This is a genomic window from Exiguobacterium sp. S22-S28 (assembly GCF_043359615.1).
GTDB lineage: Bacteria > Bacillota > Bacilli > Exiguobacteriales > Exiguobacteriaceae > Exiguobacterium_A.
The window spans coordinates 115,344-173,014 of sequence record NZ_JBHFFC010000005.1 but is presented as its reverse complement, the minus strand read 5'-3'; the positions used below and the strand labels follow the sequence as shown (position 1 = coordinate 173,014).

Below are 57,671 nucleotides of genomic sequence, written 5' to 3'. Positions count from 1 at the left end.
CGGATACCGGAATGAATTCTTATCTGCAACACGTGGATACGGAATCATGAACCACACATTCGAAGAATACCGTCCGTTCATCAATGCAGACATCGGTGGACGTCGCAGTGGTGTTATGGTTTCAATCGAAGCTGGTAAAGCAACTGCTTACGCTATCTCTGCACTCGAAGACCGTGGAACGATCTTCATCGAGCCAGGCCTTGAAGTCTACGAAGGAATGATCATCGGTGAATGTAACCGTGACGTCGATCTCGCTGTTAACGTCGTTAAAGCGAAACAATTGACGAACATGCGTGCATCTGCGAAAGATACGACAAACGTTCTTAAACGTCCACGTGTCTTCTCACTTGAAGAATCGTTGACATTCTTGAATGAAGATGAGTACTGTGAAATCACACCAGAATCAGTTCGTCTTCGTAAACAAGTATTGAACAAAAACGAACGTGAAAAACAAGACAAGCGTCGTCGTCTTGGTAAAGACTGAGCTCTTAACACGTAAGGGGGACTGGCAATGACTGCACAACCTGCCGTTGCTTCTGATTTCTCGAAATATGATATTCCTGCCGTCGCGAAGTTAGTCGGCGTAGGAAGTGATCCAAATAATCTAAGCGCTGGTTTTAACGCGCTGATGATTACCGTCGTCATCTTGACGTTGATCGTGTTTAAATTAGGTTTTGCAAAAGAGTTGGCCTGGTGGAAATCACTGATTGTCTATCTGATGTTGGCTGTATTCTCAGCTGCGTTAACACTCGTCTTCTGGACGTGGCCGATTCCTGAAGTCTTGCTTGCGATGGTCGTCATTCTCGGAATCTACCGGTTCCGGATGTGGATGGTCAAACGTGAGCGGGAACGGACTGCTACGTAAGTTGATATACGCTTGGACCCGTCTTCTAATTAGAAGACGGGTTTTTTTGTGTAAAACGATGGGAAAATGGCAGTATATTCGAATTGAGGAGTAATCAGGACGGTTTTGGGAAAAAAACACGGTAAGGGGTGATAAAGCATGTGGAAACATACATGGAGTATTCCAGTCAGCCTTGCAATTGTTTTAGCAGGCTGTTCACAATCTGAAGAACGTGATTCATCAACAGACAAATCGAATTCTGTACCGAAAACATCGAAAACCGCTGAAAGTAATGTTGTACTAAAGGAACTACGGACACCGTGGAACATTGAAAAAAATCAAGAAACGTTTTATATCACGGAGCGGGAAGGGACGATTTTGAAAGGATCGAGCAAGGAACAGGTCCGGATGGAGCTTGATTTGTCGGAGAACGTCGTGGCTGAAGGGGAGGGTGGTCTGCTAGGGATGGCACTTGATCCCGACTTCTCAGATAATCAGACGGCTTACGTCTATCACACGTACGAAAAAAATGGAACGTTATACAACCGTGTCGTTGCCATCGTCGAACAAGACGATACGTGGAAAGAAACACGTGTTTTGCTCGACGAGATTCCGGGTGCGTCCATTCATAACGGCGGACGCATCGAAATCGGACCGGACGATTTTCTATATGTGACAGCAGGTGATGCAGCGGTACCGGAAAATGCTCAAAAGTTGTCTTCCTTATCCGGCAAGATTTTGCGGATGAAATTAGACGGGAGTCCGGCTGACGGGAACTTAAGAGAATACGTCTACAGTTATGGTCACCGAAATCCACAAGGATTGGTGTTTGTCGATCAAACGCTTTATGCAACGGAGCATGGGCAGAGTGGTCATGATGAAATCAATCGAATCGAATCGAAGAATTACGGGTGGCCGTTGATCGAAGGTACGGAAAAACAGCAAGGACTGGTGACACCTTGGTATGAAGTCGGGGAGCAATCCGTCGCGCCGAGCGGTGTCGCAGCACTCGACGGGAAACTGTATTTTGGAACACTTGTCGGTCAAAGCTTACGATCCATCGAATCCTCAACATCGAAAGTGGAACAGGTCGTATCGGATCGAGGCCGGATTCGTGACGTGATGGTCGACGGAAAGGATCTTTATTATATTACAAACAATACAGACGGTAGAGGGAATCCCGGTGACGAGGATGATGTCCTTGTCCGTTTGACACCATAAAAAAACTACTTTGAAAAAACAAAGTAGTTTACCATCTTTTTTTAGTAGTTGCCCAAGTCGGATAAAGACTGAATCGTCCTGTTTCTTGGCGGGCGACAGTCCGCTCGGTGACTCGTTCATGACATTCGTCGCATATGTAGACGCGAACAGGTTTGTTACGCAGCCGCTTTGCTGTGAAGGACCAATCATCGATGGTTTCTCTTTTATCACAAATGGTGCATTTTACACGCATGGGAGGTCCTCCTCTTTTTTTCTTAGTATATCATATTTAAGAATTGTTCAAATCGAAAAAGGAATGCGCAGATCCAATATCGAATGTATCCAATAAGCAGAAGAGGGGGTGGTACCATGGCAAATAAAGTGGAACATCGTCTGAGTGACAAGCAGATGGAAGCATTAACGGATTTACCACTTGTTTTTTTAATCACGCATGATCAATCAACCAGTTGGCCGATCACCCATGCAGTCAGTTGGGTGCATGCGAAAGATGAGACGACGATTCGCTTTGCGATTGAAGCCGACTCGCTGATTGTCAAAACGTTAACCGATCATCCAATCTTCACACTGATTTTCTTCGCGGATCAGTCGACGTACAGTTTGACTTGTACGGATGTAAAGCCGTTTGAAACAAGCGAATCCTTACCTTTAAAAGTAGCATTGTATGAAGGAGAACTAAAAGAAGTGCGCGATATTTTGTTTTATGGAGCTGCCGTATCCGAACGACCACGTGTGCATAAAACATATGATGAGGCGGCGGCGGTGCGGTTAGATCATCAAATTCATACCATTTTAAAATCTTAACATTCATCAAAACTCGACTCTAAAGGGGCGAACGATGGAATGAAAAAAATATATGTGCTCGATACCAATGTCATGCTGCATGATCCACTGTCTTTATTTCAATTTCAAGAACACGATGTCGTGATTCCGGCAATCGTATTAGAAGAATTAGACGGAAAAAAAAGAAATATGGATGAAATCGGGCGAAATGCGCGGGAAACAGCACGCATTCTTGACCAATTACGCGAAACAGGTCAGTTACATGCGGGGGTTCCGCTTGGAAACGGTGGGATTCTCCGTGTCGACATCGGGGATTCCATTAGTGAGGTGTCACCGTTTACCCATGAATCCAATGACAATAAGATTTTGGAACTCGCTTGGTCGATTCATCGGGAACAGAAGGAACAGCAAACCGGACGGGACGTCATCTTGGTTTCAAAAGATATTCTGGTTCGGGTCAAAGCGGATGCTTACGGTTTAGTCGCTGAGGATTATTTGACTGACCACATTGCAGACTTGACCGGACTGTATACAGGATTTGTAGAATTGACGGTGGATCAAGAGTACATCGACGCTTTTTACCAAGATAAACGATTATCAGTGGATGTCCTGCCCGAGAAAGTTCATCCGAATCAATTCGTTATTTTAAAAAGTAATATGTCAAAAGCATCTGCGATTGCCGTTGTCGATCAAGAGATGCCCATCATTCGGGCGTTGTCACTCGATGTCGATCAAGTCTGGGGGGTCATCCCTCGAAACGTTCAACAACGAATGGCGTTCGAATTATTGCTTCGTGATGATGTGCCGCTCGTGACTCTCGTCGGGAAGGCGGGGACAGGGAAAACGTTGCTGGCACTCGCAGCAGGTTTATTGCAAGTGGAAGATGAGCATCGTTACAAAAAACTGGTCGTGGCCCGACCGGTCGTTCCGATGGGCAATGATATTGGGTACCTGCCGGGCGAGATGGAAGAAAAACTGCGTCCGTGGATGCAACCGATTTATGACAACTTGGAACATTTGTTTAATACAGGTTCCGGTGACGAGTTAGGGAACATTCTGGCCGGTATGAAGTCGATCCAACTGGAAGCGTTGACGTATATCCGGGGGCGGAGCATGCCGGGGCAGTTCATCATCATTGATGAAGCGCAGAATTTAACGAAACATGAAGTCAAGACCATCTTGACGCGTGTCGGTGAGAACTCTAAAATTGTTTTGGTTGGTGATCCGCAACAAATTGATCATCCGTATCTCGATGAATATTCAAACGGGTTATCGTACGCGGTCGAACGATTAAAGGATGAAAAAATGACCGGTCATGTTAAATTGGTTAAAGGAGAACGTTCGAGCCTCGCACGACTTGCTGCCGACTTACTCTGAATATAATATAAAAAAACCGCTTGGTTATTGTCCGGTTTCGGACGAACCAAGCGGTTTTTTGAATTGATTACAAGACAGTAATCCGTTCGACGGAACGCACGATTTGATCCCGATAAAGTAAATGGACGGGACCGTCCGTTAATACTTTTCCATCTTTCGAAAACTGTAAGTACATATCCGGTAGGGCACTTAAATCCAATTCGACCGTTTCTACTCCTTCAAAGCGTAATGTCGTTGCCCCTTCCAACACTTCGGCGTTACGAATGAATGGGGCAAGCGGCATGGCAAAGGTTCCCCGCAAGGCGGCGTCTTTTTCTTCGCGCGTCATCGGCTTATTGTGATCGGTCCGGCTGCCTTCTGTGATGCCTTTATCCCAAGCCGCTCCCATTTTGGCATAATACGCTTCTTGTGCATTGTCGGCGATCTGTTTCCCGATTTGATCGACTTCAATTTTCCGTTCATCAAAGATCCAGACGGTCGGATCAATCGTAAGTGGATAGCGTACGTTCCCTGTAATCGGAAAAATCATCATTATTCCCCCTAAATGTATGAGTCGTGCAAATCCATTATACCGAAACGTTGAATTGTTGGCGAAAGTAAGGTAAAGTTTATCTATAACAGGAACGCGTCATTTGATGAGGAGGGATTGGATTGTCAACTGAAATCGGGACAGTTCATCGCCAGCGCGCTCTTGAGCTACTAGAAGCGGATGCCCATAAAATCCGCCGGTTGATCGAGGTCCAGCTTGCGAATTTAACGATGCCACAATGTCCTCTCTATGAGGAAGTATTGGATACACAAATGTTCGGATTGTCGCGCCAAATTGATTTTGCCGTTCGTCTCGAACTGATTGATGCGAGTGAAGGGAAACGATTACTTGACTCACTAGAACAGCAATTATCTGACTTACATGATGCGGAGACGTGCTGATTTTCTACTCAAACGTGAAATGCGGCGTTTGGGTATTTTTTTTTAGAACTAGAAAAAGGACGTGTACATAATGCAATCGAAGTTTAAAGAAAGACGTGCGTTTTTTGATTACCGCCTATTTTTTACGATGCTGATTTTAATGGCAATCAGTACGGTAATGGTCTACAGTGCCAGTGTCTGGAATGGTGGAGACTATGCAAATACCTCGTTTTTTGAAAAACAATTGATGTTTGACGTGATGGCTATTGCGTTATTCTTGTTTGTGGCCCATCTGAACCATGAAATTTTTCGTGGACCCATTTTTCGATTGGTTTTATATACCATCACTTTCGGTATGTTAACAGCGACTCTTTTCGCTGCGCCGTTAAACGGGGCACGGGCTTGGCTGAACTTTGGTATTTTTTTGATTCAGCCGATTGAACTGTGCAAATTTGTTCTGGTCATTGGTCTTGCCAATTACTTTGATCAAAAACATAAGGGGCAAATGAACGGAGTGATTGGAATCGTCCATCACTTTATCCATCGTCAAGTGTCACCAACATCATCAGGGAAACGGATTCTGCTCAGCTTCACGGACTGGATTCTAATACCGATGCTCGTCCTGTTGGCACCTTATGCCATTATCATCCGGATGCAGCCGGATGACGGAGGTTTGTTTATCCTCCTCCTGATCACAGCACTGATTTTGTTTGCGGTCGGCTTGCCGCGTGGTTATATTGCTGTTGCAATTGTATTCGGAGCAGGAGTCGGTCTGTATGCTTGGAACAATTTTTCGGTCAACCAAATGGAACGCATTCAGGCAATCTTCAACCCATTTTTGGACGCGGAGGGTAAAGGGTATCAATTGATAAATTCGGTCATCTCGATTGCCCACGGAGGATTCTTTGGAGTCGGTTTAGGGAATAGCTTTCAAAAGTACGGTTATCTGCCGGAGCCGGAGACCGATTACATCATGTCAATCATCTCAGAAGAACTCGGCTTCGTCGGAGTCCTTATCGTACTGGGATTGCTGTTCTTTTTAATGTGGCAAGGTGCGGTAATTGCGCGACAAGCGGCTTCGAGTTACTCGAGCATGGTGGCATTCGGTATTTCGTCCATCATCTTTATCCAGACCTGTATTAATATCGGAGCGATGTCAGGATTGTTTCCGGGGACCGGCGTGACATTACCGTTTATCAGTTACGGTGGGTCTTCGCTTCTCGTCATGAGTACGATGCTTGGCGTTGTAGCAAATATTTCGATGCAAAACAAGCATCGGATAGCGTATCATAAAGAAGTACAGGAAGCACGAAAGATGAGTGCTACGAGTTCATTACCTAAAGGGGGAGCATCAGTTGACTAAAATCAAAAAGATACTTGTCGCAAACCGCGGAGAAATCGCGATTCGCGTATTCCGTGCGGCAACCGAACTCGGGATTCGGACAGTTGCTATTTATTCAAGAGAAGATATGGGATCGCTTCACCGGTACAAGGCCGACGAAGCGTACCGGATCGGTGAAGGAAAAAAACCGATCGAAGCGTACCTCGATATCGAAGGAATTATCGCGACTGCCAAGACGGCACAATGTGATGCTATCCATCCAGGCTATGGATTTTTGTCAGAAAATATTGAACTCGCCAAAAGATGCCGGGAAGAGGGGATTATTTTTATCGGTCCTCGTGAAGAACATTTATACAGTTTCGGTGACAAAGTTCGGGCGCGGACGACGGCCATCGAAGCAGGACTACCTGTTATCCCTGGTACAGATGGTCCAATCACATCGATTGATGAAGCTTATGCCTTCGCTGAAAAAGCCGGTTATCCGTTAATGGTCAAAGCTTCGCTTGGAGGCGGCGGACGCGGTATGCGTGTTGTCCGGACAGAAGAAGAACTGCCGGAAATGATCGAACGCGCAAAATCTGAAGCTTTGAAAGCCTTTGGCTCGGATGAAATTTATGTTGAAAAACTAATCGAACGTCCAAAACACATTGAAGTCCAAATTATTGGAGATGCTCATGGGAATATCGTTCATTTATTTGAGCGTGATTGTTCGGTCCAACGTCGTCATCAAAAGGTTGTTGAGGTGGCACCGTGTGTGACGCTGTCTGACGAGGGACGGAAAAAGATTTGTGAAGCAGCTGTCACATTGATGAACCATGTCGGCTACGAAAATGCCGGAACGGTTGAGTTTTTGGTGACACAAGATGAATCATTCTATTTCATCGAAGTCAATCCACGTGTTCAAGTAGAACATACGATTACCGAAATGATTACCGGGATCGATATCGTTCAGACACAAATTCGAGTCGCAGAAGGAGAATCGCTACATAGTGAACTGGTAGGCATTCCTGCGCAAGAAAACATTCAAATGTTAGGTTTCGCCATTCAAAGCCGGATTACATCAGAAGATCCGGAAAACGGCTTCTTACCGGATACAGGCAAAATTAAAGCATATCGCTCACCAGGTGGTTTTGGTGTTCGTCTCGACGGTGGAAATGCGTATGTAGGTGCTGAGATTTCGCCTTATTACGATTCCTTACTTGTTAAGATTTCCACGCATGGCTTAACATACGATCAAGCCGTCGCTAAAATGAGCCGGAATTTAAGCGAGTTCCGAATCCGGGGTATTAAAACCAATATTCCATTTTTAAGTAACGTTCTTAAACACCATGCTTTTATCAGTGGAGATTACAATACGTCATTTATCGATGATACAAAAGAATTATTTATTTTCCCGAAACGACAAGACCGTGGAACGAAGTTGTTAACGTATATTGGAGAAGTATCCGTCAACGGCTTCCCGGGAATCGGAAAGATTGAAAAACCATTGGCGCGAGACGTTCGGATTCCAAAAGACTTGCCTGCTGACTATCAAGCAGGAGCAAAAGCGATTCTTGACGCGGAAGGACCGCTTGGTGTTATTAACTGGCTCAAAGCACAAGAACGCGTCCAACTGACGGACACAACATTCCGGGATGCGCACCAGTCCTTGCTTGCGACACGGATGCGGACAAAAGACTTAGTCGCGATCGCGGAAGCAGAAGCCAAACTGTTACCGGAACTCTTTTCAGTGGAAGCTTGGGGCGGTGCAACGTTTGATGTAGCGTACCGTTTCCTATCAGAGGATCCATGGGTTCGGTTGATGCAGTTACGTGAAAAGATGCCGAATGTTTTGATTCAGATGTTGTTACGCGGGGCAAATGCGGTCGGCTATAAAAATTATCCGGACAATGTCATTCATGCCTTCGTCAAAGAAGCAGCGCAAGCAGGTGTCGATGTGTTCCGTATCTTCGACAGCTTGAACAATCCGGAATCGATTCAGTTGGCGATCGATGCCGTCTTGCCGACAGGAAAAATCGCGGAAGCAGCGGTTTGTTATACAGGAGACTTGTTTGATGCGAACCGTCCGAAATATCATCTTCCGTATTACGTTAAACTGGCGAAGCAACTCGAAGCCAGCGGGGCCCATATCATTGCCATCAAAGATATGGCAGGGTTACTGAAACCGGAAGCTGCTTACGCATTGATCTCGGCACTGAAAGATGCCGTCGATTTGCCGATTCATCTGCATACGCATGATGCAAGCGGGAACGGGATTTACACATATGCCCGTGCTGTCGATGCCGGTGTCGATATCGTGGATGTCGCCGCTTCAAGCATGGCGGGACTGACAAGTCAGCCTGCCGGAGGAAGTTTGATTCATGCACTGAGTGGACACACACGTCAGCCACTTGTATCTGCACAAAAATTCGAACAAGTTTCTGACTATTGGCAGGATGTGCGACATCTCTATCAAGCGTTTGAACTCGATATGTTAGCACCGAATCCGACGGTCTATGATCATGAAATGCCGGGTGGACAATACTCAAACTTGCAACAACAAGCGAAAGCCGTCGGACTCGCGGATCGTTGGTCTGAAGTCAAAACGATGTATGCCCGCGTCAACATGTTGTTCGGCGACATCGTTAAAGTCACACCATCTTCAAAAGTCGTCGGTGACATGGCATTGTTTATGGTTCAGCATCATCTGACAGAAGCAGATGTCATGGAACGTGCCAGCAATCTCGACTTCCCGGATTCTGTCGTCGAATTGATGAAAGGGGAGCTTGGTACACCTCCGGACGGTTTCCCGAAACAAGTCCAAGCGGCAATCCTCAAAGGTGTCGAGCCATTGACGGAGCGCCCTGGAAAAATGATGGAGCCGCTCAATTTTGATGCCATCAAGCATGAATTATTCGAGAAACTGGAACGTCCGGTGACGGAGTTTGATGCACTGGCATATGCCTTGTATCCGAAAGTGTTCCTTGACTACAGTTCGTATGTCGAACGATATGGTGACATCTCAGTACTCGATACGAGTACGTTCTTCCACGGCATGCGTCTCGGGGAAACGATCGAAGTCGAAATCGAGCGCGGAAAAACATTGTACTTGAAGTTAATCCAAATCGGTCAACCGGACGATCACGGTGTCCGTGTCATCTACTACGAGATGAACGGTGTGCCGCGTGAAGTCGAAGTAAAAGACATCAGCATCAAAGAAAGTTCATCCAGCCGACCGAAAGCCGATCGATCGAATCCGAAACAGATTGGTGCGTCAATGCCGGGTAGTGTCTTGAAAGTTTTGGTTGAGCCTGGAACTCGGGTTCGTAAGGGCGAGCAACTGCTTGTAACAGAGGCGATGAAAATGGAGACGACGATTCAAGCACCTGAAGACGGTGAGATCAAGTCAGTCCACGTCAAAGAAGGCGAAGCTATCGCAAGTCAAGATTTATTGATTGAATTCATTTAAAAGACAAGCGTAAATGACAATAGACACAGTATGACGAAGACAGGCAAAACGCATGGCGGATTGCCTGTTTTTCGTTCATCGTCATTTTGGGGAGGAACAACTATGAACATCATCTGCTGGATTCGAAGTGATTTTCGAATGGAGGACAATCACATGTTGGCACAGGCAGTCGACTACCTTGAAAATAACGAACAAGCAAACGTCGAGTTCGTTTTCTGGGTGAACCCGGACTATATTGGAGAGTATGACGCCAGACAACAATATTTCTTTCAGGCACTTGAACACTTCGCAAAAAACTGTAAAACGCACGGGATGCCGATTCGTTTCATCGAAGGAAACGAAAAAGATTTCCTAGAGGCGACGGATATGGCGGATGTTCTGTTATTCAACGCTGAGTATGTAGAACCGTTTAAAAGTCGTGACGACGGCATCATGAAAAAGCGGGGCGACAAAAAAACGGAGCGTCTTCTTGACCGTCATTTGCTTCACCCACATACGGTCAAAAAAAATGACGGTTCTTATTATAAAGTGTTTACACCGTATAAAAATGCTTTTTTGAAGAAAGATGTAGCGGGACCGTATCCGGTTAATCTGGACCTGCTGAAAAAGCGTTATCAAAAACGGCGTCAAAACAATGCATTCATGTTGGATTATTTTAAACAGGCGGCATCGGATGCTGATTTTGGTGTAGGAGAAGAGCAAGCCGCTAAACGATTGCAGGTATTCATCAAAAATAACCTGGCTTCTTACGACGAACAACGGGATTTGCCGGCTGTCGACGGGACGAGTCTGATGTCACGCTATCTGCGGACCGGTGAAATTGGGATTCGGACAATCTTTGAAGCTGTCCAGCAAGAGGAGGATTCGAAAGGTAAGCAGACGTACCTGACAGAATTAATTTGGCGGGAATTTTATTACACCATTTTGATGCACTATCCGGAATCAAAACGATTACCGGTCAATGAACAGTATACAAAAATCGAATGGGAAAAAGATGAGGCGGGATTCAAAGCTTGGACAGAAGGGAAAACCGGCTATCCGATTGTCGATGCAGCCATGCGGCAACTCAACACGACAGGATGGATGCATAACCGTTTACGGATGATTGTCGCCTCGTTCTTAACAAAAGATTTGCTGATCGATTGGCAAGAAGGTGAACGTTACTTCCAACAGAAATTGGTCGATTATGAAGCGGCGTCGAATATTGGAGGGTGGCAGTGGGCAGCGTCCGTCGGGACGGATGCTGTACCGTACTTCCGAGTTTTCAATCCAACGACCCAGTCAAAGAAATTTGATAAGGATGGAACGTTCATCCGCAAATATGTGACGGAAATCAAGGATTTACCTAAAACGGCCATTCATGAACCGACGGAACAACAACGAAAAGATTATAATTATCCGATGCCGATTGTCGAGCACGATATGGCCCGGAAACGAGCAATTGCCCGTTTTAAATAAAATGGTGTAAAAAAACAGATCGTGGATGTTTGAAGTCCGCGATCTGTTTTTTAGTTGAAGAGCTGATCAGCGCAGCCGGGAGTTATCTTTTCGTGTCCGGAAAGCATGATAAGCGAGGTAAGAGATGACTCCGAAATAGCAAGTGATTAAGAATGCGTGTAATAAAGGAACATACGTGGCATGTCCACCGAGAACGATCCAGGCACCGGTTGCGACCTGACAAGAGATGAAAAAGGTTGCGAATAACATCCCGGTCCGTGCTGTCCGGTGTTTCAAACGAATCGCCGTATAGTGAACGAACAACGTATAGAAGAACAGGAGTCCTGCCAAAATCCGGTGAATCATCTGAACCCACGCTTCGAAGGTCATCGACGGCTGCGAACAGACCGGCCAGCCTACACAGGCATAAGTGGCGCCCACGTGGCGGACGAACGCACCGGTATACACGACGATGAGTGTATAAACCAATAAGCCATACAGAAGCTTACGCAAGAACGCTGGGACCGATTCCCTGAACTCTTGACCGGGGCGCTCCATAATCAAGATCGTCAAAATAAGTAAGGAAGCAAAAGAAATCAATGAGATTCCGAAATGTAATGCCATGACGAGATCTGACTGTTGCCAGACGACGGCACCAGCACCGACAATCGATTGAATCAACATAAAGATGAAAGCCAGAAAAGCAAAAATCTTTATATCCAGACGATCTTTGAATGCGACAAGGGTCCAAAGACATAAGGCGATGATCAATAAACCGACGACTCCTGTTACAGCGCGGTGACTATACTCAATCATCGTTTCGACACTTGGATTAGTTGGAATCAACTCGCCATGACAGAGCGGCCAATCGGTCCCGCATCCGTTTCCGGAGTCTGTTTTCGTGACAGTTCCCCCCATGAGAAGAACAATCATCATTGTGAATGTGACAAATGCTGAAAAAATCGAAAGTTTTCGATTCAAAACGCAGCCACCACCTTTCTAGGAAAAATACATGATACTTGAAATACCTAGCAATAGTATCGCATAAAAAATATCGAAACGCTTGCAATCTTTTAGAAGAACGCTATTCTAATATTAGGTAAATATGGTGAACTGTGAGGTAAATCACATAGATTTCACATTTTGTTCATTATGTCGAAAGTATTTTCATACGTCATGACCTTGAATATGTGGTATCTTTTATAGAGAAAAGGGCGTTTCGTGGCGTGTCTGTGTTATTTCTGTGAAGAAAATACGTGAATCCTACGTACAGAAAGAATACAGGCGGTTAGAAGGAGGAAACAACATGGCGAAAGTAAACGGGGAGACCCTGGACATCATGATCGAGCAATCAGATCAGCCGACGTTCAAGGACTATGTCACCCTAGCAAAGATGGGAATCGTTCGTGCGAATCTCATCACCGTCTTCGCGGGTTATGTCGTAGCGGCATCGTACTTAACGGATGATGTTCTACTCTATTTGTGGCAGACGAAGTTGACGTTATTGTGGACACTTCTCGGAAGTGGACTGGTCATTGCCGGTAGTTGTTACCTCAATAACTACATCGACCGTGACATTGATTATAAGATGGAACGGACGATGGGAAGACCGAGTGTAACCGGTAAGATGGACGGGCAACGGATATTGGCATTAGGACTTGGGATACTGGCTGCCGGTACTGTTCTCTTGCTGATTGTTAACCATGTCGCGGCAGTTTTCGGATTGATCGGTTCGTTTGTCTACGTCGTTATTTATACGATGTGGTTGAAGCGGACGCATACGATCAATACGGTCGTAGGTGGTATTTCAGGAGCAGTGCCACCGATCATTGGATTTGCGGCAGTTACTCCGACACTTCATATCGATGCATGGATTTTATTTCTCATCATGTTCGTATGGCAACCGCCTCACTTCCTTGCGCTCGCCATGAGACGGACGGAAGAGTACCGGGCTGCCGGTATTCCAATGTTGCCTGTCGTCAATGGCTTTGCGATCACGAAACGACAAATTGTATGGTGGATCGCAGTATTGCTACCATCATCACTCCTCCTTGCGCATTACGGCATCATTTACATGCTTGTCATGGCTGTGCTTGGCGGATACTGGCTCTACATGGGACTGAAAGGTCTCAAAATCAAGGAAGAACAAGCTGAGATTAAGTGGGCTTCGAAGATGTTTTTCTTCTCGCTCTTTTACTTCACGGCTTGGATCGTGACGGTCGTACTCGTTTCTCTCTAAAACGATTTGACATATTCACGGACACCATTTAAGAAAGAAAAAAATTGGGGAAAAGAAAGTGGGGATGGTTGTGAAAAAATCAGGAAAAATGCTCTTCCGGCTTCTTCCGATCGGTTTGATGGCATTATTGTTATCAGGTTGTGGAATCCCGGAATTGTCCGCACTACAGCCTCGCGGGGAAGGCGCACAAATGCAACTTGAAATCATTAAGCTCAGCTTATGGGTCATGTTGTTTGTCCTTGCGATTGTAGCAGTCATCTATATTTACGTACTTATGAAATTCCGTCGTAAAGCTGGAGACAACACTGTTCCGAAACAAGTGGAAGGAAATCACACACTTGAAATCATCTGGACAGTCATTCCGATTCTCTTGTTAGTCGTTCTTGCCGTACCAACCATCAAAACGACGGTTGAATTAGCAGATGCGAAAGAAGCGAAGAAAAACGAAGTCATCAACGTTACAGCAAACCTGTACTGGTGGGAGTTCGAATATCCGGACAAAGGTGTTTCAACAGGACAAGAACTTGTTATTCCAGTCGGAAAACGAGTTGCTGTCAACTTAACTTCAAAAGATGTCATTCACTCATTCTGGGTACCGGCTCTTTCAGGTAAAACAGATACAAACCCAGGTCTTGAGAATGAAATGTGGTTACAAGCACAAGAAGCCGGTACATACTACGGTAAATGTGCGGAGTTATGTGGACCATCACACGCATTGATGGACTTTAAAGTCATCGCACTTGAGCAAGATGATTACGATGCATGGCTTAAAGACATGAAGTCAGCTAAAGAAGCAGAAACAAAACAGTTGGATGCAAAAAACGAAAAGAACTGGACGACAGGCGAGCAAGTCTACGCACAAAACTGTCTCAGCTGTCACGGTGGCGGGAAAGTCGCGCCAAGCTTAACGAACTTTGGTGATCGTCAACGTATCGCTGGATACCTTGATCATGACAAAGAAAATCTCGAAAAATGGATTCGCGATCCGCAAAAAGAAAAACAAGGAACAAAAATGCCTGGTTTCTCTGAAGATAAGATCAGCGATGAAGAGTTAAGCGAACTTGCAGACTACCTATTGGACAAGAAGCTCCAATAATATTTAAGGGGGAATCATAGTGGGGACACATACTATGGGTATGCCGAAGAAAAAAAGCGGCATCATGGACTGGCTAACGACAGTCGACCATAAAAAAATTGGTATTCTCTACATCATGTCCGGATTGTTTTTCCTTCTGGTCGGTGGCGTAGAAGCCTTAATGATTCGTTTTCAATTGATTAAACCGATGAACGATTTCGTCAGCGGTGAATTATTTAACCAGTTGATCACGATGCACGGTACGACGATGATCTTCCTGGCGGCGATGCCGATGTTGATCGGGTATATGAACGCTGCTGTTCCGCTTCAAATCGGAGCACGTGACGTTGCATTTCCATTTTTAAACGCACTTGGTTTTTGGTTGTTCTTCTTCGGGGGAGTGCTCTTGAACCTATCATGGTTCTTCGGCGCAGCACCAAACGCAGGATGGACTGCGTATGCACCACTTTCAACAGTTCCAGAATCACTTGGTGTTGATTTCTATGCACTTGGATTACAGATTTCTGGTTTCGGTACACTTATGGGGGGAATTAACTTCCTCGTTACAATTTTGAACATGCGTGCACCAGGTATGAAACTGATGCGTATGCCGTTGTTCACATGGACAGCATTCGTAGCTTCTGCCTTGATCGTTTTCGCATTCCCGCCACTTACGGTCGGATTATTCCTCTTGACGTTTGAACGATTGTTCGGAGCTCATTTCTTTGATCCGGCAGCGGGTGGTAACATCGTCATCTGGGAACACCTTTTCTGGATTTTCGGTCACCCGGAAGTGTATATCTTGATTTTACCGGCCTTCGGTATCTTCTCAGAAATCATTCCTACTTTTGCCCGTAAACGTCTCTTCGGTTATACGACGATGGTCTTTGCGACAATGTTGATCGGTTTCTTAGGATTCATGGTTTGGGTTCACCACATGTTCACAGTAGGTCTCGGTCCTGTTGCGAACGCGATCTTCGCGGTTGCGACAATGGCGATTGCCGTTCCGACCGGGGTTAAGATATTCAACTGGCTCTTTACGCTGTGGGGCGGTAAACTGACGTTCCCTGTCGCGATGTTGTATTCGGTTGCCTTCATTCCATCGTTCCTCGTTGGTGGTATGACGGGTGTCATGCTTTCTGTTGCACCAGCCGATTATCAGTACCATGACAGTTATTTCGTAGTTGCCCACTTCCACTACGTTATCGTCGGTGGGGTTGTCTTTGGTCTCTTCGCCGGTCTTTACTACTGGTTCCCGCTCATGTTCGGGAAACAGCTCAACGAATTCTGGGGTAAAATTCAATTCTGGTTGTTCTTCATCGGCTTCCACTTGACGTTCTTCCCGCAACACATTCTCGGTCTGACAGGAATGCCACGTCGTGTCTTCACGTACTTGCCAAACCAAGGCTGGGAAACAATGAACTTGCTGTCGTCAATCGGGGCAGGCTTCATGGGTGTCTCGACAATCGTATTGGTTGTTTCGATTGCAGCGGCATTGATGTCAAAAGAATACGTCAAACGTGATGTTTGGGGAGATGGACGGACACTCGAGTGGACGCTTCCTGTCCCAACACCAGAATATAACTTTGCACAAACACCACTTGTCAAAGGACTTGACACATACTGGCTCGAAAAAATGGCAGGAAACAAAACCGTTTCCGTTTCGGAAGAAGTTGGCGATATCCACATGCCGAATAACACGATTCTGCCGTTCGTCATGTCAGTCGGTCTATTCCTCGCAGGTCTCGGATTTATTCTTCGCCTGGACTACGGAACAGTCGGTCTCGTCGTTGCGTTGATCGGTCTCGCTACGACACTCGTTGCGATGTTCCTCCGTTCATGGATTGACGATGAAGGATACTACATTCCAAAATCCGTCATCGAAGAAGATCTACGCCTTGAAGCTGAAAAGGAGGCGAAGTAAGATGGGACATCATTCAGTTCCAAATAACCCGATCACGGGTATTCCGGATCATGTTGAAAAAGCAACACTTGAGGGTAAGAATAAATATGTAGCCTTCTGGTTCTTCCTTGGTGGAGAGACAACATTGTTTGCCTCTCTATTCGGGACGTACATCGGGTTGCATAACTCGGGTGCGAAAGAAGGATTACGCAGTTACGATATTTTTGAAATGGGTCTTGTCTTCATCATGACAATGCTCCTTCTCACAAGTTCACTGACAAGTGTCCTTGCGATGATGGCGATGAAACGTAATGATGTGAAGAAGATGAAAATGTGGTTGATCATCACACTTGTTCTTGGACTAGCGTTCTTAGCGGGTGAGATTTATGAGTTTAATCATTACTACCACATCGGGCACACGTTTACTTCAAGTGCTTTTGGATCAGCGTTCTACACATTGGTTGGTTTCCACGGAGCACACGTCTTGTTTGGTCTTCTCTGGATCTCTACATTGTTGATCCGGAACTGGAACCGCGGTATTACCGTCGTCAACGCACCGAAGTATTATGTTTCAAGTCTTTACTGGCACTTCATTGACGTCGTCTGGGTCTTTATCTTCTCAGTCGTCTACCTCATGGGGATGGTGAAATAAGATGGAAAAACACGAACCGCAACTGACACGTAATCAAATTGAGCTCGAGATGAAAGCAGATCGCAGCCGCGAGATGCAACTTCAACTCACAAGTTTTGCTTTGATGATCTTCCTGACGTTGATCGCCTTTGGTGCGGTCATGGCAGAACTCATGCCTCACTGGGCAGCCGGTGGATTCTTGATCATCATGGCGATCGTGCAAGTGTATCTCCAACTTTACATGTTCATGCACATGAACAATAAAGGGAACACATGGATTAAAGTCATGATGGCACTTGGGATCTTCGTCGCCTTGACGATTGTCGCGACACTCCGTCTTTTAATCTGGTAATAAATTGTGACCATTCTGCTAACGTTTAGCAGGATGGTCTTTTATTTTAGAATCGTTTTATGAGAAACCTTTACAATGAAATAGGGGAACGGTAATCTTAATCTGTAGGAAAAAGGAACGGGGTGAGAAATGTGTTAGGCAACTTAAGGGGATCTTTATCACAATTTGACTGGACGGTTTTATGGAGTCCATATTATGCTTTACTGTTGATTGGAATCTATATTTTTTATGCAGTCGTGACGGAAAAAATTCGTCGGCCGGATGAGGCGGAAACAACGCTTGGTCAGAAATTTTCCATGTTGGCTGCTTTGGTAGTATATTACATTGGTTTTGGTAGTCCGCTCGATGTAATGGCGCATATTACGTTCTCAGCGCATATGTTGCAGATGGTATTCGTCTATATGGTGGCACCGCCGCTGTTGATGCTAGCGATTCCTGGATGGGTATTCAAACGTTTGTTTGAAGTCCCTTATCTTGGACGAGTATTACGCTTCTTTATCTTGCCATTGATTGCATTGGTCGTGTTTAATTCACTGTTTACGTTTTACCATATGCCGTTCATTTTTGATTATGTCCTGACGAATTACACGGTGCACCGGATTTTCCACGGGGCATTGATTTTCCTCAGTATGACGATGTGGTATCCGATTATTGCACCAGTCAACGAAGAAGACAGCTTGTCGGATTTGAAGAAAATGGTGTATATCGTCGCAAATGGCGTCTTGTTGACACCAGCCTGTGCCTTCATGATCTTTAGTCAAAGTTTTCAATATGAAGCTTATCAAGATCCGGCGACGTTCGCAAAAGTTCTTGCGTATTGTATGCCAAACAATGATGTAAGTGGACTTGATATGGAGCGTTTGTTCGGAACAACAAAAGATCTGCTGGAAGACCAACGTTTTGGTGGCGTATTGATGAAGCTTGGTCAAGAGTTGGTATACGGATTGTTCTTCGGACTTACATTCTTTACGTGGGTGAGACGTTCTAAAAGTACTGCTGTCGATGAAGGTATGTCCTTCTCGCCAAAAGCGGATTAAATTGGGGGAAGTTGGAACATGAGTTATTTGCCGTTGATTTGTGTCTCGTTGATCGTCATCAGTGCGATTTTTGTTGCGATCGGTTGGTTTTTGATTGCGCAGACGCGCCGGAACATGAAAGCACATCAATTCGTCATGACGATTGCTGCTGCTTTAGCACTGTTATTTTTCATCATGTATGCGTTACGGACAATCTTGTTAGGTAACACAGCCTTTGGCGGACCAGACACGATTAAACCGTATTACACAGGATTTTTAATCTTCCACATCATTTTAGCAACATCGGGTGGAGTACTCGGATTGATGGCACTTTTCTTTGCGTATAAGAAAAACTTTACGAAACACCGTAAAATCGGTCCTAAAGCTTCTGTCATCTGGTTCTTAACCGCGATTACAGGAGTCATCGTCTACTGCCTTCTCTATGTGGTGTATGAACCGGGAGAGACGACAAACGTGTTTCGGGCAATCTGGAACCACTAAGGAGGTCATGACTTGAAGAAAAACAGTTATTTGACGGTTGCAGCAGCTGTATTGATTCTCATTGCGGCAGCCGGTGGCTACTATTACTTTTTCATGAAAGAAAAATTACCCGTCATCGCAGAACCGACTCCATTTGAATTGACGAATGCAGTGGATGGGAAAGCGTTTAATTCCGAAGACGGAAAAGTAAAGATCTTGACCTTCTTCTATTCCAACTGTCCGGACATCTGTCCCTTGACACTTAATGACTACCGGAAGTTAGAGAAACAGTTACGGGCGGAAGAGTTGTACGGCTCGGATGTTGAACTTGTCGCCGTGACCGTTGACCCGAAAGTCGACACACCAAAAGTTTTGAAAAAATATGCGTCCAACTTTGAAGCCAATGCGGAAGGGTGGAAGGTGTTGACAGGAGATGGAGTTGTTATTGACCGTCTGACCCGTCAGTTGAATTTTTATTATTCTAAAGCGGAAAGCGGCTTAGTGACGCACGGAACACAAATGTTCATTCTTGATCGAGACAACAAAGTCCGGGCGATTTCATCGATGGCGAAGACACCGGACGAACCGGTCGACTTAGAGGAAGTTATGACATCGGTCAAACAACTTGCGAAGGAGTGAATTTCGTGATGGAACAATACAAGGTACAAGGCGAAGTGACAGTTTCTGTTCAGGCGATTGAAGAATTGTTGCTTTGCACAGTTGTGGATTTCGGAGCGACAGTCGTTCGAATCAAACGTGTATCAGACGATTCTATTTCTTTCAGTCTGAAAGTCCATGTTGATCCAAGCCGACTTGCTGCACTATATCATTATTTGCGTGAGCAGATGAATATTCAGTTAGGCGAAGATGTACTGGATTATTTACAGTTGATCGCCAAATAAAAAGTAGTTCTTCTCCTGAGTGAGAAGAACCATTCAGACTGAAGACAAAGTAGTGGTTTTTCTCTTGATCGAGAAGAGCCGCTTTTTTCTTTCACAGTGCACATTGAATTACCTCGATCTATGCTTCATCATGCATTTCATCTCCCACCTCCACTTGGGCTTTGCTCTTAAGGTTTAGAAGTGAGAGGATTGTCGCCTAATTGCGATAAAAAAAATCAAAATCCATATGAGATGGATTTTGATTTGGAAGCACCTTATTTTTCGAGTGTTTCGAGTAAGGCTGTCAGACGACGTTCGCAGTCTTTGACGATTTCAGGAGGAAATTCCTCATCGTATTCAACACCGTGCGGATAATAGTGTTTTCCGAGTAATGGTGTCAACATCCGAACGACTGCTTGACGGTCTTCGATTTCACCTTGAATCGCGTAAACTGGAACTCGGAGATAAAATACCTCTCCCGTCGATTGTTTTTCGTACTTCATGTCATACATGGCACGCTCATAATCCCACTGTCCTTCGCGTACAAAACGATGATGATCCATAATCGTTTCAAGTAACCCGAACTTAATTTCCTTGCCTTCGATTCCGAACTGTTCAAACTTCATCTGTAAATCCCCCTATACCCCAGTTTGCTAGTGTACACTAGTCTTTCCAAGCTATCATACCATAATGAAACAACCGATAAAGAAAAAGTTGTGAAGTCAATTTGAAGAATTCATGAACTTCCATATTTCCGTTCCACGTACTCCAGAATAGTATCCGGTGCATGGATGCCGAGATGGTTTAATCCTTCTCCACCAAAGAAAACATTGAACTCAAGAACATAGATATGCCCATCCCGGAAAATGAGATCAAATCCGGCATGATCGATGTCGAGTCGCTTCGCAAGATCAAGGACGAACGCAACGGCATCTTGCGGGATGTTTTCGAAGTCCAGTACACCGCCTTGAGCGACGTTGTTCAAGAACTGGGCTCCTCCGACGCGCCAGTAAGCAGCCAAGACTTGATCACCGACGACGACGACACGTAAATCCTTTTCATTTGGAATGTATTCCTGTACATAAAAAGTATCATGTGCAGCAGTATATGTGTCCCAGTCTGCTTGATTTTTGATCAGATGGACGCCTTGTCCCATCGAACTCCGGACAGTCTTCGCGACGAATGGAAACGAGAATTCATTCAGCACCCGTGTGACAGTGAATTCATTTTTTCCGTAGATGCCGGTTCGTGGGATATTGTCCGGAATGACGGTTTGAAAGATCCGTGTCATTTCGATTTTATCGTGTCCAAGATGGAATGTGGCGGCTGAAGGAAAAATTGGTTTGTTCATTCCGTAAATGATGGAATGAATCTGCCAATATTCCGGGAATAAAATCACGTCTGCCTGTGCGATTTTATTTAATGACTCAAAATGATAATCAGATTTTGCATGTTCGGTTCTGATTCCGATCGTGCGGAACATATTAAACGATAAAAGTTGCATACAACTCAGTCCTTCCTTCTGAACAAATTATACACAATTCAGCGTGCTAGGAGCGAGATAAATGTTATGATATGATGGTTAAGTTAAGGAGGAGATTCGTTGTGATTTATTCAGATAAAACAATCGACCTCATCAACGCAGCGGAAGACCTTGCATACTCTCTCTCGCAAAGCGAAACAGGTCAAGCATATAGATTAGCAAAACAGCGACGGGCGGATTCAAGACAAGCCCAGGACGTCATTCGTGACTTTAATCGGATCAAGGAAGAATATGAATTGGTACAACGGTTTGGCCGATACCATCCCGATTATCAAACGATTACGAAAAAAGTCCATGAAGTGAAACGGGCGCTTGATCTTCAAGAAGAAGTCGCACAGTTTAAAAAAGCCGAAAAACAACTGGAAACACTACTTGGACAGGTCAGTCTAGTGCTCGCAGGACAAGTGTCACCCCAAATCAAAGTGCCGACCGGTAATCCGTTTTTCGATCAAGGATGCGCAGGTGGTTGTTCGACGGGTGGAAGTTGCAGCTGCAGCGGCTAAACATTGTGTAAGGGAGGAACGGGGTTGTGATTAAGGAACGAATCGGACTCATCGTCTATGTCAAAGCGTTAAAGGCATCCCGTCAATTACGCCGATATGGAAACGTCTATTTCACATCAAAACGGGAGCGGTACGTTTTTTTATATGTCGATCTCGAGCGATATGAACAAGTCGTTGAACGAATTGCGGAATTGCCGTTTGTCGAACGTGTCGTTCGTTCAGAACGACCGTTTATCGTTGAAACCTATGCCAACAAAAAAGGTAAAATGCAAGAAGAAGTCTAACGGATAGAGCGATGAGGACATCCTCGTCGCTCTTTTTTGAAAGGATGAGAATGAATGCGCGTAATATCCGGAAACCGAAAAGGAATGCGAATCAAGGCTGTACCGGGAGATCAAACCCGCCCAACGACCGATAAGGTCAAAGAATCTTTATTTAATGTCATCGGACCGTATTTTGACGGGGGAAAGGCACTTGATCTGTTCGCGGGAAGCGGCGGACTTGGGATTGAGGCGTTGTCGCGCGGATGTGACGAAGCTGTTTTTGTAGATCAACAATACAAGGCGGTTCAAACGATTAAGGAAAACCTTGAAACAACCCGCTTCATCAAAGAAAGTCGTGTTTTAAAGAAAGACGTGACGGTTGCGCTTGCAGAATTGGCATCGGAAGAACCATTTAAATTAATTTTTCTTGATCCTCCGTACGCCAAAGAACAATTGGCTGAACACGTCGCTTACATAGAACAACATGATATGTTGACGAGTAACGGTGTCATCGTATGTGAACACGGATCGGAGACGGAATTACCGGATCAAATCGGTCGTCTGGGTGTCATCAAACGACTCCGCTATTCGACGGTCATCTCGATGACATTATATGAATTTACAGAACTGGAGGAACATGTATGAAACGGATCGCCGTCTGTCCCGGGAGTTTTGATCCCATCACGAATGGACATCTTGATATCATTGAGCGGGCAGCTCCCATTTTCGACGAAATCATCGTCGCTGTCCTGAACAATTCTTCAAAACAACCTCTTTTTTCAGTACGCGAACGAATGGAACTGATCTCTGAAGTGACAGAACACCTGCCGCACATTAAAGTAGATTCTTTTGACGGACTGCTCGTCGATTATGCATCCGAAGTCGGAGCGACGGCCATTGTAAGAGGACTACGGGCTGTATCGGATTTTGAATATGAGATGCAGGTCGCATCAATCAATAAAAAAATGAATGATCAAATTGAAACGTTGTTCATGATGACAAATAATCAGTATTCTTTTTTGAGTTCGTCTATCGTAAAGGAAGCGTCGAAATACGGTGCTTCGGTCGCGGGGCTCGTTCCTCCGATCGTTGAAGAGGCGCTACGTCATAAGTACAGCAAAGGAGAACTGAAATGAAAGCATGGAAACCGGCACTGGCAGCAATCATTGCTGCGATGATCGCTTTTTTTGCTCCGCTTCCGTACTTCATTTCCTATCCGGGAGATGCGACATCGACGGAACGATTGATCGATGTCAAAGGAGCGACCAAGGAACCGGGTGATTTAATGATGCTGACAATCGCACAACGACGGGCGACTCCCTACTTCCTTGTAGAAAGCCTGTTCTTGCCGTTTGCAGACCGTTCAAGCGTCAGTGATTATTTGTATGACGGAGAATCGGATGCGCAGTATGAGGACCGCCAGAAGCTTTATATGGAAGAGGCGCAACATAATGCGATGATTGAAGGGTACGAGCTCGCTGGAAAACAGGTTTCTGTTGATTTTAAAGGCATATACGTTTCCGGTGTCATTCCGGGTGGACCGGCTGCCGGAAAGCTGCAGGCTGGGGATCAGATTGTCTCGTTGGATGGGAACTCCATCGAATCGTTACGTGACTTCATGAAGACGATTAATGCCAAGAAGGCAGGAACAAAAGTCGATTTGACTTTCCTGAGAAATAAAAAAGAGCAAAAGGCGGCGATTACGGTCAACCGTCTGACAAAAGAATCCGAGCAGGTTGGACTGGGGATCTATGAACCGCTCCCGATGTCGTCCGTTTCAACAAAACCGGAAGTTGACTTTAACGTCGAAGATGTCGGTGGTCCGTCAGCCGGCATGATGTTTACACTGGAAATTTACGATCAGTTAACGGAAGGGGATTTGGCGAAAGGCTATAAAATTGCCGGCACAGGTACAATCGAAGAAGGCGGCAAAGTTGGTCCAATTGGCGGAGCATGGCAAAAAGTCGTGGCGGCGGATGAAGCCGATGCAGAAATCATGTTTGTTCCTGCCGGTGAAAATTACAAAGAAGCTAAACCATCCATCAAAAAAATCGAGACGAAGATGAAACTCGTCCCGATTAAAACGGTGGAAGATGCCCTCGATTATTTAGAGGATTTACCTGAAAAATAAGCAAACCGGCGATGTTCTTCAAGCACGTCGTAACGAGCCAAGGGCACTGCGTAAGCAGCTGTAACTTGGCTTTCTTTAATGAGCCACGGATGTTTTTCGAAGGTCGAAATAACCGGAATCCGTTGTTTGATTTCACGTAAAGCTTGCCGTCCTTTGTCGTTAAATGCGAGCGGGCGAACGAAGTCGATCTGATCGAACGACAGACCGTACATCTCCTGCTTTGTCGTGGACGTCAAGAGATAAATGAGCGTGCGTTGGATACTGGTCCGTGTATAGCGCCGTGTTTTGACTGCAGATAAAAAGGACTCAAAAGAGTCATTTTTACGGGCACCTTCCACTAAACGTGGAACGAGGGACGCGTCCATGCCGTTAAATTGCGTTAAATCATCGAGAGGTGTCGTCAGAAGACGATGACGGATAAAAGGATAGTAGACATCAAATGACGTGAAGACGCTGTTCTGCAATGCCTCAGCAGTCTGCTTCGGTAAACCGGTCAAGGAACGATGATGGGCGTAATGGGCACGCACAGCCGTTGCACTCATGATGTCGCCGACAGACAGGTCGTGATAGCCGCTTCCGATTCGTTTTGTTGTATGCAGAGAAATCGTTGAGGCGGCACGTGCATAATAATATCCAAGTGTATTGTTTGGTGTCGTCAAATCGAGTGTCGTCGTCATTGCTTTAAATGCTTGACTGGCAGCAGCGGCGGAAGATAAACCACGTGCCAGCCCCAGTTGAAGTAATTCCTGATAGCGGGGGTGCGCTTCCTGATTTTCGGCAGCTGCCGCGATAAAAGGTTCGATCTCCCCGCATTCACTTCCAAAAGACAAGGTACTTGCGCCGATCACCTCGGCGATCGTGACACCACCGAGTGAAAAGCGATCAGCCCGCTGTACGGCAAAATAAAAAGGAAGCTCGAGGACCAGATCGATTTCACCGCTTGCGACAGCTGCTCTAGCACGGGTCCATTTATCCGTAAAAGCAGGTTCTCCGCGTTGAGTGAAGGTCCCGCTCATGACGGCGACGATTAAATCAGCATCAGTTTCTTGGCGTGCGATTTTCGCTTGATACAGGTGTCCATTGTGAAACGGATTGTACTCAGAAATAATTGCGGTCATTCTCATGAAACTTTCTCCTTTGCAAACCGAATTAAGTGCGGTAATATGGATGAAGACGTCCAAAAGTGTTCGTTCTCTAGCGATTTCAGTGTAAAGAAAAAACATTGACAAAACAAGATGTCCTCTCTATAATTCATATTGTTGCAATTGAGGTGATTCGGATGAAATGGTCCCTGATGCAATTGAATAAATTGCGCAATCTGGGTCAACTTCAGGTTAACGAGACGATTGAGCTTCCTGAGCTTATCGCCCTCCATCCGGATATCCGGGCGGTGCAACCTGTGCACGTTCGTGCAAATGCATCGTTTACATCGAATCAATTAATATTCAATCTCCGGATTACAGGTGAAATGACGCTTCCGGATGCCCGGACGCTGAGTGACGTCGCGTACCCGTTCGAGATTGAATCGATCGAGTCGTTTCTGCTTGAAGTTGATGCTGTTCCGAGTGACTCGGATGACATCAATTTACCAAACGGGAACACGGTTGATCTTCAACCACTCGTGCAAGAATTGATTTTACTTCATGTGCCAGTGCAAGTGCATGGGGATGATGAAGAAAATCAGTTGGTTCAAGGGGAAGGCTGGACGATTCTCTCTGAAGAAGCGCCAGAAGAAGCTGAACCAAAAATTGATCCGCGACTTGCGGGTCTCGCTCAGTTCTTTAAAAAGGATCAGGATTCCTAATCTTTTCATAAAGACGAGTGTATTTTTTCAAGGAGGTGGACAACGATGGCAGTACCATTCCGCAGAACGTCGAAAACACGCAAACGTCTTCGCCGTACTCATTTCAAACTCCGTGTACCAGGTATGGTCGAGTGCCCAAACTGTGGTGAAATGAAACTTTCACACCGCGTTTGTAAAGCATGTGGCTCGTACAAAGGTAAAGAAATCGTCAGCAAGTAAGCTGAATGATCGGTATAAAAGCGACCCTAGAATCGAGCAATCGGTTTGACAGGTCGCTTTTTTTGATGAGCAAAGGAGAGTGAACGAATGAGTAAAGTGGGAATCATCGGTGCCGGATCGATTGGATTATTGATCGCATCCTACCTTGCAGAGCAGCATGATGTGACACTCTATACGAGACAGACGACAGCGCACAACATCACGATTCTCCGCGATGATCAAGTCAGTTCACCTGTAGAGGTGCGACCGCTTGATCAATTCGAGTCACAAGACTTGGTATTCGTGACGACAAAGTCGTATGATATAAAAAGTGTGATGCCGTATCTGACGACCGGAAAGATGCCAGTCATGTTCCTGCAGAACGGAATGGGACATGTGAAAGAGGCGGAGCGGGTACAACATGCTCTGTTTGGGATCGTTGAACATGGTGCCATGAAAACGGGACAGTATGCGGTGCAGCATACCGGAATGGGACGTATCCGCTACGGGCAGTCCTTTGTTCCGATGCTCGAAGCGACATCTTTACAGTTTGAGCATGTCCTGAATATTGAACAGGTCATGTTAACGAAATTATTCATGAACGCGGTTATCAACCCATTGACTGCCTACTACCGGATACCGAATGGTCAATTATTGGAAACACCATATGTTGCAAAAGCATACGGTATTTTTGAAGAGGTGCGGAACGTTTTTCCAAAGCATCCTATCACATATGAAGAAATCGAACAGGTCATCAGACGAACTGCGCTAAATCGTTCGTCGATGCTTCAAGATCTAGAGCATGGAAGACAAACAGAAATTGAACCGATTGTCGGTTATATTCTCGAACAAGCAAGTGAACCGACACCCTTACTGACGTTTTATTATCACCAGATTAAATCTCAGGAAAAAAGAGGGGATTCGATGTGACGTGGTTTATTATTTTTCCGATTTTCAGCTTGATCAGCTTATACATTATTTTTTTGGTTGTCTTTCGCCAACATGGAAAAGCCGTTCGTTTTGCACTTGATTTAGGTACATTCATCGTATTGTATGGGATTCACGTCGCCTTGATTGCATTAACGGGTCAAAATTATTTAGGGTGGCTCTTAATTGCCGTACTCTTGATTTTTGCAGTCAATGCCTTGTGGCAACGAATCAAAAAAGTGGATGTAGATTATAGACAGATGATTCGACATAGCTGGCGGATTACCATCTTGATTGCCTTGCCGCTTCAATTGTTGTTGCTTGGAATCGGGATTCGTCAGTTTTTCATTCATTGATATCGTTAGAAAGAAGGGATTTTGTTTGAAGGTACAGCCATTTCACGCCTTGTATGATGAAAAATCGCTGATGCATCAAGCGGTACAACAAGATTTTTCAAAATATGTGGATCACATTGGATCAGAAGGAATGCAGACGAGAAGCCGACTCTTGGAAGAACGGCAATACACGCATCTCAGTCCTCTTGTCGACGAATTGATACAGCAAAATCCACGCTTGGATAGTTCTTTAAAGAAACGCCTTGAGCTGTTACGCACGGGAGAAGCCCAAGTTGTGATTACCGGTCAACAGACAGGGATTTTCGGGGGGCCTCTTTATGCCGTCTATAAATTATTGACTTGTCTGAAGGTCGCGCGCCAGACAGAACAATTGCTCGGACGACCGGTCCTTCCGATTTTTTGGCTTGCGACCGAAGATCATGACTTTGACGAAATCAATCATCTGATTGTTCCGACACACGATTTCAAGACGCGGAAGCTGTCGGTCACGCCGCCAGATTCGATTACACGGTCCATCAGCCGTTTATCGTTTGACAAGGCGGCAGTGAAGGACATCGTTCGCCAAGCATTGTGTACGGAACAGGAGACGCGCTATACAAAAGAATTGCTCGCATTATCCGACCGGTTGATTGAAACGAGTACAACTTACGGTGGTTTCTTTTCAGCGTTTTTAGGCGAGCTTGTCGATCATGATATTATCTTTTTTGATGCCGATACGGAAGCTGTCCGTCGACTCGAAATCCCGTTTTTCGAACGGTTGATTCAAGATAATGACGAGATTCGACATGCACTATCGGAAGGTATTCGTCAGACGAAGGATTTACCGGATACATTTTTAAACGAAGACGCAGCGCATCTGTTTGTCGAAGATATTGGACGGGAATTGTTGTATCCTGACGCAGACTTTACGACAAAGCAAGGTAAGACGTACACAGAACTTGAACTATTGGCGTTGTTATACACGAGTCCGGAGCGATTCTCAAACAGCGTCGTTACACGTCCGTTGATGCAGGACTACTTATTCCCGACGCTTGCGTATATCGGTGGACCGGGAGAACTTGCGTACTGGACAAGACTGCGTCCGTTGTTCCATCACTTTGATTGGACGATGCCGTTGTTGATTCCGCGTATGGGTGCAGTGCTGTTGCAAGCACGGGATGACAAGCGGTTGAATCAACACGGTTTACGAGTAGAGGAAGCCTTGCAAAACGGTATTCCGCTGACAGCGTTTGACGAGACGGGGATAAAACGGGAGTTGCATACGTCGTCATTGCTGAGTGACGTTTTACTCGAAGAAATTCAACGTATTGAAAAACAGGCTTTGAATACGACAGGAATTGCTACGAAACTCAATAAACAGCTTCAACTGACCTTTGAAATGATCATCGATCAGAAACGACGTCTTCATGAACAAACCAATCGTTCCGATCGCGCACTCCAGTATCAATTGGCACCAGATAATATACCGCAGGAGAGAATGCATTCGTTGTTGCCGTGGCTGAATCGGTATGGCTTGGATTTACTCCGGGTCCTTCGTGTCGAATACGAGCAACTTGAAGCGGAACAATTGAAAATTATGATTTAAACCTGCTGATAATGCAGGTTTTTTTGATTTTTTAACGAAAGATACACAAAAGTTCAAAAAATCAAGGAAACTGTCTCATTTTCGTAACGTTTTTAAGAAAGAATATGATACATTGAAAAAGAGTAACGTCCAGTTTGGACAGTGAAAGGTGAGGCAGCACATGTTTGAGCATGAAACAGTATTAAAATGGGAGTCCATCAAAGGACTAAATATCAAACCTGACGGGATTTATGTCGATTGTACGTTAGGTGGAGCAGGGCACAGTGAAGAAATCGTCAAACAACTGACGACAGGACATCTGTATGCATTTGATCAAGATGATGTCGCACTGGCACATGCAGCAGAACGTCTCGCGGCGTATGAAGGTCGCTTTACATTAATAAAAAGTAATTTCGTACATTTAAAAGAAGAATTAGAGGCGCGATCCGTTACAAAGGTAGACGGGATTTTGTTTGATCTTGGTGTATCTTCTCCCCAGCTAGACGAAGGCGAGCGAGGATTCAGTTACAACTTTGACGCCCGACTCGATATGCGGATGGACCAAACGTCACCGCTTTCAGCATTTGAAGTCGTCAATGAGTGGCCGTATAACGATCTTGTCCGGATCTTGTTTACATACGGGGAAGAAAAGTTCTCCAAACAGATTGCCCGCAAGATTGAAAAGGCACGTGAACTTGGGCCAATCGAAACGACGTTTGAACTCGTCGAGTTGATCAAGGACGCCATTCCAGCTCCGGCTAGACGAAAAGGCGGACATCCTGCAAAACGGACGTTCCAAGCAATTCGGATTGCCGTGAATGATGAATTAAATGTTTTTGACCGCGCTGTCTATCAAGCGATTGATCTTTTGGCAGTTGGTGGACGCTTATGTGTCATCACTTTCCATTCACTCGAAGACCGTATGTGCAAGCAAGCATTTAAGGAAAAGTCATCACTGCCGGAACTTCCACCCGGATTACCGATGATTCCGAAAGAGTTTGAGCCGGAATTACGTCTAGTTACACGAAAACCGATCACTGCAGGAGATGACGAACTCGATGATAATCGTCGTTCACGCTCCGCTAAGTTACGAATTGTTGAAAAAATGAAGGAAAGTTGAGAGGAGCATTCAAATGGCAGAACCACTTCGTAAACCGATTCAATCTATGGAACCTGCGCGACAGCAACCTGTCCAGCAACCACGTAAGACGGAAGATATCGCACGGCGCGTCGCGGTTCGTCCAAAATACCGTTTATACCCATTTGAAAAATTTTTATACAGTGCGATGATCGGCGGGATTGTTCTCTTCGGCAGTGTAACGATTGGGGCTCATAACGAAGCGTACAACGTGAGCCGTGATCTTGCGAAGGAAAACCAAGTCACACAAGAGATGAAAAAAGAAAATGAACGCCTTCAACTCGAAGTGACCAACTTAAGCTCTCCAGAACGAATTTACAAGATTGCGAAAGAACAAGGTCTTGATATGCGAAAAGGGAACATTAAGGTGATTCCTAAATGAATCCACTATCTAAATCCCGACGGAGAGTAGCTTTTGTCATGTTGATATTTGCTGCTCTCTTTTTGGTGTTCATTTCGCGCTTTTTGTATTTATCGACGACAAAGAAATTTCACGGGGAAGACATGATTGTCTATGCCGAAAAAAAACGCTGGGAAGCTCAGGCGACGTTGTCGGCGGAACGTGGAGAAATCTTTGACCGACTCGGTTCACCGATTGCGATCAATATCCCGTCTTATCATTTGGTGGCAGTGTATCGATTGGGTGGTGAAAAAGATCCCGACGCGACGGTGGTCGACTTCAAGAAAACGGCGACAGGACTTGCGCCGATTCTTGGTATGTCGGTCAAAGAACTGGAAACGTATTTGATTGAGAACAAAGACCGTGCTCAAATCGAGTTCGGAAAAAAAGGTAACGATTTAACGGTTGAACAAAAAGAAAAGATTGATCGTTTGAAACTACCCGGCATTCGTCTGATTGAGGAGCCGAAACGGTACTATCCAAACGGAATCTTCTTGTCGGATACGTTAGGTTTTGTCCAGAAAATAACAGAAGATACGGGACGCGTCGTTTTACAAGGACAGATGGGAATTGAAAAGCAGTATGACAATGCCTTACGTGAATCCTTTGGGTCCCGTGTGTTTGAAAAGGATCGCAGCGGTGGTGAACTGATTCAAGGTGTATCGAAGATCTCCAACGAACCTAAAGACGGATCTAATCTGTATTTAACGATTGACCACCGGATTCAACAAGCACTCGAGAAACAGATGCAAAAAATGTACAACGAATATAAGCCGAAAAATGCAACCGGTATCGTCATGGATGCCAAAACAGGTGAAATTCTGGCGATGGCCGATCGACCGTCTTTTAATCCTAATTTACGCGACATGAAGGACTTTACGAACTTTGGCGTGTCGTCCCGTTTCGAGCCGGGATCAACGATGAAGATCTTTACATTGGCAGCGGCGATCGATGCTGGTGTCTTCCGTCCAAACGAACCGTACAAATCCGGAAGTTACAATTATAAGGGAACAGTCATTAAAGACTACAATGATGTAGGATGGGGTACCATCCCGATGATTGAAGGTGTCTACCATTCCTCGAACGTCATGTTTTCCATCTTGACGGCGGAAAAGCTAGGAATCGAGCGGTACAAAGACTATTTTAAGAAGTTTCATTTTGACCAAAAAACGGGTATAGATATTTCGGGTGAAGTGAACAGTCAATCTGATCTGTCCAAACCGTTGAATACAGTGATTACCTCATGGGGGCAATCGACGGCAGTGACACCGATGCAAATTCTTCAGGGCGCGACAGCCATTGCCGGAAACGGAGAAATGGTCAAACCGCACATTATTCAAAAAGCGGACCATACGGATAAAGCCCCGTACAAAGCGAAAACGGAAGTCGTCGGAAAACCGATTTCTGCTGAAGCGGCGAAAGCAACCCGGGAAGCGTTAGACGGCGTTGTCAACAGTAAAATCGGTACCGGACAGATGTATAAGCTGAAAGATTACCGTGTCATCGGAAAAACAGGGACAGCCCAGATTTCAGAAAAAGGAAAGTATATTCAAGGTCAGTTCATTCATTCCTTCATCGGTATGGCGCCTAAGGACGATCCGGAACTGATCATGTATATCGCAGTTGACCGTCCTTCTAAAAATGAATCGTCGGTATCCGGACCGAGTATCATGAGTCCGGTCTTCAAAAGTGTCATGAACACAGCGCTCCAATACCGGAGCATCAAGCCGGCGACGCAAAAGGAATCGGTTGACGTCAAAGCGAAAATCGTTCCGAGCTACATCGGAAAGAGTATGAACCAGGCGGAGACAATGGCAGAAGACCAAGGTGCGGTGCCGGTCGTTTTAGGTGACGGTGTCGAAGTCGTATCGCAAATTCCGACCCGCGGTCAAGAGTTTGTGAGTGGAGAACGTGTACTGTTAAAAACGGCGCAAACGTTTAAAATGCCGGACTTAACCGGTTGGTCGCAACGGGACGTCAAGAAGTTGGTCAGTCTTTACAATCTAAAGTTAGATGTGATTGGTAAAGGTTTTGTAACCAAACAATCGGCGCGAACTGGTACACTGGTGAAAGAAAATGGAAAGCTGACGGTGGAACTCGCTGAACCAAAAGAGTAAGATACAGCGGTCTCCTGATTTCTGCAGTGAAACGAGGACGGACCGGAGTCATTCGTTGACTTCCGTTCGTCCTCGTTTGCTGTAAACGAGTGGAGGAAACAGTAGATGGTAACGATAGCACAACTGGCACAGTGGTTGGGATTGGATGAAACCGATTCGCGACCTTTACGAAATTTTGCAACAGATTCAAGAGCGATTTTGACTGAAGGATTGTATGTTCCGATTCAAGGAGCACGCGTCGACGGACATTCGTTCATCGAGGGAGCAGTCGAACAAGGTGCCATCGCGACGCTGTGGAAAAAGGGAATTCCTTTTCCGAAAGCGGACGTGGTTGTACTGGAGGTTGAAGATCCGCTGGCAGCATTACAGCAAATTGCACGACTGTATTTGAAACAGGTAGCGCCGAAAGTCATAGCCATTACCGGATCGAATGGAAAAACGTCCACCAAGGATATGATTGACAGTGTTCTGAAACAAACGTTCCGTACGCATAAAACAGCGGGGAATTTTAATTCCGACATTGGTATGCCGTTAACGATCTTGAAGATGCCGATGGATACGGAAGTTGCTGTACTCGAGATGGGAATGAACGGATTTGGAGATATTGAACTATTGTCGAACTTAGCAGAACCTGATATTGCGTTAGTTACAAACATCGGTGAATCCCATGCGGAACAAGTTGGTGGACGAACAGGAATCGCCCGAGCGAAACTTGAAATCCGGTCCGGTCTGAAGCCGGACGGACATCTCTTTGTAGACGGCGATGAACCGTTAATCAAAGAAGTACCGGCCGAACGAATCGGATATCATCCGTCGAACACCTTCATCATCGAGCAGGCAGAAGCGACGTTCATCGGAACGACATTTAAATTTGATGGGGCGACGTTCAGTCTTCCCGTACTCGGGAAACATCAAATCCGAAATGCAGCGTATGCGATTGCGACGGCGAGAGCTCTCGGAGTGTCAGATACGCTTATCCAAGCGGGTCTGAATGAGGTTCAACTGACACCCATGCGAATGGAACGGTTGATGTACGGAAAAACAGCCATCATTAACGATGCTTACAACGCCAGTCCGACATCGATGAATGCGGCAATCGAAACGATTGCGACACTCGACGGATTCACGAATAAAGTTGTTGTTCTAGGTGATATGTATGAACTGGGACATCAAGAGCATCTGTTACATGCCTCTGTCGGGAAGAACATTACACTTCCTGTCTCCCATGCTATTCTTGTAGGGGAGAAAGGACGTTACATTGCGGAAGGAATCGTTGATCCGACCGTCCAAGTCCAATTTGCGGACACGGTCGAAGCAGCCGCATATGTCCTCCAGCCATTGCTCGGAGAGCAAACGGTCGTTTTATTAAAAGCATCCCGCGGGATGGCCTTGGAACAAATTTTCACGTATTTAACTGCAACTTAATTCTTAAAAGTAGGTGTTTGCAATGATCACATTATTCATCAGTTTAATTGTTGCGTTTTTGGTTGTCATACTCGTCATGCCAAAAGCGATCCCGTTTTTACACAGTCTCAAATTTGGTCAGGAAATCCGAGAAGAAGGTCCGGATTGGCATCAAGTGAAATCCGGGACACCGACGATGGGCGGAATCGTCATTTTGCTCGCGATGATTGGCAGCTTGCTTGTTCTGTTGTTCATGGGTGACATGGACCAGAATCATCTTGCATTGTTGTTCTTAACGCTTGCCTATGGTGCCATCGGTTTTATCGATGATTACATCAAAGTCGTCAAAAAACGGAATTTGGGTTTGAATTCCAAACAAAAATTAGTCGGACAAATCGTCGTTGGTTTATTATTCGTCTGGTTAAGCGGCGGTTTCACGAGTGAAGCGACGTATCTGTCGATTCCATTTACGACCTGGTCGATTGATTTCGGTATTCTGTATCCACTAGTCGCATTATTTTGGCTCGTCGGATTCTCAAATGCAGTGAACTTGACGGACGGACTCGACGGACTCGTGTCCTTTACAGCCATTCCGACCTTTTTATTTTTTGGTCTTTACAGTTGGTTACTTGCCGATGAACCCGGGATTGCTTTGTTTGCATTTTCGGCTGTTGGAGCGTTAATTGGTTTTCTTGTGTTTAACGTCTACCCGGCGAAGATTTTCATGGGTGACACAGGGTCACTCGCTTTAGGAGCAGCTCTAGCCGGATTGTCGATTCTTTTGAAACTAGAACTGTTGCTTGTACTGATTGGGATTGTTTTCGTCGTTGAGACGTTATCGGTCATTTTACAAGTCATTTCTTTCAAAACGACAGGAAAACGTATCTTTAAGATGAGTCCGATTCATCACCATTTTGAAATGGTCGGTTGGAGCGAATGGCGGATTGTCGGAACATTTGCTTCAATCAGTTTGATTGTCGCGTTCATCGCCTATCTGTTTGTATAACTGAAATTCGTGTGAAGAAAGTGAGCGATTTAAAGATGAAAACTTCTGAACTGGATCAGAAAAAAGTGTTGGTTCTTGGTACGGCGAAAAGTGGAATTGCAGCCGCGACGTATCTTGTCAGTACAGGAGCAGTCGTGACGGTGAACGACGGTGGAACACCGTCGGATGACGATATCCAAACACTTAAACGTTTGAATGTAGAGACGATTTTTGGCAGCCATCCGTTATCGTTACTTGACGAAACGGAATTGATTGTTAAAAACCCAGGAATCCCGTACCAGATTCCTTTATTGCAAGAGGCGATGAAACGTCAGATTCCGATTTGGACGGAAGTAGAACTGGCTTACCGTTCGACAAACGCGGATTGGGTGGCGATTACGGGATCAAATGGTAAAACGACGACGACGACGCTTGTACATGAACTGTTAAAACGCGGATCACGGACGGTCCATCTGGCCGGAAACATCGGATTCCCGGCAGTCGAGGTGGCGCAACAAGCGCAAGCGAATGATGTAATTGTCATCGAACTGTCCAGTTTTCAATTGATGGGGATTGAATCGTTCCAGCCAAATACTGCAGCTTTTTTAAATCTTTCACCGGCTCACCTAGATTATCATGGTGATGTGACGTCGTATGCGGCTGCAAAAGCACGTATCTTTGCGAACATGGATGCGACCGGACGGCTTGTCGTCAATGCCGACGATGAAGAGATCATGCGCTTGAGTGAAACGGCGGTGGCAGAACGGTTGACGTTCTCGCGTCATCAATCAGCTTACGCCGAAGCGAAAGAAGGAAGCATCTTTGTGGGTCACAAAGAGATTTTACCAATTCAAGAATTAGCACTCGGCGGCGGACACAACCTTGAAAATGTTCTAGCAGCGTTGACATTGGTTGAACCGTTTGATCTTCCACTTTCAGAGATTCAAGATGTCTTGCGGACGTTCGGAGGTGTGGCTCACCGGACAGAATACGTCGGAGAGTTTGCAGGGCGAAAAGTATATAACGATTCGAAAGCAACAAATAACGTAGCGACGGAAGCGGCATTATCCGGATTTCATTCTTCGATCGTTTGGTTATGCGGCGGGCTGGAGCGAGGTGCTGATTTGAGACCGTTGGCAAGTGCGATGACGCAGGTGAAACACGTCATTGGACTGGGAGAGACCGGGCAACGTTTTGCAGATTTAGCGGCGGAACAACAGATTGCCTCGACCGTTGTATCAGGAATGGAAGAAGCGGTCAAAACAGCGTTTGCGGTCTCGCAACCAGGTGACATTATCTTGTTGTCCCCTGCTTCAGCGAGTTGGGACCAGTACAAGACATATGAAGAACGCGGCGAACATTTTATCCGTTCCGTCCGACAAATAGGAGGTACGGCTTAATGAGGATTGTAGTTTCGGGTGGCGGGACAGGTGGTCATATCTATCCGGCCTTAGCCATGATACGTGAGATTGAACGGCGTACACCATGTGAAGTATTGTATATCGGAACAGAAAATGGACTTGAAGCAGATATCGTCCGGCGAGCTGGAATCCCGTTTGAGTCGATTGAAATTTCAGGCATCCGCCGGTCTCTTTCGTTTGAAAACGTGAAGACCGGAGTTCGTTTTTTAAAGAGTGTCGTACGCGTGCGAAAGTTATTACGTGACTTTAAACCCGACATCGTTGTCGGAACAGGTGGTTTTGTATGTGGACCAGTCTTGTATACAGCGGCAAAAATGGGGTATACGACACTCGTACATGAACAAAACAGTCTGCCGGGTATTACGAACAAGTTTTTGGCACGCTATGTGGATCGAGTCGCCTTATCCTTTAAAGGATCCGGTCATCATTTTGGAAAAAACGAAAGGAAAACGGTTTTGATCGGTAACCCCCGTGCTTCGGAAGTGGCTTTACTGGAAATTGATCCGGTTGAAGAAAAGCAGAAATACGGTTTTGCCGCAGATCGTCCCTTGATCGTCGTATACGGTGGCAGTCGCGGTGCGCCGGCTATTAATAAAGCTGTCGTTGAGATGATTCCGAAATTGACGGAAACGGACTGGTCGCTGTTATTTGTTACCGGTCAGGTACATTATGAAGAAATTCAACGTCAGCTTGGAACAGTACCGGACCGAATCCAGTTGCGGCCATTTATTTATGATCTGCCGTTGATTCTTAAAGCAAGTCAACTCGTCGTATCGCGCTCCGGTGCGAGTACCTTAGCCGAATTGACGACGCTCGGACTGCCGAGTGTCTTGATACCGAGTCCGTATGTGACGGAAAATCACCAAGAAGTCAATGCCTCATCGCTCGTAGAAACAGGTGCAAGTCTGTTGATCCGGGAATCGGATTTATCAGGTGACCGGTTGTTTGAAGCATGTACAGAGGCTATTAAAAATCAAATCCCGATGTCTCAGGCTTCACTGGCTCTCGGCATGCCGAACGCAGCAAGTGATTTGGTCGATGAATTGTTACGGTTGATTCAGCAAAAAAACTAAATGATTGCAGGGATAGACCGATAAGGTAATGAAATTAAAGATAACGGAGGGAGAGGCTTACGTGAAGGAAGAACAGCCGGCCAGACAGCCGAAGACGGATACGACTGTCCGCAGTTTAGAAGATAAAATTCCATACGTCCGTGAGCAACGCCGGAAGAAGGCGAACCGACGCTTAATCTACGTCCTCATCCTGATCGGTCTATTGATTGGTGTTGTCTTTTATCTTCAATCGAGTTTCTCGCGTGTCGCGACATTTGACGTCAACGGGACTGTGAACGTAAAGAAGGAAGACATCATTCAAGCATCACGTATCCAGGTGAAGGAGACACATGCTTTCAATGTGTCGGAAGAAGCCGTGTTAGAACGGATTGAAAACGTTCCAGGTATTCGCGAAGCGACGATGAGTCAAACCTTTTTGCATCATTACAAAGTGGAAGTCGTCGAAGAAAAAGAAATCGCCTATGCCAAGGATAAACCTGGTGCGCGGATCGTCTTAGCGGATGGAACGATTCTTCCCGGGAAATCAAAGGAAGAATTATTTGATGCACCGATTCTAACAGGATTTACGGATCAATCCTTGCGTCGTCTGACAAAAGAGCTTGTCAAAATCGAACCGAAAGTCCGGAGCCGGATTTCGGAAATCGTGGCAAACGATCAGACGGACAAAGGTGGATTGAAGTTATTCATGACGGACGGGAATACTGTCTTATTGAGTACATCGGCTTTTTCTAACTCGTTGAATGAATATGTCAAGGTGATTTCGGCTTTACCGAAAGGAAAGACCGGAACAATCACTATCGATGGCGGAATCTATTTTAAACCATATAAAGGTAAAAAATAGAAAAAATCATCCTTGATTAGATTGGTTTGACAAACGTTTGTTTTCATTAGGAAGAAAGCGGACATATCGTCATCAAATCGTAATCTATTAGATGGGTATGTCAGGCAATAACTTCTTTTCGTAAGGTTTTTTATAGTGTAGACTTAAACGAGAAGAAGATTGTCTCGATTCCTGTAAATATAAACAGGAACGATAGTATTAGTATTATGAAAGTGGAGGTGTCACTCCCATGGAAACGAAAGGTACGATTGCCGCGCTAGATATTGGGACATCGGAAGTGAAACTCATTGTTGGTGAACTTCTTGGTGGAACATTAAATGTCTTGGCGGAAGGATCTGCACCATCCGCAGGCGTTAAGCGAGGTGTCATCGTTGACATCGATCAAACAGTAAATGCCATCAAACAAGCGGTTACAGAAGTGGAACGTACACTCGGTGAGCCGATTGGTGAAGTATATGTAGCAATTTCCGGTGAACATATTCAGGTGAAAGACTGCCAAGGGATGACATCAATCAAAGGTGAAGATAACGAAATCACAGATGATGATGTGAAAGATGTTCTCCATTCAGCCATGGTCATGCGAATTCCTAATGAATTGAGTGTCGTCGATGTGTTGCCTAAAACATTTACGGTCGACCAACAGACGGAAATCACGGATCCTCGTGGTATGATAGGTTATCGCTTAGAAGTGACGGGGAAACTGATCATTGGAGCGAAGACAATCCTACATAGCATGAAACGTTCGATTGAACGGGCCGGCCTTGAGCTTGCGGGATACGTGCTCGAGAGTTTAGCGGTCTCGCGGATTGCTGCTTCCATCGATGAGTTGGAACTTGGTGTCGGTATCATTGATATCGGTCACGAGACAACGACGCTTTCAATCTACGAAAAAAATGATTTAGTGTATTCAACGACATTATCGTATGGTGGAGATCATCTGACACGCGATTTGACGTATAAAATGAATTGTAAATATCAAGATGCCAAATTGGCAAAGGAAGAATATGGTGTTGCACTGGAAGCACTGGGGGACCCGGAAGAAAAAGTCTCGTACGTGACCATCAACGGGGAGCACCGCTTTGAACCGCAAACCGAAATCGGTTTTGTACTCGAAGCGCGTCTCGAAGAAATTTTTGAGATGATTCAGAAGCGGATGACGCAAGCAGGTTATTCCCAAATGAACAGCGGGATCATCCTCTGTGGCGGCAGCTCTTCCTTGCCGGGAATTGACCAGCTCGGTAAACGGGTCTTCAAACAAAGCGTCAATGTTTACCAACCAGCAAGCTTAGGGATTCGTCATCCGAAGTACGCCGTGGCTGCTGGAATGTTACGATATGTCCTGTCACGGAGTACCGTTTCGAAGTCAGGATTGGATCGTGCGGATGAAAAGGGAACGTCGACACAAGGACGTGAACAAGAAGAACTATTTGCACCTCCTTCACCTCCTGTACACGAAGATCGCACACCGAAGGAACAGCCTCCAAAAGAGCGGAAGTCATTCAGTAGTTTCTTTGAGAAGTTTTTCGGTTAAATAAAAAATTATCAGTAAAAAAAAATAGGGGGCCCCTTTTATGTTGCATTTTGATGAAATGATGGACCAAGTAGCTAAAATCAAAGTCATCGGAGTAGGTGGCGGTGGATCAAACGCTGTCAACCGAATGATTGAACATGGTGTCCAAGGCGTGGAATTCATCGCTGTCAATACGGATGCACAAGCATTAAACATGTCACAAGCTGACGTGAAGCTTCAATTAGGTGCGAAGCTGACACGTGGTCTCGGTGCCGGAGCAAATCCGGAAATCGGTAAAAAGGCTGCTGAGGAAAGCCGTGAACAATTGACAGAAATTCTTTCTGGCGCTGATATGGTCTTCGTCACGGCAGGAATGGGTGGCGGTACCGGAACAGGTGCAGCACCAGTCATCGCTGAAATTTCTAAAGAAATCGGGGCTTTAACGGTCGGTGTCGTTACGAAACCTTTCATGTTTGAAGGTCGTAAACGCATGCAACATGCTGTATCCGGTGTTCAGAACTTTAAAGAAAAAGTCGACACGCTGATCGTTATCCCGAATGATAAATTACTTGAGATCGTCGATCGGAATACACCGATGCTTGAAGCGTTTAAAGAAGCGGATAACGTACTTCGTCAAGGGGTACAAGGGATTACCGATCTAATCGCCGTACCAGGTCTGATTAACTTGGACTTTGCCGACGTCAAAACGATCATGACAGAAAAAGGTTCTGCTTTGATGGGTGTCGGTGTTGCAACCGGCGAACATCGTGCGACGGAAGCGGCGAAAAAAGCCATTTCGAGTCCGTTGCTTGAAACATCAATCGAGGGTGCGAAAGGCGTCTTGATGAACATCACAGGTAGCGCGAACTTAAGCCTGTATGAAGTAACGGAAGCAGCTCAGATTGTCCAAAGTGCTGCAGATGAAGAGGTGAACTTAATCTTCGGTTCTGTCATCAATGACAATCTGGAAGATGAAATCATCGTGACGGTCATCGCGACAGAATTCGAAAATGAACCGCTTGATTTTGAAATTCCATCAGCTCAGGAAATGATGAAGAACCTGCTTAAGAAAAAGCAGGCTGCACCATCGCCGGTAGCGGAAGAACCAAAACCGCAAGTCGAAGAGGCACCTAGTAGCTCGAACCAAGAATCAGCAAAAGGGTCAGATGTCGAAGAGACGATGGACATTCCTTCTTTCCTTCGCCGGAACAACCGTTAATTCGATCTTTCAGGGACACGACTGCTAGATGAAGAGGTGTCGCGTAAGCGACGCCTCTTTTTTTAAAAAAGGATGGGATGAGATGTTTGGTCAATGGATAAAATGGGATACACCGACAGGGACGGTTCGAGCAGCCTTTACGACGAAGTTCTCAGCACCGCACGGAAACGGAAATTTGGGGTTACATGTTAAAGATGATGCTGAAGGTGTTGTTGAGAATCGTCAAGTCATCGTGCGGCAACTGGAGTTGGCACTCGAAAATTCGGTCTGGGCAGAACAAGTGCATGGAAATCATGTTGAACAAGTGACGACACTGGATTCCGGACGCGGAGCGCTGGATTATGAAACGGCCATCAAGGGTACAGATGGACTGGTGACGACGGATTCGAACGTGGCGTTGATGATGCTATTTGCTGATTGTGTGCCACTTCTTTTTTGCGATCCTCGAACAGGCATCATTGCGAATGTCCATGCTGGTTGGCGTGGTACCGTTGCTAACATCGTCGAAGCGACATTAACGAAAATGGAACAAGCAGGTGCGGATCGTGCCTCCGTCCAAATGGTGATCGGTCCATCCATTCGTGAGTGTTGTTATGAGGTGGACGGTCCTGTGTTGGAAGCAATTGATCGACTTGGTCTTGAAGAATCCCCGTATATCAAAAAAGACAATGGAAAAGCGATGTTGTCGCTGCAAAAAACCAATGCCATGTTAGCGGAACAGAGTGGGATTGGCGACGTTCAGGATACTGGACTTTGTACAAATTGTCAGGCCGAAGATTACTTCTCCTATCGTCACGGAGATCACGGCGGTCGATTCGCTAGTTTGATTGTAAAGGAGTCTCTTGATGTCAATTTCTGAAAATGTCAAACATGTTCAACAAAATATGAAACAGGCTTATGAAAAGACCGATCAAAAAAAGCAGGTACAATTGATTGGTGTGACGAAATCAGTGTCAAGTGAAGTCGCAGCAGAATTGCTGGCAGCAGGTGTGACAGCCCTTGGCGAGAATCGTCCGGATGGCTTAACGGATAAACAAGCAGCTTTAGGACGCAATGCATGTGAATGGCATTTTATCGGTACGCTCCAAACACGAAAAGTTCGGCAAATCATTGATCAAATCGACGTTTTGCATTCATTGGATCGTTTACATTTGGCGGAAGAAATCAACAAGCGGGCAAAGCAGCCGATTGATTGCTTCATTCAAGTCAATGTATCGGGGGAAGCTTCCAAACAAGGAATCGACCCGACCGACTTGCCTTCTTTTTTGCACGAATTGGGACAGTATCCGATGGTCCGCATCATCGGCTTAATGACGATGGCGCCTTTAACGGAAAACGAAGAAACCATCCGGTCGGTTTTCCGGTCATTACGTCAGTTGCGGGATGAAGTGGCAGTTCGTCGCCTTTCCTATGCTCCGTGTACGGAACTGTCGATGGGTATGTCATCTGACTATGCCATTGCGATTGAAGAAGGGGCTACGCATGTCCGCGTCGGGACAGTGTTGGTACAATCATAAAAACGAGCAATCTAGATGAAAGGAGAATGGATATGGGATTCAAATCAAAAATACAAAATCTATTTCTCGGAAATACAGACGATTTAGATGAACTCGAATATGAAAATGATGCTACAATAAATAAAGGTAGAGACGCTTCACAGCAAGAATATGAGGAGTATTATGAGGAATCTACCCCGAGTGTTACTCAAAAGGAGGAGCCTGTGAGACAGACGAACATCGTACCCATCCATACTAAAAAGGCAAAATCACAAGTCATTCTCAGTGAACCGCGTGTATTTAACGAAGCGCAGGAAATTGGCGAGCATCTTCGTCAAAATCGTGCTGTCATCGTCAACATGCAAAGGATGTCGAAAGATCAGTCACGTCAAATGATTAATTTCTTGTCAGGTGTCGTGTTTGCTTTAGATGGAACGATTACGACAATCAGTCAAAATACACTCCTCTGTGTCCCGAACAACGTCGAGTTGGCCGGAAGTATTTCGAACCTGCTCGGTGAAGATGATATCAACCATAAGGGGTGGTAAACATGGATTCACAAGTTATGTACGCAATCGGGCGTACGTTAAGCACATTACTTCAATATTACAGCTATGTCATGATTGCTTATATTCTGTTGTCGTGGTTCCCAAATGCACGGGAATCCCGATTCGGTCAAGTCTTGGCGATGTTAGTTGAACCGTTTCTCGCGCCATTCCGACGGATTATCCCGCCCATCGGAGGAATGCTCGATATTTCGCCTATCGTTGCCTTTTTAGTGCTTAACTTAGCACAGGCAGGCATTGGAGCTATCTTCTTCTAATGAGCGTGTATGATCATTATCGCGGACATGAGCGGGAGTTCGTCGATCTCGTCTTAAACTGGATCGACCATGTCGAAGCGACGTATACGTTCAAAGTAACTGATTTTTTGGATCCCCGTGAACAACAGATCACACGTGAACTCGTCGGAACGAAATGTGCCCTCTTTTTTGAGGGCGGTTTCGAAGGGGCGGAACGCAAACGTGCTTTGATTGCACCGGATTATTATGAGCTTGATGCCGACGATTTTGATATTGCCATTTATCGCATCCATTATCCTACCAAATTCGTGGAGCTCTCGCATCGTCAGGTGACAGGTACTTTGCTGAACGTGGGTCTAAAACGCGGGAAGTTCGGGGATGTCGTCATTCAGGATCAAGTAGTCCAATTCGCCGTGGCGCAAGATGTAGCCTCTTATATCGAAGTGAATGTCGAACGGGCGGGAAAAACAAAAATCCGTTTATCCCTCGTTGATTCACAGGATCAGCTGAAAATCAAAGATCAAGAATGGCAAGAGGAACTCGGGTTCGTCAGTTCTCTTCGATTTGATACGGTTGTCAGCGAGATTCTTGGATTTTCAAGACAAAAAGCACAAAGCTTGATTAAGCAGGGCGAAAGCAAAGTCAATTATAAAATTGTCGAGGATCCAAGCTTCCTGCTGGAAGAAGGCGACCTTTTGTCACTTCGCGGAACGGGGCGTGTCAAGTTGATCGCCGTACTCGGCTCAACAAAACGGGATCGGATTAAATTACAATACGGTCTGCTAAAAGGTTAACCAACAAGCTGAGGGAGGATTTCATCATGCCATTGACGCCACTGGATATTCACAATAAGGAATTTACACGAAAGTTTCGCGGCTATGACGAAGATGAGGTCAATGAATTTCTTGATCAAGTCATCAAAGATTTTGAACTGTTGCTCCGTGAAAACCGTCAACAGCAAGAAGTCATTCAAAATATGCAGTCCCGTGTCGATTACTTCAGCTCGATGGAGGAGACGTTAAATAAATCCATCATCGTGGCGCAAGAAGCGGCTGAAGAAGTGAAGGCGAATGCGACGAAAGAAGCAAGTTTGATTGTCAAACAAGCGGAACGGGAAGCGGAACAATTACAAGATTCTGCCCAGCGACGGGCGCAACGGACTGATTTTGAAGTGGAACAGATGCGTAAAAAAATCGAATTGTACCGGAATCGGTTCAAAGTATTGATTGATGCACAGATGGAATTGTTGACGAGTCACGATTGGGATGCCTTTGACGGGGCAGCGCGTAGTGCGCTTGACGAGATTCCGGCAGTTGCGTATAATGACGACGATGTCGTATAAGCTAAATCATTGAAAAGGACACGTTTTTTATCTAGATACTGTCAGCGAATCGGGGACTGGTGTGAGCCCGATCAGTGACGGATAAAAAATATCCCCTTTGAGTGTGAAACTGAAAATATTCAGTAAGTTTCACCGTCTCGCCTTCGTTATCGGGCTCTTAAGTGGTAGTCCGTCAGTCAGGATTGCTAGTAGGGTGGTACCGCGAGTTCAAGCCAAACTCGTCCCTATCAGGGGATGAGTTTGGCTTTTTTTGTACGCAAAATTCAGAGAAGTGAGGGAATGCCAGATGGAATACAAAGATACGTTATTGATGATGAAAACCGAATTTTTAATGCGAGGAAACCTGCCAAAACGTGAACCGGATATGCAGGCACGTTGGAACGAGATGAACCTGTACGAAGCGGTTCAAGAAAAAAATGCCGGGAAACCGACATTCATTCTGCATGATGGTCCTCCCTATGCAAACGGAGACATCCATATGGGGCATGGATTAAATAAAGTCTTAAAAGATATCGTTGTTCGTTACAAATCGATGAATGGGTTCCGTTCTCCGTACGTACCGGGTTGGGACACGCACGGTCTGCCAATCGAAACGGCTTTACAAAAAGCGGGTGTCGACCGGAAATCGATGTCGGTCGCAGAATTCCGTGAGCTTTGTGCGAAATATGCACTGGAGCAAGTCGATCACCAACGTGAACAATTTAAGCGTCTCGGTGTCCTCGGTGACTATGATAACCCATACATCACGCTACAACCGGAATTCGAAGCAGCACAAATTCGTCTGTTCGGCGATATGGCGAACAAGGGCTACATCTATAAAGGGAAAAAACCGGTGTACTGGTCACCTTCATCAGAGTCAGCTCTCGCAGAAGCTGAAATCGAATACCAAGATAAACGTTCTGCGGCGATCTATGTGGCGTTCCAAGTCATGGACGGAAAAAACATCTTGGAGCCGACGGATCATTTCGTCATCTGGACGACGACACCTTGGACGATTCCAGCAAACCTCGGAATCTCAGTCAGTGGTGAGTTAACGTATGCACGAATTGAACACGAAGGAAAAGGCTATATCGTGGCTGAGACACTCGTACCAGAAGTAATCGAAGCACTCGGCTGGGAAAACGCTACGGTGGGTCGTGTCTTCAACGGAGCCGACTTTGAGTACATCAAAGCGAAACATCCACTCTACGACCGGGAATCCCTTGTCATGCTCGGAGATCATGTCACGGCAGAAGCGACCGGTGTCGTTCATACAGCACCTGGACACGGGGAAGATGACTTCAGAATCGGTCAGGCGTATGGACTGGATATCCTTTGCCCGGTTGATGACAAAGGTGTCATGACAGCAGAAGCTCCTGGTTTTGAAGGATTATTCTATGAAGATGCCAACAAAGAAATCGGTGTGGCGTTAGAAGAAGCCGGTGCTTTATTAAAATTATCATTCATCAAACACTCGTATCCGCATGATTGGCGGACGAAAAAACCAGTTATCTTCCGGGCGACACCTCAGTGGTTCGCTTCGATTAAAGATTTCCGGGCTGAAATCCTCGACGAGATTAAAGAAGTCCAGTGGGTGCCGGAGTGGGGCGAAACACGTCTCCACAACATGTTCAAAGACCGCGGAGACTGGGTCATTTCCCGTCAACGGGCGTGGGGCGTACCGTTGCCGATCTTCTATGCAGAAGACGGTACGGAAATCGTCACACCGGAAACGATTGACCACATCGCGAATCTGTTCGCAGCACACGGATCAAACGTCTGGTATGAGCGTGAAGCCGTTGACTTACTACCAGAAGGGTTCACGCATCCGGCAAGCCCGAACGGTATCTTCAAAAAAGAGACGGATATCATGGATGTCTGGTTCGATTCCGGGTCATCCCATGCAGGTGTTCTTGCGACACGTCCGGAACTCGAACGTCCAGCCGATTTGTATTTGGAAGGTTCTGACCAATACCGTGGATGGTTCAACTCCTCGCTTTCGACAGCTGTCGCGACGACAGGAAAAGCGCCATACAAAGCGGTCGTCAGTCACGGATTCGTCCTTGATGGTCAAGGACGGAAGATGTCGAAATCAATCGGAAATACGATTGCACCAATCCAGATCATGCAACAATTTGGTGCGGAAATTCTTCGCCTTTGGGTCGCTTCCGTCGATTACCAGTCGGATGTTCGGGCTTCGATGGACAATTTCAAACAAGTATCGGAATCGTACCGCAAAATTCGGAATACGGTTCGGTTCTTGCTTGGTAACCTCGATCAGTTTGATTACACGACACATCGTGTTGCGTTTGCTGACTTACCGGAATCCGACCGCTTCATGCGTACAAAACTGGATCAACTCATCGGCAAAGTAAAAGCGGCGTATGATGCGTATGACTTTATGGCAGTGTATCAGCTGTTGCATAACTTCTGTGTCCTTGACTTGTCTTCGTTCTATCTCGATTACACGAAAGATATCTTGTACATCGAAAAAGAAGATGCACCGGCGCGTCGTGCCGTTCAAACGGTCATGTATGATACGGTCGTGACATTGTTGCAATTGATGGCACCGGTCTTACCGCATACAGCAGACGAAGCATGGGAATTCGTTCCTGGCGTTGAGACATCAAGCATCTTCTTGACGGATCTTCCGGAAGCACCGGAAGTGACGGAAGAAGGTCTGGCGTTGATTGCGAAATGGAACAGTTTCCTCGTCTTCCGGGATGATGTCTTGAAAGCACTCGAAGAAGCACGTGCTGAGAAACTTGTCGGGAAAACGCTTGAAGCGAAATTAGAGCTGGCACCGAATGACGAAACGAAAGCATTGCTTGCGACGATCGATCACCTCGAGCAGTTGTTGCAAGTCTCGCAGATTGAGTTCGTCGCTTCAGCGGAGAAATCATACGGGACGACAGGCATCACGGTTCTTAAAGCAGATGGTGAAAAATGTGAACGCTGTTGGACATATTCGACTGAACTCGGACAAGATCCGGCTCATCCGACACTTTGCCCACGTTGTACTGAAGTCGTCAATTCTTTATAATGAATCAGGGAGGGGCAGCTACGGCGACTTCGTAGCGGTCCCTCATTATTTTTGGATGTGGAGGAAAAAAGAATGTGGCTTTACTTAGCGATTGCTGCTGTACTCGTCGGAGTGGACCAATTGACGAAATGGATCGTCGTCCAACAGATGACGATTGGTCAAGCGATTGAGATCATTCCCAATTTCTTTTATTTAAATTCATACCGGAATCGTGGTGCCGCTTGGGGGATGTTGGAAGGGAAGTTTGGTTTTTTCTTTCTCATCACACTGGTCGTTGTCATCGGGCTGATTTATTTTCTTTACAAAGAAGGCACAAAAAACAAAGTATTTGCTTGGAGCGTCGCTTTATTATTAGGCGGAGCGGTCGGGAATTTCATCGACCGGATGGCACGTGGAGAAGTTGTCGACTTCTTTCATTTTTATCCGTTCGGGTATAATTTTCCGATCTTTAATGTGGCAGACGTCTGTTTGACATTTGGAGTTATTCTGATGCTGATCAGCGTCATGTTTGAAGAGCGTTTGACTAAGAAGGGAACGATTGATTAAATGAATGAACAAAATGAATGGGCTGTTAAAGCCAATGGTGCTACCGGTCGAATTGATAAATGGTTGGCAGAGCAACAAGACTGGTCACGGTCACAAGTCCAAGATTGGTTAAAAGCTGGTCATGTCGAAGTCGACGGACGAATTGTCAAACCGAACTATAAGATGTCCGGAACGGAAGAAATCCTTGTTCGGATCCCGGAAGCGGTTGAACTGGAAGTCTTACCAGAAAATATCCCGCTGGATGTCGTGTATGAAGACAGTGATGTCATCGTCATCAACAAACCAAAAGGGATGGTCGTTCATCCGGCAGCCGGTCATGTGTCCGGGACGCTTGTCAATGCGTTGCTCCATCACTGCCAGGATCTTTCCGGCATCAATGGCGTCAAACGTCCGGGGATTGTCCACCGGATCGATAAGGACACATCGGGTCTTCTGATGGTTGCTAAAAATGATTTGGCACATGAGTCCTTGGCACAACAATTAAAAGACAAGACGACAGAACGTCTTTATATCGCGCTTGTCCACGGTGAAATTCCGCACGAACTGGGAACAATCGAAGCACCGGTCGGACGCGACAAAAATGACCGCCAACGGATGACCGTGACCGACAAGAATTCAAAAGCAGCGGTGACACATTTCCGTGTGCTTGAGCGTTACGAAGGGTTTACCGTTGTCGAGTGTAAGCTCGAGACAGGACGGACGCACCAAATCCGTGTCCACATGCGTTACATCGGCTTCCCGCTTGCCGGAGATCCGAAATACGGACCGCGGAAAACGATGAAAATGAACGGTCAAGCACTCCATGCCGCAGTTCTCGGATTCACGCACCCACGCACTGGCGAGACGTTGCGTTTTGAAGCCGATTTACCGGAAGAGATGACATTTGAAATCAGTCAGTTGAAAAAACTCGAATTAGAGTCTTGACGTTTTTCTGATAAAACGGTAGAGTAACACCTAGAGAGCGATGCGAGACATCTGCCTCACAATCGGTCGTCCGCGTTGACGATCCTACCTATAGCACACCTTTAAACGAGTCCGGAGAGGCTTCGAAAGGGAGACACTTCATTTGTGTAGATACGTGTAGCGTAAGCTGCCCACACTTATTGTCTTCAACAACCTCCTGCGACTTAATGCAGGAGGTTTTTTTGTAGAAAGGAGCCAATTATGAAACCATCCGTCATTTTAGATGAAGCAGCCATCGGTCGTGCGTTGACACGCATTGCGCATGAAATCATCGAACGTAACAAAGGAATCGATCAACTGATGATCGTCGGGATTAAGACACGGGGCGAAACGTTAGCCCGTCGTCTGGCCCGCCGGATTGAACAGATTGAAGGGAAGCCGGTTTTACTCGGTGTCGTCGACATCTCGATGTACCGAGACGATTTGTCGAAGAAAAGCCTCGAACCGGAAATTAAAGGGACGGATATGCCGGAGACAGTGACAGGAAAGATTATCGTCCTCGTCGATGACGTCTTATACACTGGACGCACTGTCCGCGCTGCCATGGATGCGCTCGTCGACCATGGTCGTCCGAGCATGATTCAACTCGCCGTCCTGGTGGACCGGGGACATCGGGAACTCCCGATCCGACCAGATTTCATCGGTAAGAATGTCCCGACATCCCGTGAGGAACAAGTCGTCGTCGCCTTATCCGAAGTCGACGACGCCGATCAAGTATTCATCAAACGTTAAACACAAATACCTTTAACGTGGTCCAGAGAGACCAGAAAGGGAGTTATCCTTATGAAAAACCACACAGCGATTCTTGATGTACAAGAACGTCCGAACCATCCTCTCCAATGGCTGATGCTCAGCCTCCAACATGTCTTCGCGATGTTTGGCGCGACGGTCCTCGTTCCGTTATTAACGGGACTGAATACGTCAGTCGCCCTCGTCGCAAGCGGAGTCGGCACCTTGATTTTCCTCGCCGTCACACGCTTCAAAGTCCCAACCTACTTAGGCTCGAGTTTTGCCTATATCGTGCCGATCATCGCCGTCAGCGAACGCTGGGGCGTCGAAGACGCCTTAGTCGGCGGCATGGTCGCCGGTCTGGTCTACGGACTGGTTTCACTGATTATCACGTATACGGGTGTCGGCTGGTTGATGAAACTCTTGCCGCCGGTCGTCATCGGACCGGTCATCATGGTCATCGGATTATCGCTTGCTCCGACCGCCGTCAACATGGCGATGAATGGAGCGGACGGGAAGTACAACGGTACATTCCTGCTTGTTGCCTTGACGACACTAGCCGTGACCTTGCTTGCGATGACGTACTTCAAAGGGATGTGGAGTACAGTGCCGATCCTGTTCGGTATCCTGACGGGCTACTTGGTCGCTGTCGCTGTCGGAATCGTCGATTTTACTTCACTGAAACAAGCAAGCTTTTTCCAGATTCCAAACTTTACGGTACCGTTCCTGGATTACTCCCCAACCTTGAACTGGGCAGCACTTGCGCTCATCGTCCCGGTCACACTGGTCACGTTGACAGAACATATCGGAGAACAAAAAGTGACATCACGGATCATCGGGCGCGAGACGCTTCTTGATCCGGGGATGCACCGGACGGTCTTAGGGGACGGTTTGGCCAAGACGGTCGCTTCGATGCTCGGTGGACCACCGGTTACGACGTACGGTGAAAACAACGGAGTCATGGCGATTACACGGGTGTACAGTGTCTTTGTCCTAGGAGGAGCAGCCGTTCTTGCCATCAGCTTCGGATTCCTCGGCTATGTCGAAGGATTCATCAAGACGATTCCGACACCGGTCATGGGCGGCATCAGCATCCTGTTGTTTGGAGTCATCGCTTCGAACGGTCTCCGGACATTGGTTGAAAGTAAAGTCGATCTTGCGGACAAACGTAATCTGACGATCACAGCCGTCATCCTGGTAATCGGCATCGGTGGAGCTGCTTTAAAAATCGGCAACTTCTCGTTAGAAGGAATGGCATTAGCGACGATTCTAGGTATCCTCCTGAATCTGGTCTTGCCGCAAACGAGTACCGAAGTAGAAGAAAACGAACAAGAAACACAACAACCGAAACGAGCAGCTAACGACTTTTAAGACGTTCCAGAGAGAACGATAAAGTGGAGGCCCTTCAGAAACAGGTGGTAACACCTGTCTTCTTCAGCGCACCTTCACATCAGAAGGTGCGCTTTTTTGCGGCCCAAAGGAGAGAAAAACATGCAGACACGACAACGGATTGCCCATTTTACGAGTCTTGACGAACTATCGACACATGAGATTGAACGGTTGATTGGGCGGGGACTGCAACTGAAACAAGGCGCGCCCGTCCAACCGCTTCCGACGAAAACCGTCGCCAACTTATTTTTCGAACATTCGACACGCACCAAATGTTCGTTTGACATGGCGGAACATCATCTCGGACTTCACGTTCTGCCGTTTGAGACAGCAACCTCTTCCGTTCAAAAAGGTGAAACGTTACTCGATACATGTAAAACGTTACAGGCAATTGGAGTCGATGCACTCGTCATCCGTCACGGGGAGACGGGTTATTACGAACAGTTACAACAGCAGTTGTCGATTCCGATCATCAATGCCGGAGATGGAAGTGGACAGCATCCGTCGCAATCGTTACTGGATTTGATGACGATGTATGAAGCATACGGTCATGTCACCGGTAAAACCATCGTCATTTGCGGTGACCTCCGGCATAGCCGGGTCGCAAGATCCAACGCGCAAGTCTTACAACGTTTAGGGGCGACCGTCATTGGGTCAGGTCCCCGGGAATGGTTCGATGAGACGATGGGAATCGCCTACCGAAAGATGGACGAGGCAGTGGCAACGAGTGACATCATCATGCTGCTCCGGGTTCAACATGAACGGCATGTGGACGATTATCCGTTTGCAACAGAGGTGTATCACGAACGGTACGGGTTGACGGAGAAACGAATGAAATGGATTCGACCGGACGCAATTGTGTTACATCCCGCACCGGTCAACCGGGGTGTCGAAATTGCAGAAGCATTGGTTGAACATCCGCAATCGCGTATCTTTGATCAAATGACAAACGGTGTGTTTGCACGGATGGCGATTTTAGAACGGGCTTTTGAGACCTCAACGACAAAGGAGACGAGATAAGATGGCAATTCGAATTGATCATGCAACATGGTATAAAAATGGGGAATTGCAAGAGTCGAGTATTCGCATCGAAGAGGGTGTCTTTACGGAGCTTGATGCGACACCAATCGAGACGGATCAAGTGATTAACGCCAAAGGTTACACTGTTGCACCGGGTTTTGTAGACATTCACGTTCATTTACGCGAACCGGGCGGCGAACATAAAGAGACGATCGCGACGGGAACGGCAGCTGCAGCAGCAGGTGGATTTACGACGATTTGCCCGATGCCCAACACGCGACCGGTTCCGGACGACCGGGAGACGCTTGACGCACTCTTTAAAAAAATCGAGGAAACGGCATCCGTCCGTGTTTTCCCTTATGCGGCGATTTCAAAAAATCAGCTAGGGCAAGAACTCGTCGCGTTTGAACAGTTGACCGATGCCTTTGCTTTCACAGACGACGGAGTCGGCGTCCAAAGTGCCGCCGTCATGCGCGAGGCGATGAACCGGGCCGCTGCCCTTAATAAAAGCATCGTCGCCCATTGTGAAGACGATTCACTTAAGGCAGGCTGTGTCCATGAAGGGGCATACAGCCGACGAGAAGGATTACAAGGGATTCCGTCACTCGCGGAAAGCATTCATATCGCCCGCGATGTCTTGATTGCGGAAGCGACCGGTTGTCATTATCATGTCTGTCATGTTTCGACGAAGGAATCCGTCCGGGTGATCCGGGATGCGAAACGGGCAGGTATCCGGGTGACGGCGGAAGTCACACCGCACCATTTAATATTGACGGAAGACGACATCATCGGGCGGGATCCAAACTTCAAGATGAATCCGCCACTTCGGAGCGAAGCGGATCGCCAAGCGCTGCTTGAAGGTTTACTGGACGGGACAATCGATTGTATCGCGACCGATCATGCCCCGCATGCGGCAGAGGAAAAAGCACTCGGGATCGAGCGCGCGCCGTTCGGGATTACCGGATTTGAGACGGCATTTCCTTTGCTGTATACGAAACTGGTCGAACCCGGTATCTTACCGCTTGACCAGGTGCTTGATTGGATATCGCGTAAACCGGCTGATTTGTTTGACTTACCATTTGGACGAATTGAAGTCGGAGCACCCGCCGATCTGGTTCTGCTCGACCTGCAGACGGCTCGAATGGTACAACCGGACCAGTTTCTTTCGAAAGGGAAAAACACTCCATTTCGCGGAGAACACTTAACAGGATACCCGGTCTTGACGCTCGTCGGTGGAGAAATTGTATTCAAGGGGGAAATGACACATGTCTAAACGGACGTTGATTTTAGAGGATGGAATGGTTTTTGAAGGAGAAGCGTTTGGTTCGAGCGAGGTGACGATGGGAGAGGTGGTCTTCCAAACAGGAATGACAGGATATCAAGAGATGTTATCCGATCCTTCCTACTGTGATCAAATGATTGTTTTAACCAATCCGTTGATTGGCAACTACGGCATGAACCGCGATGACTATGAAACGACTCGCCCGCTTGCGAAAGCGCTGATTGTCCGGGAAGTCTGCCACACACCATCGAACTTCCGCTCCCAGACGTCTCTCGCAGCGGCATTAGAGGAGTTTAACATTCCCGGGCTGACAGGAATCGATACCCGTCAGTTGACCCGACATTTGCGCTCAAAAGGGGTCATGCGGGGACTCCTCGTCGATGGGGCGTACGATTTGTCCGAGCAACTGGAACGGATTCAACAGATGGCGCTTGCGACCGATCAAGTCAAACGGGCTTCGACGGAGCGCGCTTACGTCATCCCGGGTGCCGGTCCCCGGATCGTCCTTGTGGATTTCGGCGCCAAACTCGGCATCATCCGGGAGCTCGTCCGACGCGGATGTGAAGTCGTCGTCGTCCCGCACAACGTGACGGCGAAGGAAGTCTTGCGTTACGTACCGGACGGGGTCATGTTATCAAACGGTCCCGGAAATCCGAAAGACGTCCCGACCGCGATTCCATTAATTCAAGAACTGACCGGTCAAGTCGTCATCTTCGGAATCTGTCTCGGTCATCAATTGATCGCCTTGGCGCACGGAGCAGATACGTTTAAGTTACCGTTTGGTCACCGTGGTGCGAACCATCCGGTCGAAGATCTTCAAACGGGACAAGTCAGTATCACGTCACAAAATCATGGTTATGCTGTCGAAGAACAGTCGCTGGTCGGATTGAATCTCAAGCTGACGCACCGAGCAATCAATGATGGGACCGTAGAAGGAATCCGGCATACGACACACCCCGTCTTTTCCGTCCAATATCATCCGGAAGCATCTCCCGGACCGATGGATGCCAATGATTTATTCGATCAATTTTTAACAGAAATCACGAACCAACAGGAGGTTTCTCATGCCTAAACGTCAAGATATTCAAAAGATTCTCGTTATCGGATCCGGTCCAATCGTCATCGGACAAGCGGCAGAATTTGATTATGCCGGAACACAAGCCTGCCAAGCCTTAAAAGAGGAAGGGTACGAAGTTGTTCTCGTTAACTCCAATCCGGCGACCATCATGACGGACCCGACAGTAGCGGACCGCGTGTACATCGAACCGTTACAAGCGGAGTTTGTTTCCCGGATCATCCGCAAAGAACGTCCCGATGCCTTACTCGCGACACTCGGTGGACAAACGGGTCTGAATCTCGCTGTTGAACTGGATCGATTGGGTATTCTCGCCGAATACGGCGTCGAACTGCTCGGAACGAAACTGACGGCGATCGAGGAAGCGGAAGATCGTGATTTGTTCAGAAAATTGATGTTTAGACTCGGACACGGAGTTCCGGAAAGCGAGATCGTGCATACGGTCGAAGAAGCCGAACAATTTTGTGCGAAAATCGGTCTTCCGATTATTATTCGACCGGCGTATACGCTGGGTGGAACGGGTGGCGGAATCGCTGAAACGATGGACGAGTTCATCCGAATCGTTGAAGGAGGACTCAAAGCCAGTCCGGCGACACAAGTCTTACTTGAAAAATCAATCGCCGGCATGAAAGAAGTCGAATTCGAAGTCATGCGTGACGCAACGAATCAGGCCATTATCGTCTGTGCGATGGAAAACTTTGATCCGGTTGGTGTCCACACGGGTGATTCCATCGTCTTCGCCCCGACACAAACGTTATCTGACCGCGATTATCAGATGATGCGCAACGTATCGCTAGATATCATTCGCGCGCTTGGGATTGAAGGCGGATGCAACATCCAGTTCGCGTTAGATCCGGTGAGCTTCACGTATTATGTCATTGAAGTGAATCCACGCGTATCGCGTTCATCAGCACTGGCTTCGAAAGCGACGGGGTATCCGATTGCCAAACTGGCTGCTAAAATCGCTGTCGGTTATGCATTATCCGAGTTGAAGAATCCGATTACGGAAACGAGCTTTGCTTCGTTCGAACCGGCACTCGACTATGTCGTCGCCAAGATTCCCCGCTGGCCGTTCGATAAGTTTGAGTCGGCCGACCGGACACTTGGCACCCAAATGAAAGCGACGGGTGAAGTCATGGCGATGGGACGGACGATGGAGGAAGCCTTGCTTAAAGCAGTCCGTTCGCTTGAGATTGGTCAATCCGATTTACACATGAAACGTTTTGCTGAAATGACTGAAGCCGATCTGCACCACCACATCATCAAGGCAACGGATGAACGGTTGTTTGCTCTCTATGCCGGTATCGAACGCGGTTATACAGTCGAACAGCTACACAAATGGACGAACATCGATCGGTTATTTTTAGAAAAACTGCATCACATCCACCGAATTGAACAAGACATCGTCAAGAACGGATTGACGCAGGAGCGCCTGCGTCATGCGAAACGTTATGGTTTTAGTGACCAAATGCTCGCCCGGATCACGGAACAAACCGAGAAAACTGTCCGGTCTATCCGCAACGAAGCGGGACTGCATCCGGTCTATAAAATGGTGGATACGTGTGCAGCGGAATTTGCCTCTGACACACCGTATTACTATGGCACGTACGAAGTTGAAAATGAGGCGACACCAACGACACGGCCGTCAATTCTTGTCCTCGGTTCGGGACCGATCCGGATCGGGCAAGGGGTGGAGTTTGATTATGCAACCGTCCATTCCATCCAAGCGATTCGTGAAGCGGGATATGAAGCGATCATCGTCAACAATAATCCGGAGACGGTCTCGACCGATTTCTCCATTTCCGACCGCTTGTATTTTGAACCCTTGACGACGGAAGATGTACTCGAAGTCATCCGAAACGAACAACCGATCGGGGTCATCGTTCAATTCGGCGGACAGACAGCAATCAATCTCGCCGAATCACTTGAAGCTGAAGGGGTTAAAATCCTCGGAACAGCGCTTGAGGATCTCGATCGGGCAGAAGACCGGAAACAGTTTGAAGCAGCACTGACACAGCTCGAGATTCCACAGCCGCCAGGGAAAACAGCCGTCACGGTAGCTGAAGCGACAGAAGCGGCAAGTGAACTCGGATACCCGGTTCTTGTCCGCCCGTCTTATGTCCTGGGCGGACGCGCGATGGAGATTGTCTACGGACAACAGGAACTCGAACACTATATGAAACACGCCGTCATCGCCTCGCCGGAACGTCCGGTTCTCGTCGACCGTTATTTGACCGGAATGGAACTTGAGGTGGATGCGATTTGTGACGGAGAAGATGTTGTCATACCAGGCATTATGGAACATATTGAACGGGCCGGCGTACACTCGGGGGATTCAATCGGTGTCTATCCGCCGCAACGGGTACCGCAAACGATTAAGGACTTGATTGTCGATTACACGACACGGATTGCCAAAGCATTCCGGATCAAGGGATTGCTCAATATCCAATTCGTTTTTGCAGACGGAGAACTGTATGTGCTCGAAGTGAACCCTCGGGCAAGCCGGACGGTCCCGTTCATCTCAAAAGTCACGGGCTTACCGGTTGCGCGCCTCGCGACGAATGTCATCTTAGGGGATACGCTTGCGTCTTACGGATTGACGAGTGGCGTTTTACCGGAAGAAGAACTGGTCTCGGTTAAAGTGCCGGTCTTCTCGTTTGCGAAGCTGAAGGA

At 46.6% G+C, this 57,671-nt stretch carries 59 protein-coding genes and 1 other annotated feature (2 of these 60 cut by a window edge); of the genes, 53 read left to right on the top strand and 6 right to left on the bottom strand.

Annotated features, from left to right (window positions below; all coding sequences use genetic code 11):
* The 3 genes from typA to ACHA8N_RS01680 form a co-directional block, all read left to right on the top strand.
* Positions 1 to 484 carry the 3' portion of a translational GTPase TypA gene (gene typA / locus ACHA8N_RS01690; RefSeq protein ID WP_214720597.1) on the top strand. The gene continues 1,364 nt to the left of window position 1, outside the view, so the window shows 484 of its 1,848 coding nt (coding positions 1,365–1,848); its start codon lies off the left edge, out of view; the stop codon is at positions 482 to 484.
* Positions 485 to 511: 27 nt separating this feature from the next.
* Positions 512 to 865: a YlaH-like family protein gene (locus ACHA8N_RS01685; RefSeq protein WP_393964523.1), complete on the top strand. Its 354-nt coding sequence runs from the start codon at positions 512 to 514 to the stop codon at positions 863 to 865.
* Between the two features lie 138 nt (positions 866 to 1,003).
* Complete coding sequence (locus ACHA8N_RS01680; RefSeq protein ID WP_393964522.1) at positions 1,004 to 2,065, top strand: PQQ-dependent sugar dehydrogenase; 1,062 nt, start codon at positions 1,004 to 1,006, stop codon at positions 2,063 to 2,065.
* Positions 2,066 to 2,093: 28 nt separating this feature from the next.
* Here ACHA8N_RS01680 and ACHA8N_RS01675 read toward each other — a convergent pair whose 3' ends face one another.
* Complete coding sequence (locus tag ACHA8N_RS01675; protein ID WP_393964521.1) at positions 2,094 to 2,297, bottom strand: YlaI family protein; 204 nt, start codon at positions 2,295 to 2,297, stop codon at positions 2,094 to 2,096.
* Between the two features lie 116 nt (positions 2,298 to 2,413).
* Here ACHA8N_RS01675 and ACHA8N_RS01670 point away from each other — a divergent pair, with 116 nt between their 5' ends.
* Both ACHA8N_RS01670 and ACHA8N_RS01665 read left to right on the top strand, forming a co-directional pair.
* Entirely contained in the window at positions 2,414 to 2,866 is a 453-nt protein-coding gene (locus ACHA8N_RS01670; RefSeq protein ID WP_147510775.1) for a PNPOx family protein, read from the top strand.
* Between the two features lie 39 nt (positions 2,867 to 2,905).
* Positions 2,906 to 4,222: a PhoH family protein gene (locus ACHA8N_RS01665; protein WP_147510776.1), complete on the top strand. Its 1,317-nt coding sequence runs from the start codon at positions 2,906 to 2,908 to the stop codon at positions 4,220 to 4,222.
* A gap of 67 nt (positions 4,223 to 4,289) precedes the next feature.
* Here the strand turns inward: ACHA8N_RS01665 and ACHA8N_RS01660 are convergent, their stop codons facing one another.
* Positions 4,290 to 4,751 (bottom strand): hypothetical protein, encoded by a 462-nt coding sequence (locus tag ACHA8N_RS01660; protein WP_393964520.1) that lies wholly within the window; start codon positions 4,749 to 4,751, stop codon positions 4,290 to 4,292.
* A gap of 122 nt (positions 4,752 to 4,873) precedes the next feature.
* Between ACHA8N_RS01660 and ACHA8N_RS01655 the strand changes: the two genes are divergently transcribed.
* The 4 genes from ACHA8N_RS01655 to ACHA8N_RS01640 all read left to right on the top strand — a co-directional run bounded on the left by ACHA8N_RS01655 (position 4,874) and on the right by ACHA8N_RS01640 (position 11,379).
* Complete coding sequence (locus tag ACHA8N_RS01655) at positions 4,874 to 5,152, top strand: Fpa/YlaN family protein (RefSeq protein ID WP_147510778.1); 279 nt, start codon at positions 4,874 to 4,876, stop codon at positions 5,150 to 5,152.
* A gap of 70 nt (positions 5,153 to 5,222) precedes the next feature.
* On the top strand, positions 5,223 to 6,494 hold the full coding sequence (locus ACHA8N_RS01650; protein WP_393964519.1) for an FtsW/RodA/SpoVE family cell cycle protein: 1,272 nt from the start codon (positions 5,223 to 5,225) through the stop codon (positions 6,492 to 6,494).
* Complete coding sequence (locus ACHA8N_RS01645; RefSeq protein WP_147510780.1) at positions 6,487 to 9,921, top strand: pyruvate carboxylase; 3,435 nt, start codon at positions 6,487 to 6,489, stop codon at positions 9,919 to 9,921. The genes ACHA8N_RS01650 and ACHA8N_RS01645 overlap by 8 nt, the downstream gene beginning before the upstream one ends.
* Positions 9,922 to 10,023: 102 nt before the next feature.
* Entirely contained in the window at positions 10,024 to 11,379 is a 1,356-nt protein-coding gene (locus ACHA8N_RS01640) for a cryptochrome/photolyase family protein (protein ID WP_147510781.1), read from the top strand.
* A gap of 66 nt (positions 11,380 to 11,445) precedes the next feature.
* Here ACHA8N_RS01640 and ACHA8N_RS01635 read toward each other — a convergent pair whose 3' ends face one another.
* A complete protein-coding gene (locus tag ACHA8N_RS01635; RefSeq protein WP_147510782.1) occupies positions 11,446 to 12,339 on the bottom strand; it encodes a COX15/CtaA family protein in 894 nt (297 codons plus the stop codon).
* 325 nt (positions 12,340 to 12,664) lie between these two features.
* Here ACHA8N_RS01635 and cyoE point away from each other — a divergent pair, with 325 nt between their 5' ends.
* The 9 genes from cyoE to ACHA8N_RS01590 all read left to right on the top strand — a co-directional run bounded on the left by cyoE (position 12,665) and on the right by ACHA8N_RS01590 (position 19,956).
* Entirely contained in the window at positions 12,665 to 13,597 is a 933-nt protein-coding gene (gene cyoE, locus ACHA8N_RS01630; protein ID WP_147510783.1) for a heme o synthase, read from the top strand.
* A gap of 64 nt (positions 13,598 to 13,661) precedes the next feature.
* The gene (coxB, locus tag ACHA8N_RS01625; RefSeq protein ID WP_114595411.1) at positions 13,662 to 14,693 is read left to right on the top strand and encodes a cytochrome c oxidase subunit II; all 1,032 of its coding nucleotides are present in this window, start codon (positions 13,662 to 13,664) and stop codon (positions 14,691 to 14,693) included.
* Positions 14,694 to 14,727: 34 nt separating this feature from the next.
* Positions 14,728 to 16,596: a cytochrome c oxidase subunit I gene (ctaD, locus tag ACHA8N_RS01620; RefSeq protein ID WP_201723132.1), complete on the top strand. Its 1,869-nt coding sequence runs from the start codon at positions 14,728 to 14,730 to the stop codon at positions 16,594 to 16,596.
* A gap of 1 nt (position 16,597) precedes the next feature.
* On the top strand, positions 16,598 to 17,227 hold the full coding sequence (locus tag ACHA8N_RS01615) for a cytochrome (ubi)quinol oxidase subunit III (RefSeq protein WP_029342161.1): 630 nt from the start codon (positions 16,598 to 16,600) through the stop codon (positions 17,225 to 17,227).
* Position 17,228: 1 nt separating this feature from the next.
* Complete coding sequence (locus ACHA8N_RS01610; protein WP_026829905.1) at positions 17,229 to 17,558, top strand: cytochrome C oxidase subunit IV family protein; 330 nt, start codon at positions 17,229 to 17,231, stop codon at positions 17,556 to 17,558.
* Positions 17,559 to 17,680: 122 nt separating this feature from the next.
* Positions 17,681 to 18,595: a cytochrome c oxidase assembly factor CtaG gene (gene ctaG / locus ACHA8N_RS01605; protein WP_026832536.1), complete on the top strand. Its 915-nt coding sequence runs from the start codon at positions 17,681 to 17,683 to the stop codon at positions 18,593 to 18,595.
* 18 nt (positions 18,596 to 18,613) lie between these two features.
* The gene (locus ACHA8N_RS01600; protein ID WP_147510785.1) at positions 18,614 to 19,075 is read left to right on the top strand and encodes a DUF420 domain-containing protein; all 462 of its coding nucleotides are present in this window, start codon (positions 18,614 to 18,616) and stop codon (positions 19,073 to 19,075) included.
* A 12-nt stretch (positions 19,076 to 19,087) separates the two neighbouring features.
* Positions 19,088 to 19,693: an SCO family protein gene (locus tag ACHA8N_RS01595; RefSeq protein WP_393964518.1), complete on the top strand. Its 606-nt coding sequence runs from the start codon at positions 19,088 to 19,090 to the stop codon at positions 19,691 to 19,693.
* Between the two features lie 8 nt (positions 19,694 to 19,701).
* A complete protein-coding gene (locus ACHA8N_RS01590; protein ID WP_393964517.1) occupies positions 19,702 to 19,956 on the top strand; it encodes a hypothetical protein in 255 nt (84 codons plus the stop codon).
* Positions 19,957 to 20,210: 254 nt separating this feature from the next.
* Here the strand turns inward: ACHA8N_RS01590 and ACHA8N_RS01585 are convergent, their stop codons facing one another.
* Complete coding sequence (locus ACHA8N_RS01585; RefSeq protein WP_026827919.1) at positions 20,211 to 20,561, bottom strand: YugN family protein; 351 nt, start codon at positions 20,559 to 20,561, stop codon at positions 20,211 to 20,213.
* 110 nt (positions 20,562 to 20,671) lie between these two features.
* On the bottom strand, positions 20,672 to 21,439 hold the full coding sequence (locus tag ACHA8N_RS01580; RefSeq protein WP_393964516.1) for an ATP-grasp domain-containing protein: 768 nt from the start codon (positions 21,437 to 21,439) through the stop codon (positions 20,672 to 20,674).
* Between the two features lie 101 nt (positions 21,440 to 21,540).
* Between ACHA8N_RS01580 and ACHA8N_RS01575 the strand changes: the two genes are divergently transcribed.
* Genes ACHA8N_RS01575 through ACHA8N_RS01555 form a run of 5 tightly spaced genes read left to right on the top strand, consistent with a single transcriptional unit; the run spans position 21,541 to position 24,375 of the window.
* On the top strand, positions 21,541 to 21,981 hold the full coding sequence (locus tag ACHA8N_RS01575) for a YlbF/YmcA family competence regulator (protein ID WP_147510790.1): 441 nt from the start codon (positions 21,541 to 21,543) through the stop codon (positions 21,979 to 21,981).
* Positions 21,982 to 22,007: 26 nt separating this feature from the next.
* Positions 22,008 to 22,265, top strand: coding sequence for a YlbG family protein (locus tag ACHA8N_RS01570; RefSeq protein WP_147510791.1), 258 nt, complete (start codon positions 22,008 to 22,010; stop codon positions 22,263 to 22,265).
* A 54-nt stretch (positions 22,266 to 22,319) separates the two neighbouring features.
* Complete coding sequence (gene rsmD / locus ACHA8N_RS01565; protein WP_147510792.1) at positions 22,320 to 22,889, top strand: 16S rRNA (guanine(966)-N(2))-methyltransferase RsmD; 570 nt, start codon at positions 22,320 to 22,322, stop codon at positions 22,887 to 22,889.
* Positions 22,886 to 23,380: a pantetheine-phosphate adenylyltransferase gene (coaD, locus tag ACHA8N_RS01560; RefSeq protein ID WP_147510793.1), complete on the top strand. Its 495-nt coding sequence runs from the start codon at positions 22,886 to 22,888 to the stop codon at positions 23,378 to 23,380. The genes rsmD and coaD overlap by 4 nt, the downstream gene beginning before the upstream one ends.
* Positions 23,377 to 24,375 carry a SepM family pheromone-processing serine protease gene (locus tag ACHA8N_RS01555; RefSeq protein WP_393964515.1) on the top strand — a complete coding sequence of 333 codons (999 nt, stop codon included), beginning with the start codon at positions 23,377 to 23,379 and terminating at the stop codon, positions 24,373 to 24,375. Before coaD ends, ACHA8N_RS01555 begins: the two co-directional genes overlap by 4 nt.
* On the opposite strand, the gene ACHA8N_RS01550 is transcribed toward ACHA8N_RS01555, so the two are convergent.
* On the bottom strand, positions 24,348 to 25,499 hold the full coding sequence (locus ACHA8N_RS01550) for a tRNA(Met) cytidine acetate ligase (protein ID WP_393964514.1): 1,152 nt from the start codon (positions 25,497 to 25,499) through the stop codon (positions 24,348 to 24,350). The two genes, ACHA8N_RS01555 and ACHA8N_RS01550, sit on opposite strands and share 28 nt — an antisense overlap.
* Before the next feature lie 170 nt (positions 25,500 to 25,669).
* Between ACHA8N_RS01550 and ACHA8N_RS01545 the strand changes: the two genes are divergently transcribed.
* The 30 genes from ACHA8N_RS01545 to carB all read left to right on the top strand — a co-directional run.
* Complete coding sequence (locus ACHA8N_RS01545) at positions 25,670 to 26,179, top strand: YceD family protein (RefSeq protein WP_393964513.1); 510 nt, start codon at positions 25,670 to 25,672, stop codon at positions 26,177 to 26,179.
* Positions 26,180 to 26,224: 45 nt separating this feature from the next.
* Positions 26,225 to 26,398, top strand: coding sequence for a 50S ribosomal protein L32 (gene rpmF / locus ACHA8N_RS01540; RefSeq protein ID WP_012370841.1), 174 nt, complete (start codon positions 26,225 to 26,227; stop codon positions 26,396 to 26,398).
* Positions 26,399 to 26,485: 87 nt separating this feature from the next.
* Entirely contained in the window at positions 26,486 to 27,307 is an 822-nt protein-coding gene (locus tag ACHA8N_RS01535; RefSeq protein ID WP_147510797.1) for a ketopantoate reductase family protein, read from the top strand.
* On the top strand, positions 27,304 to 27,660 hold the full coding sequence (locus tag ACHA8N_RS01530; protein WP_147510798.1) for a DUF3397 family protein: 357 nt from the start codon (positions 27,304 to 27,306) through the stop codon (positions 27,658 to 27,660). Before ACHA8N_RS01535 ends, ACHA8N_RS01530 begins: the two co-directional genes overlap by 4 nt.
* Positions 27,661 to 27,685: 25 nt before the next feature.
* Positions 27,686 to 29,245: a bacillithiol biosynthesis cysteine-adding enzyme BshC gene (gene bshC, locus ACHA8N_RS01525; RefSeq protein WP_147510799.1), complete on the top strand. Its 1,560-nt coding sequence runs from the start codon at positions 27,686 to 27,688 to the stop codon at positions 29,243 to 29,245.
* A 160-nt stretch (positions 29,246 to 29,405) separates the two neighbouring features.
* The gene (rsmH, locus tag ACHA8N_RS01520) at positions 29,406 to 30,344 is read left to right on the top strand and encodes a 16S rRNA (cytosine(1402)-N(4))-methyltransferase RsmH (protein WP_147510800.1); all 939 of its coding nucleotides are present in this window, start codon (positions 29,406 to 29,408) and stop codon (positions 30,342 to 30,344) included.
* A 13-nt stretch (positions 30,345 to 30,357) separates the two neighbouring features.
* Positions 30,358 to 30,744: a cell division protein FtsL gene (ftsL, locus tag ACHA8N_RS01515; protein ID WP_393964512.1), complete on the top strand. Its 387-nt coding sequence runs from the start codon at positions 30,358 to 30,360 to the stop codon at positions 30,742 to 30,744.
* Positions 30,741 to 32,879 carry a penicillin-binding protein gene (locus ACHA8N_RS01510; RefSeq protein WP_393964511.1) on the top strand — a complete coding sequence of 713 codons (2,139 nt, stop codon included), beginning with the start codon at positions 30,741 to 30,743 and terminating at the stop codon, positions 32,877 to 32,879. Before ftsL ends, ACHA8N_RS01510 begins: the two co-directional genes overlap by 4 nt.
* A 105-nt stretch (positions 32,880 to 32,984) precedes the next feature.
* Positions 32,985 to 34,304, top strand: a complete 1,320-nt coding sequence (locus ACHA8N_RS01505; protein WP_147510803.1) for a UDP-N-acetylmuramoyl-tripeptide--D-alanyl-D-alanine ligase — start codon at positions 32,985 to 32,987, stop codon at positions 34,302 to 34,304.
* 22 nt (positions 34,305 to 34,326) lie between these two features.
* Positions 34,327 to 35,289 (top strand): phospho-N-acetylmuramoyl-pentapeptide-transferase, encoded by a 963-nt coding sequence (mraY, locus tag ACHA8N_RS01500; protein ID WP_147510804.1) that lies wholly within the window; start codon positions 34,327 to 34,329, stop codon positions 35,287 to 35,289.
* A 35-nt stretch (positions 35,290 to 35,324) separates the two neighbouring features.
* Entirely contained in the window at positions 35,325 to 36,668 is a 1,344-nt protein-coding gene (murD, locus tag ACHA8N_RS01495; protein WP_147510805.1) for a UDP-N-acetylmuramoyl-L-alanine--D-glutamate ligase, read from the top strand.
* Complete coding sequence (murG, locus tag ACHA8N_RS01490) at positions 36,668 to 37,762, top strand: undecaprenyldiphospho-muramoylpentapeptide beta-N-acetylglucosaminyltransferase (RefSeq protein WP_147510806.1); 1,095 nt, start codon at positions 36,668 to 36,670, stop codon at positions 37,760 to 37,762. Before murD ends, murG begins: the two co-directional genes overlap by 1 nt.
* 61 nt (positions 37,763 to 37,823) lie before the next feature.
* Positions 37,824 to 38,603: a cell division protein FtsQ/DivIB gene (locus tag ACHA8N_RS01485; protein ID WP_147510807.1), complete on the top strand. Its 780-nt coding sequence runs from the start codon at positions 37,824 to 37,826 to the stop codon at positions 38,601 to 38,603.
* A gap of 229 nt (positions 38,604 to 38,832) precedes the next feature.
* The gene (gene ftsA, locus ACHA8N_RS01480; protein WP_393964510.1) at positions 38,833 to 40,134 is read left to right on the top strand and encodes a cell division protein FtsA; all 1,302 of its coding nucleotides are present in this window, start codon (positions 38,833 to 38,835) and stop codon (positions 40,132 to 40,134) included.
* A 40-nt stretch (positions 40,135 to 40,174) separates the two neighbouring features.
* Positions 40,175 to 41,332 carry a cell division protein FtsZ gene (gene ftsZ / locus ACHA8N_RS01475; RefSeq protein WP_147510809.1) on the top strand — a complete coding sequence of 386 codons (1,158 nt, stop codon included), beginning with the start codon at positions 40,175 to 40,177 and terminating at the stop codon, positions 41,330 to 41,332.
* 82 nt (positions 41,333 to 41,414) lie between these two features.
* On the top strand, positions 41,415 to 42,191 hold the full coding sequence (pgeF, locus tag ACHA8N_RS01470; protein WP_393964509.1) for a peptidoglycan editing factor PgeF: 777 nt from the start codon (positions 41,415 to 41,417) through the stop codon (positions 42,189 to 42,191).
* On the top strand, positions 42,178 to 42,849 hold the full coding sequence (locus ACHA8N_RS01465) for a YggS family pyridoxal phosphate-dependent enzyme (protein WP_147510811.1): 672 nt from the start codon (positions 42,178 to 42,180) through the stop codon (positions 42,847 to 42,849). The genes pgeF and ACHA8N_RS01465 overlap by 14 nt, the downstream gene beginning before the upstream one ends.
* Before the next feature lie 203 nt (positions 42,850 to 43,052).
* Positions 43,053 to 43,376: a cell division protein SepF gene (locus ACHA8N_RS01460; protein WP_393964508.1), complete on the top strand. Its 324-nt coding sequence runs from the start codon at positions 43,053 to 43,055 to the stop codon at positions 43,374 to 43,376.
* A gap of 2 nt (positions 43,377 to 43,378) precedes the next feature.
* Entirely contained in the window at positions 43,379 to 43,651 is a 273-nt protein-coding gene (locus tag ACHA8N_RS01455) for a YggT family protein (RefSeq protein ID WP_147510813.1), read from the top strand.
* Positions 43,651 to 44,424, top strand: coding sequence for a YlmH family RNA-binding protein (locus ACHA8N_RS01450; protein ID WP_147510814.1), 774 nt, complete (start codon positions 43,651 to 43,653; stop codon positions 44,422 to 44,424). The genes ACHA8N_RS01455 and ACHA8N_RS01450 overlap by 1 nt, the downstream gene beginning before the upstream one ends.
* A 26-nt stretch (positions 44,425 to 44,450) precedes the next feature.
* Complete coding sequence (locus tag ACHA8N_RS01445) at positions 44,451 to 44,972, top strand: DivIVA domain-containing protein (protein WP_147510815.1); 522 nt, start codon at positions 44,451 to 44,453, stop codon at positions 44,970 to 44,972.
* Positions 44,973 to 45,201, top strand: a binding site (T-box leader).
* Positions 45,202 to 45,258: 57 nt separating this feature from the next.
* Positions 45,259 to 47,994 carry an isoleucine--tRNA ligase gene (ileS, locus tag ACHA8N_RS01440; RefSeq protein ID WP_393964507.1) on the top strand — a complete coding sequence of 912 codons (2,736 nt, stop codon included), beginning with the start codon at positions 45,259 to 45,261 and terminating at the stop codon, positions 47,992 to 47,994.
* Positions 47,995 to 48,066: 72 nt separating this feature from the next.
* Complete coding sequence (lspA, locus tag ACHA8N_RS01435; RefSeq protein ID WP_147510817.1) at positions 48,067 to 48,540, top strand: signal peptidase II; 474 nt, start codon at positions 48,067 to 48,069, stop codon at positions 48,538 to 48,540.
* Positions 48,541 to 49,464, top strand: coding sequence for an RluA family pseudouridine synthase (locus ACHA8N_RS01430; protein ID WP_147510818.1), 924 nt, complete (start codon positions 48,541 to 48,543; stop codon positions 49,462 to 49,464).
* Positions 49,465 to 49,704: 240 nt separating this feature from the next.
* A complete protein-coding gene (pyrR, locus tag ACHA8N_RS01425) occupies positions 49,705 to 50,235 on the top strand; it encodes a bifunctional pyr operon transcriptional regulator/uracil phosphoribosyltransferase PyrR (RefSeq protein ID WP_026832570.1) in 531 nt (176 codons plus the stop codon).
* A 51-nt stretch (positions 50,236 to 50,286) separates the two neighbouring features.
* Positions 50,287 to 51,603 (top strand): uracil-xanthine permease family protein, encoded by a 1,317-nt coding sequence (locus ACHA8N_RS01420; RefSeq protein ID WP_147510819.1) that lies wholly within the window; start codon positions 50,287 to 50,289, stop codon positions 51,601 to 51,603.
* A gap of 138 nt (positions 51,604 to 51,741) precedes the next feature.
* Positions 51,742 to 52,641 carry an aspartate carbamoyltransferase catalytic subunit gene (locus ACHA8N_RS01415; protein ID WP_393964535.1) on the top strand — a complete coding sequence of 300 codons (900 nt, stop codon included), beginning with the start codon at positions 51,742 to 51,744 and terminating at the stop codon, positions 52,639 to 52,641.
* A 1-nt stretch (position 52,642) separates the two neighbouring features.
* Entirely contained in the window at positions 52,643 to 53,914 is a 1,272-nt protein-coding gene (locus ACHA8N_RS01410) for a dihydroorotase (protein WP_147510820.1), read from the top strand.
* Entirely contained in the window at positions 53,907 to 54,995 is a 1,089-nt protein-coding gene (locus ACHA8N_RS01405) for a carbamoyl phosphate synthase small subunit (RefSeq protein WP_393964506.1), read from the top strand. Before ACHA8N_RS01410 ends, ACHA8N_RS01405 begins: the two co-directional genes overlap by 8 nt.
* Positions 54,988 to 57,671: the 5' portion of a carbamoyl-phosphate synthase large subunit gene (carB, locus tag ACHA8N_RS01400; RefSeq protein ID WP_393964505.1), read on the top strand. Its footprint extends 529 nt past the window's final position; 2,684 of the gene's 3,213 nt are visible here — the first part of the coding sequence; the start codon lies at positions 54,988 to 54,990; its stop codon lies beyond the right edge, outside the window. Before ACHA8N_RS01405 ends, carB begins: the two co-directional genes overlap by 8 nt.

Excerpts from the sequence above, each read along its gene's own strand:
- ACHA8N_RS01590 (WP_393964517.1), top strand. The coding sequence starts at position 19,702 with ATGGAACAATACAAGGTACAAGGCGAAGTGACAGTTTCTGTTCAGGCG.
- ftsL (WP_393964512.1), top strand. The coding sequence starts at position 30,358 with ATGGCAGAACCACTTCGTAAACCGATTCAATCTATGGAACCTGCGCGA.
- ACHA8N_RS01665 (WP_147510776.1), top strand. The coding sequence starts at position 2,906 with ATGAAAAAAATATATGTGCTCGATACCAATGTCATGCTGCATGATCCA.
- ACHA8N_RS01650 (WP_393964519.1), top strand. The coding sequence starts at position 5,223 with ATGCAATCGAAGTTTAAAGAAAGACGTGCGTTTTTTGATTACCGCCTA.
- ACHA8N_RS01430 (WP_147510818.1), top strand. The coding sequence starts at position 48,541 with ATGAATGAACAAAATGAATGGGCTGTTAAAGCCAATGGTGCTACCGGT.
- ileS (WP_393964507.1), top strand. The coding sequence starts at position 45,259 with ATGGAATACAAAGATACGTTATTGATGATGAAAACCGAATTTTTAATG.
- ACHA8N_RS01580 (WP_393964516.1), bottom strand. The coding sequence starts at position 21,439 with ATGCAACTTTTATCGTTTAATATGTTCCGCACGATCGGAATCAGAACC.
- ACHA8N_RS01410 (WP_147510820.1), top strand. The coding sequence starts at position 52,643 with ATGGCAATTCGAATTGATCATGCAACATGGTATAAAAATGGGGAATTG.
- ACHA8N_RS01610 (WP_026829905.1), top strand. The coding sequence starts at position 17,229 with ATGGAAAAACACGAACCGCAACTGACACGTAATCAAATTGAGCTCGAG.
- coxB (WP_114595411.1), top strand. The coding sequence starts at position 13,662 with ATGGTTGTGAAAAAATCAGGAAAAATGCTCTTCCGGCTTCTTCCGATC.
- ACHA8N_RS01685 (WP_393964523.1), top strand. The coding sequence starts at position 512 with ATGACTGCACAACCTGCCGTTGCTTCTGATTTCTCGAAATATGATATT.
- ACHA8N_RS01585 (WP_026827919.1), bottom strand. The coding sequence starts at position 20,561 with ATGAAGTTTGAACAGTTCGGAATCGAAGGCAAGGAAATTAAGTTCGGG.
- rpmF (WP_012370841.1), top strand. The coding sequence starts at position 26,225 with ATGGCAGTACCATTCCGCAGAACGTCGAAAACACGCAAACGTCTTCGC.
- rsmH (WP_147510800.1), top strand. The coding sequence starts at position 29,406 with ATGTTTGAGCATGAAACAGTATTAAAATGGGAGTCCATCAAAGGACTA.
- ACHA8N_RS01615 (WP_029342161.1), top strand. The coding sequence starts at position 16,598 with ATGGGACATCATTCAGTTCCAAATAACCCGATCACGGGTATTCCGGAT.
- ACHA8N_RS01600 (WP_147510785.1), top strand. The coding sequence starts at position 18,614 with ATGAGTTATTTGCCGTTGATTTGTGTCTCGTTGATCGTCATCAGTGCG.
- ACHA8N_RS01680 (WP_393964522.1), top strand. The coding sequence starts at position 1,004 with ATGTGGAAACATACATGGAGTATTCCAGTCAGCCTTGCAATTGTTTTA.
- ACHA8N_RS01445 (WP_147510815.1), top strand. The coding sequence starts at position 44,451 with ATGCCATTGACGCCACTGGATATTCACAATAAGGAATTTACACGAAAG.
- ACHA8N_RS01675 (WP_393964521.1), bottom strand. The coding sequence starts at position 2,297 with ATGCGTGTAAAATGCACCATTTGTGATAAAAGAGAAACCATCGATGAT.
- ACHA8N_RS01545 (WP_393964513.1), top strand. The coding sequence starts at position 25,670 with ATGCAATTGAATAAATTGCGCAATCTGGGTCAACTTCAGGTTAACGAG.
- cyoE (WP_147510783.1), top strand. The coding sequence starts at position 12,665 with ATGGCGAAAGTAAACGGGGAGACCCTGGACATCATGATCGAGCAATCA.
- ACHA8N_RS01640 (WP_147510781.1), top strand. The coding sequence starts at position 10,024 with ATGAACATCATCTGCTGGATTCGAAGTGATTTTCGAATGGAGGACAAT.
- murD (WP_147510805.1), top strand. The coding sequence starts at position 35,325 with ATGAAAACTTCTGAACTGGATCAGAAAAAAGTGTTGGTTCTTGGTACG.
- ACHA8N_RS01455 (WP_147510813.1), top strand. The coding sequence starts at position 43,379 with ATGGATTCACAAGTTATGTACGCAATCGGGCGTACGTTAAGCACATTA.
- ACHA8N_RS01505 (WP_147510803.1), top strand. The coding sequence starts at position 32,985 with ATGGTAACGATAGCACAACTGGCACAGTGGTTGGGATTGGATGAAACC.
- rsmD (WP_147510792.1), top strand. The coding sequence starts at position 22,320 with ATGCGCGTAATATCCGGAAACCGAAAAGGAATGCGAATCAAGGCTGTA.
- ftsA (WP_393964510.1), top strand. The coding sequence starts at position 38,833 with ATGGAAACGAAAGGTACGATTGCCGCGCTAGATATTGGGACATCGGAA.
- ACHA8N_RS01670 (WP_147510775.1), top strand. The coding sequence starts at position 2,414 with ATGGCAAATAAAGTGGAACATCGTCTGAGTGACAAGCAGATGGAAGCA.
- mraY (WP_147510804.1), top strand. The coding sequence starts at position 34,327 with ATGATCACATTATTCATCAGTTTAATTGTTGCGTTTTTGGTTGTCATA.
- ACHA8N_RS01420 (WP_147510819.1), top strand. The coding sequence starts at position 50,287 with ATGAAAAACCACACAGCGATTCTTGATGTACAAGAACGTCCGAACCAT.
- ACHA8N_RS01535 (WP_147510797.1), top strand. The coding sequence starts at position 26,486 with ATGAGTAAAGTGGGAATCATCGGTGCCGGATCGATTGGATTATTGATC.
- ctaD (WP_201723132.1), top strand. The coding sequence starts at position 14,728 with ATGGGTATGCCGAAGAAAAAAAGCGGCATCATGGACTGGCTAACGACA.
- ftsZ (WP_147510809.1), top strand. The coding sequence starts at position 40,175 with ATGTTGCATTTTGATGAAATGATGGACCAAGTAGCTAAAATCAAAGTC.
- ACHA8N_RS01660 (WP_393964520.1), bottom strand. The coding sequence starts at position 4,751 with ATGATTTTTCCGATTACAGGGAACGTACGCTATCCACTTACGATTGAT.
- ACHA8N_RS01450 (WP_147510814.1), top strand. The coding sequence starts at position 43,651 with ATGAGCGTGTATGATCATTATCGCGGACATGAGCGGGAGTTCGTCGAT.
- pgeF (WP_393964509.1), top strand. The coding sequence starts at position 41,415 with ATGTTTGGTCAATGGATAAAATGGGATACACCGACAGGGACGGTTCGA.
- pyrR (WP_026832570.1), top strand. The coding sequence starts at position 49,705 with ATGAAACCATCCGTCATTTTAGATGAAGCAGCCATCGGTCGTGCGTTG.
- ACHA8N_RS01555 (WP_393964515.1), top strand. The coding sequence starts at position 23,377 with ATGAAAGCATGGAAACCGGCACTGGCAGCAATCATTGCTGCGATGATC.
- ACHA8N_RS01510 (WP_393964511.1), top strand. The coding sequence starts at position 30,741 with ATGAATCCACTATCTAAATCCCGACGGAGAGTAGCTTTTGTCATGTTG.
- ACHA8N_RS01550 (WP_393964514.1), bottom strand. The coding sequence starts at position 25,499 with ATGAGAATGACCGCAATTATTTCTGAGTACAATCCGTTTCACAATGGA.
- lspA (WP_147510817.1), top strand. The coding sequence starts at position 48,067 with ATGTGGCTTTACTTAGCGATTGCTGCTGTACTCGTCGGAGTGGACCAA.
- ACHA8N_RS01405 (WP_393964506.1), top strand. The coding sequence starts at position 53,907 with ATGTCTAAACGGACGTTGATTTTAGAGGATGGAATGGTTTTTGAAGGA.
- ACHA8N_RS01465 (WP_147510811.1), top strand. The coding sequence starts at position 42,178 with ATGTCAATTTCTGAAAATGTCAAACATGTTCAACAAAATATGAAACAG.
- coaD (WP_147510793.1), top strand. The coding sequence starts at position 22,886 with ATGAAACGGATCGCCGTCTGTCCCGGGAGTTTTGATCCCATCACGAAT.
- murG (WP_147510806.1), top strand. The coding sequence starts at position 36,668 with ATGAGGATTGTAGTTTCGGGTGGCGGGACAGGTGGTCATATCTATCCG.